Here is a 55,865-nt window from a genome sequence, read left to right as displayed (position 1 = left end):
TGGGCCAATGCCCGACAACATCAAGATCTGCGGTGACTGCAGCGCGCCCGCACACAGCAGCACCTCGCGGCCGGCGCGCAGCTCTTTCATCTCGCCTTCGTGCAGAAACTCCACCCCCACCGCGCGCTTGTGCTCCAGCAGGATGCGTGTGGTGTGCGCACCCGTGAACACATGCAGGTTGGGTCGTTCCAAGTTGGGCGTGAGGTAGCCCTTGGCCGCGCTGAAGCGTTCGCCGTTCTTGTGCGTCACCTGGTAGACACCCACGCCCTCTTGGCTTTCGGCATTGAAGTCGGGGTTGACGGCGTAGCCCGCCTGGCGCCCGGCCTCCACAAACACTGGGCCCAGGCGGTTGGGCGTAGTCAGGTCTTGCACATGGAGAGGGCCGCCCTGCCCGTGGAAGGCATTGGCGCCGCGGTCGTTGTCCTCGGCCTTTTTGAAGTAGGGCAGTACGTCGGCATAGGCCCAGCCCGGGCTGCCCTCAGAAGCCCAGTGGTCGTAGTCTTCCTTCTGGCCGCGGATGTAGATCATGGCGTTGACCGAGCTGGAGCCGCCCAGCACCTTGCCACGCGGCTGGTAGCCGCGGCGCCCGTTCAGGCCGGGTTGCACCGTGGTGTCGAACTTCCAGTTGGCCTGACCGTTTTTGGCCAGCACGGCCAGGCCGGCCGGGCAGTGGATGAGCACGCTGTTGTCGGCAGGGCCGGCTTCCAACAGGGCCACGTTCACGGTGGGGTCTTCGCTCAGGCGGGCCGCCAGCACACAACCGGCCGAGCCGCCACCAACAATGATGTAGTCAAACACAGGTCCGCTCCTCTCAAGGTGGCGTTGACGTTACCGCAGAGGCCGCGGCCCTGCCAAGCCCGGTTTACCCTTGCCACGGGCTGGAAACAATTTCTTGCAATTTGTATTGCACGCAATTTAATTGCTTGCTACAATTCAACCCATGCCAAGCAGCCGCACCATTTCCGCCAACGACGCCGCCCTGCGGCTGGACAACCAGCTGTGCTTTGCGCTGTACTCCACTTCGCTGGCCATGACCAAGCTGTACAAGCCGCTGCTGGAAGAACTGCAGCTGACCTACCCGCAGTACCTGGTGATGATGGTGCTGTGGGAACAAGATGGCCTGAGCGTCTCGGCCCTGGGCGAGCGCCTGTATCTCGATTCCGGCACCCTCACCCCGCTGCTCAAGCGCATGGAGCAGGCCGATTTGCTGAGCCGCCAGCGCAGCACCGCCGATGAACGCCGCGTGGAAGTGTTTTTGACCGCCAAAGGCCGCTCCCTCAAGGTACAGGCCGCCCGCATACCGGCCTGTGTGCTGGCCGCGGCCGACTGCCCGCTGGACGAGCTCATGGGCCTGACCCAGCAGGTGCAAGCCCTGCGCCAACGCCTGACCGCCCCGTAGTTCCCTCCGATTTCCCCTTACCCACCCGCTGCACCACCGCAGCACTTTTTGAAAGAAGCACCATGACCACCAAGATCGAAAAAGTTGTTTACCAAGCCCACGCCACATCCACCGGCGGCCGTGACGGCACGACCCGCACTTCTGACGGTCTGCTGGACCTGAAACTGGCCGTGCCCAAGGAAATGGGCGGCCCCGGCAATGGCGTGAACCCCGAGCAACTGTTCGCCTCCGGCTACAGCGCTTGCTTCATCGGCGCCATGAAGTTCGTGGCCGGCACGCAAAAGATTGCCCTGCCTGCGGACACCAGCATCAACGCCACCGTGGGCATTGGCCAGATCCCCGCCGGCTTCGGTATTGAAGTGGCACTGGAAGTGTCCATCCCCGGTATGGACAAGGCCGCAGCCCAGGCGCTGGTCGACAAGGCCCACCAGGTGTGCCCTTACTCCAACGCTACCCGCGGCAACATCGAAGTGACCATCACCGTGGTCTAAATCGGTAGCGCTGGCAGGGCCCTGCGCCCTGTCACCTCGGAGGCCGGACCCGCTTGGCGGGCCCGGCCTTTTGTTTTATGGTGCGGCGCATGCACACCACCGAACTCCGGGTTCGCAAGAACCAACTCACCCAAACCCAGCTGCACAGCACCACGCTGGGCCCATTGCCGGCCGGCCAGGTCCGCCTGCACATCGACCGCTTTGCGCTGACCTCCAACAACATCACCTACGCTGCCTTTGGCGATGCCATGCAGTACTGGCAGTTCTTCCCCGTCACCGACGGCGAGGACGCAGCCGCGTGGGGCCGCATACCGGTGTGGGGCTTTGGCACCGTGGTGCAAAGCCAGCACGCGGAGGTGCCCGTGGGCGAGCGCGTGTATGGCTACTTCCCCATGGCCAGCGCCGTGGACCTGATGCCCGGCAAGGTGAATGCCAACGGCTGGTCTGACGTGGCGCCGCACCGCGCCACGCTGCACGCGGTCTACAACCAGTACACCCGCTGCGCCACCGATCCGTTCTACACGGCCAACACCGAAGACATTCAGGCGCTGCTGCGCCCGCTGTTCATCACCTCTTGGCTGATTGATGACTTTCTGCACGACAACGCCTGGTTTGGCGCCACCGACACGGGCAAAGCCGCCATCCTGCTGTCCAGCGCATCGAGCAAAACGGCCTATGGCACCGCCTTCCAGCTCGCGCAGCGCGAGGGCATTGAGGTGATCGGGTTGACCTCGGAACGCAACGTGGCGTTTTGTGAAAGCCTGGGCGTGTACCACCGCGTGCTGACCTACGCGCAGCTGGACCAGATTGCACCGGGCACGCCCTCCATCTACGTGGACTTTGCGGGCAACGCGGCCTTCCGCAAGGCGCTGCACACGCACTGCACGGCGCTGGTCTACAGCAGCTCCATTGGCGGCACCCATGTGGCCGAGCTGGGCGGCGGCAAAGACCTGCCGGGGCCGCGCCCCACGCTGTTCTTTGCGCCCGCGCAGATCAAGAAACGCAGCCTGGAATGGGGCGGGGCCGAACTGGGCCGCCGCCTGCTGCAGGCCTGGCAGGGGTTTACCGCGCAGGTGGCCAACCCGGCCCAGCCCTGGCTGCAGGTACAGCACCACACGGGGCCCGAGGCGGTGCAGGCGGCCTACACCGCCATCCTGGCGGGCGAAGGCAATCCCCGCGGTGGGCACATTCTGTCGCTGTAACCAGCACTGGGCAGCCCCTCGTGCAAACTTGCCGTCAGGCGCGTGGCGCATGATGGCGTTTTGGCATTCCCCACCGGAGACTTGATGAGACTGGCGCTGCTGTCGGACATTCACGGCAATATCCAGGCGCTGGACGCCTGCCTGGCCCATGCCCGCGCACAGCAGGCGCAGCGCTTTGCCTTTTTGGGCGACATGGTGGGCTACGGTGCCAACCCCGCGCAGGTGGTGGACCGCGTGATGCTGCTCACCGAAGAGGGTGCCATCGTGCTCAAGGGCAACCACGACGAGATGGCGGTGAACCCACCTGCCGTGGTGAAGACCGTGGGCGACAGCACCGCCGCCTGGACGCACCATCAACTGACCGATGCGCAGCGCCAATGGATCGATGCGCTGCCACTCACACAACACCTGGACACGGTGCTGCTGGTGCACGCCAGCGCCGACGCGCCCGAGCTGTGGCGCTATGTGTACGACCAGCGCGCCGCCACCGCCAGCCTGAACGCCGCAACCCAGTGGAGCGGTGTGCGCTATGTGTTTGGTGGCCACGTGCACCTGCAAACCCTGTACTACCGCGGCGCTACCGATGGGCTGATGATGTTCATCCCCCAGCCCGGGGTGGCCGTGCCGGTGCCCAAGCACCGCGAATGGCTGTCCACCGTGGGCTCGGTAGGCCAGCCGCGTGACGGCAACCCGCAGGCCATGTACGCGCTGCTGGACACCGAGCGTGCCCAGCTCACCTTCCACCGCGTGCCGTATGACCATGGCGCGGCCGCGCAGGCCATTCGCCGGGTGGGCCTGCCCGAGTTCTTTGCCCACCGGCTGGAGCAAGGCCGATGAAGCTGCTGGAGCCCGGCGCCGAACTCGATGGCTTCACCATCGAGGATTGCATCCACTCCGGGGGCATGGCGCATATTTACCGTGTGGTCTATGCCGACGGCCGCCCCGGCCCGGGCTTTGCCATGGCCATGAAAGTGCCGCGCATGACGGCGGGCGACGGCGCCGAGAACATCGTCAGTTTCGAGGTGGAATGCCAGATCCTGCAGGCGCTACATGGCACGACGGTGCCGCGCTTTGTAGCCGCGGGCGACCTGCTGCGCGTGCCCTACCTGGTGATGGAGTACGTGCCGGGCTTCACCCTGCAGCACTGGCTGGATGGCCCGCAGCCCGTGGCGGTGGACACCATCGTCAGGCTGGGCGCGGCCATGGCCCGCGCAGCCCACGCGCTGCACCAGCAAAACACCGTGCACCTGGACCTGAAGCCCGCCAACGTGCTGATGCGCGAGGACGGCACCGCGGTGCTGCTGGACTTTGGCCTGTCGTGCCACGCGCACTACCCCGACCTGCTGGCCGAGCAGCTGCGCAAGGCCGTGGGCTCGCCGGGCTGGATCGCGCCCGAGCAGGTGGTGGGTGTGCGCGGTGACCCGCGCAGCGACGTGTTTGCCATCGGGGTGATGCTGTACCAGCTGTGCACCGGCGAGCTGCCCTTTGGGACACCACAAACCGTGGCCGGCCTGCGCCAGCGCCTGTGGATGGACCCCACGCCGCCGCGCAAGCTGCGTGCAGATTTGCCCGCCTGGTTGCAAGAGGTGGTGCTGCGCTGCCTGGAGCCCGAGGCCGCCAAGCGCTACCCCTCGGCCGCCCACCTGGCGTTCGACTTGAGCCACCCCACGCAGGTGCACATCACCCGGCGTGGCACCAACACCGTGGGCACGCCGTTTCGCACCCACTTCAAGCGCTGGCTCAAGGCCGCGGGCATGCACTACCAGCCCAGCCCCGTGCCCTCGCGCCAGGTGCAAGAGGTGCCCATCGTCATGGTGGCCGTGCCGCACAAAGACGTGACCGATGCCACGCTGTACAGCCTGCGCGAGGCCGTGGCCCGCGCGCTGGGCACCCGCCCCGGCGCGCGGCTGGCCTGCGTCACCGTGATCAGCAGCAGCCTGACCAGCGCCTCGGACGAAGACCAGAGCGAAACCCAGGTGCAGCGCCGCCACCTCACCGCGCTGCGCCAGTGGGCCCAACCGCTGGACCATCCGGGCCACCAGACCTCGTGCCATGTGCTGGAGAGCAGCGACGTGGCCCAGGCCCTGCTGGACTATGCGCGCGGCAACCACGTCAGCGTCATCGTCATGGGCGCCGCCACGCACGGCCTGAAGACCCAGCGCTTTGTCGCCACCGTGCCCATCAAGGTGGCCATGGACGCGCCCTGCACCATCATCCTGGTCAAGCAAAGCCTGCCGTTCGAACAGCTGGGCGATGTGCCCTACCACGCACAGCCCCCTGTGGGAGGCTACTCGGATTCGGACGCCGACAGCGCAGTGCCCAGGCTGTATGGCGACGACCTAGGGCCCCTGGGCTAAGCCACCTGCGCGCGCAAGGACAAGCCCGCAGACGACAATCGGGGCATGCACAGCACCACGGGCAGCGCCCTTCACCCCTTTGAACCCCTGACCCCCGACCTGGTGCTGGACGCACTGGACAGCGTGGGCCTGCGCGGCGATGGCCGCCTCACCGCCTTGTCGTCGTATGAGAACCGCGTCTACCAGGTGCAGCTGGAGGACGGCGCCCCGGTGGTGGCCAAGTTTTACCGGCCCGCGCGCTGGACCGATGCGCAAATCCAGGAAGAACACGACTTTGCGGCCGAGCTGATGGCCGATGAAATTCCGGCCGTGGGACCCCTGGTGCTGAATGGCCAGACGCTGCACCACTTTGGCGGCTTCACCTTCAGCGTGAGCCCACGCCGCGGTGGCCGCCCGCCCGAGCTGGACGATGGTGAGGTGCTGGAGTGGATTGGCCGCTTTCTGGCGCGCATCCACGCCGTGGGCGCCAAGCGCCCGTTTGAGCACCGACCGGCGCTGGACGTGCAGACCTTTGCCGTCGAGCCCATGCAATGGCTGCTGGCCAACAACATGGTGCCGCTGGACGTGCAAAGCACCTGGACCCAGCGCTGCCAGGACGCTATTGATTTAATAGCTGCCCGCGCAGATATGGCAGGGGCTACCGGCCAAAACAAGTCCAATAGCAGCGGCATACGCCAGCTGCGCCTGCATGGCGACTGCCACCCCGGCAACATCCTCTGGACGCCCACCGACGTGGCCGCCACCGCTGGCCCCGGCCCACACTTTGTCGACCTGGACGACGCACGCACCGGCCCTGCCGTGCAAGACCTGTGGATGCTGCTGAGCGGCGACCGCCAGCAACGCACCCGCCAGCTGGGCATGCTGGTGGACGGCTATGAGCAGTTCCGAGAATTCGACCGCGCCGAGCTGGCGCTGATCGAGCCGCTGCGCACGCTGCGCCTGATCCACTACAGCGCCTGGCTGGCACGCCGCTGGAGCGACCCCACCTTCCCCGCCAACTTTCCGTGGTTTGGCAGCAGCGACTACTGGAAGGGCCAGATCCTGATGCTGGAAGACCAGCTGGAAGCCATGCAGGAAGACCCGCTGGTGGTCTGAGCCCACGACGTCTGTGCGCTCTTTGTCATCAAACTGACACGCAAACGCCATAGCCTTGCCATTTTCCACCTGCAGTGCGTCCACCCCATGGGGGCACTCAGGCAACCGGCAAGGCTTTCCATGCAAGACGCCTCTCTCGCAACGCAGACCCGACCTCGCCTGCCCGCCCCCTGGCTGCCATGGGCGCTGGCAGCGGCGGCGGTGCTGCTCTACCTGCTGCTGCACTGGCTGAAGTTCGGCGCATATGCCGGGACCGACCTTGCGCAGGCCCTGCAAATGCTGCTGCCCTCGCTGATCGTGCTGGGTTTGGGCGGTGCAGCGCTGCTGGCCCTCGTCATCCACGCCCACCGCCGCCCCCTGCACTAGCGCGGCGGTTGCGGGCACCCAAGGTGCGCGCCAGATACACCCCGCCGCGGGGCTACACTGGCGCCACTTTTTTGCACCGCAACATTTCCAATGCCCGACGCACATTTACCGCCCGCACACGCCTGGTGGATCCTGACCCACCTGGGCGCCTCCAGCCTGCTGCTGCCTGCGCTGGCACTGGTGTTGGGGGGGCTGTGGGAGTCTGGCGCGCGCGATGCCGCCAAGCGCTACCTGCTGCGCCTGGTCATTGCGGTGGGCATCACCGTGGTCAGCAAGTGCCTGTTTTTCGGCTGGGGCATTGGCATCGCAGCGCTGGACTTCACCGGCGTGAGCGGCCACACGCTCTTGGCCACCAGCATCCTGCCGGTGCTGCTGCGCGGCATTCCCTGGCCGGCGCTGCAGGCCCGCGGTGGTGGGGCTGCACTGGGCTGGCTGCTGGCGCTGGTGGTGGGGGTGTCGCGCCTGGCCGTGCATGCGCACAGCCTCAGTGAGGTGGTAGCCGGTTGGATTCTGGGCGCAGCGGTCAGCTGGCCCACGGTGCGCCAGCTCGCACCCCTGGCCCTGTCGCACTGGGCCAGCAAACTGGCGCCGCTGGTGTTGTTGCTGGCGCTGAACACGTCCACCGCCACCTACCTGCCCACGCACGACATTGAGGTGCGCCTGGCCCTGCTGGTCTCCGGCCAGGGCAAGCCGTTTTCACGGCACCAGCTGCATGCCGGCCCCAAGCCGGCAACTCCTACCAGCTCAATCAGCCCAACACATCCTTGACGCCGTACTTCGGCGCGTAGCCCAAGAGGCGCGCCGCCTTGGCGTGTGAGATCAGCGGGTCGGTGCCCGCAAAGCCCGGTGCGAACTCGGTCACCTCGGGCCAGAACTCGGCCAACAACTTGCGGCCATCCTGGCCGGTCCAGTTGTGGGGGCCGGTGATGAAGAAGGCCTCGTGTTCGTTGTCCAGCTCTACCTCTAACGCCAGGCGGTGGGCCGTGGCCACATCGCGCGCGTCCACAAAGGTCCAGAGGTTTTTGTACCAGTTGGCGTACTCGGCCACCAGCGTTCGGTAGAACGGGCGCTGCGCGTCGTCGGGCAGCCAGACCCAGGGCATGCGCAGGCACACGGTGCGCATGCCGTAGCGCTGGGTGTAGGTCTTGCAAATCTGCTCGCTCACCACCTTGCTCAGGCCATAGGGGTCTTGCGGGCGCGCGGCGTGGGCTTCGTCCACGGGAATGTAGAGCGGCGCCAGCCGGTGCGTGGCAAACGCAAAACCCATGGTCGATTCGCTGGAGGTGAACACCACCTTGCCAATGCCATGTTGGGCCGCGGCCTCCAGCACATTGAAGGTGCCGTTCACGTTGACATCGAACACGCGCTTGGCCGGGTCGTTCAGCGGATGCGGAATGCCCGCTACGTGCATGACGGCCTCATACCCAGCCATGGCCTGCAGCACCGCGTCCAGCTGCAGCACATCCACCGCATGGTGCACCACATCGCTGCGCCCGGGCGGTGCCAGGTCCAGCACACCGACCTGGTAGCCGTGCCGCAACAGGTCGTCCACCACGTATTTGCCGACGGCACCGGTGCCGCCTGTGACGAGAATTTTTTTCATAGGAGAGATGGTAATTGTTGGAGGAACAAGGTTCAACCCACTATCAAAACAGGAGCTGCTCGCGCACTATCTACGGGGGCTAGCGCCCTATTTCTTCTTCAAACTCTGGCGTACAAAGGCCAGCAGGCTCAGCACCGCCACTGCTGCCAGCACCCATTGCGCGGGCTGGTTCTCGGCAAAGTCCAGCTCCTCGGTCAGCAGATGGAACACTGCCAGCGCTACCAGGGCCGCCACCAGGCGCAGGCTCCAGGCGGTCGGCGCATAGTGGCGCGGGTTCAGCCGCATCCACAGCTGGTGGCCCAGCAGGCCCGCCAGCAGGCCCAGGCTGGCGCCCACCGCCACATCGCCCGGCCAGTGCGCCCCCACCGCGATGCGCGACAGGCCGGTGCCGGCGGCCAGCAGCCACAACCAGGCGTGGCGGCGGCGCTGCACAGGCGTGAGTGCAAAGAAGATGCCGGCGGCCACCGCAAACGCAGTCAGCGTATGACCGGAGGGCATGGAGACGTTGTGCAGCAGCTCGCCCACCACGCGCATCTGGCTGTTGTCCACCACGGCGGCGGGGCGCGGGCTCTCAATGAAGAATTTGCCGGTGCGCGCAAACAGGATGGCAAACGGTGCGGCGCATAGCCAGCCCCACATGAGGCGCGGCGCCAGCACCAGCAGCGGCGCCGTCACACCCAGAATGCCCCAACCATTGCCCAACAAAGACAGGCCGGTCCACACCGGCGCGGCCACCGGCGCACACCACTGGTTGATGGCGATGAACAAGGCCGGCTCCCACACCTGCAGCCACAGCGGCGCCCCCACCACGAACAACGCCAGCGGCAGCCACCAGACCCAGCGGGCAACCGGGGTCTGCAGGGCGTGGGGCGAAAGGGGCGGGGCAAACATGGGCAGATTCAAGGCGTGGGCGCGAGTGTAAGGCGCGGCTGCGGCGCGCCCGACCAGCCGCGGCAGTCGTAAAAACGGAAGCTGGCCAGCGGCATGCCCCAGTGGCGGGTTGGCAGCGTATCCAGCAGCGTGCAGCTGGCAAAACCATGGGGCGCCAAGGGCACGTCGTATGCCATGTGCGACCAATCCACCAGCAACGTGTTGCCGCCCACGGGCAGGTCGCCGGCCCACAGGCTGAACTGGGTCATGCCGTCCTCCAGCACATGCACGGGCAGGGGTCGCGCGTACCAGCCCAGGCGGCTGGCCAGGGTCCAGTTCTGCACTGCAACGCTATCCAACTGCTGCTGTACGGCCAGGGCCTGCGCGCGTGCGCCTGCAGCCTGCCAGCCGTGCAGGTCGGCAAACGGATTGGGCTGTGGTGCCAAGGCCGCCGCACTGCCAGCCACCAAGGGCCAGCCTGCGCTGAGCATGAGTCCCAGCAGCGCCACGCAGGCCAGTGCCTGTAGCGCGGCCAAGCTGCCAATCGCCCAGCGACGACCCGCCTGCCACCAGCTGGCCACACCCCAGCCCGCGAAAGGCGCCATAGCCACCCAGGCGGGTGCAGTCCAGTGCGGCAGGCTGGAGCCTCCGCCCGACAAATAGGCAAAGATGGCAAACGGCACGGCGAAGAACAGCAGCAACCAGGCTGCCGCGCCCCTGCTGCGCCGCCAGCCCACCCAGCCCAGCAGCAACAGCGGCCCATAGGCCAGCAGCTGGGTCAGCAGAAAGCGCACCACATGTTGCGCCTGCCAGACGCTGCCCTTGCCGTGCGCGGCTTGGTAGGTGAACGAGATCCAGCCGTTCTGTGCATTCCACACGGCCACCGGCGCCACCATGAGCACGGCCAGGGCCAGCGCCGCCCACAGCCAGGGCTTGCGCAGCACGGCCAGGCTATGCGCGGCGAGCAAACAGCCCCCCACGGCCACCGCGGTGAACACCGCCGTGTACTTGGACAACCCCGCCAGCCCCAGCAGCACGCCCAGCACCAGCCAGGCGCCTGGAGTGCCAGCGGTGGGCGACTGCACCAGGGTCCAGGTCTGCCACAGCAGGGCCACCGTCAGCGCCATCAGCAAGGTATCGGGCAAGAGCCCAATCCCCAAGATATGCAGCAGTGGCGCCAGTGCTAGCGCCCACACGGCGGCCAGCGCGGCCTGCGGTGCCAGCGGGTCGGGGGTGAAGATGCGCAGGGTCAGGCGGTATGCACCCCATACCGTGGCCAGCCACAGCAGGCCGGGCAACAGGCGCAACACGGCCACGGGCGCGCCCACGGCCACCAAGGGCCACTGCAACCAGCCGACCAGCGGCGGGTGGTCAAAGTAGCTCAGGGCCGGGTGGGCGGCGTACAGCAGGTAGTGCGCCTCGTCCACCGACAGGCCCAGCGCCGCGCCCAGGGCGGCGTGCAACGCAAACACAACCCACAGCACATGGCCTGCGCGGACACCGGCATGGGGCGGGAACAAAAAGGACACGGGGCAAGTCAGAGGAAAATAGAAACCCCCGCAGTCTAATCTGCGTACCTCCCCTCATTGCCCCCCAAGGAACACCATGCCCACTTACCACGTTGAAATGCTCGAAGGCCGCACGCTGGAGCAAAAGAAGAAACTGGTTGAAGAAATCACCCGCGTCAGCGTCGAAGTGCTGGGCGGCTCGCCCGACTCGGTGGACATCCTGATCACGGATGTGAAGCGCGAGAACTGGGCCACGGGCGGCAAGCTCTGGACCGAGCCGCGCACATAAGCACATACGTTTTTTTCATAGCACCGCCGCACCGGGCCCAAGACCACAGGGGTAAACTGTTTCCATGTGCCAACTGCTTGGAATGAACAGCCACCTGCCGGCCAGCCTCACGCTGAGCTTCACCGGCTTCTCCCAGCGTGGCGGCTGCACCGACCACCATGCAGACGGCTGGGGCATTGCCTTCTTCGAGAGCGAAGGCGACCTGCCCGGCAAGGCGGCACGGCACTTTGTGGACAAAGAGAGCGCATCCACGTCGCCGATCGCGAAGATGCTCAAGACCTACCCCATCAAAAGCCACAACGTGGTGGCCCATGTGCGCAAGGCCACGGTGGGTGCGGTCACGCTGGAAAACTGCCACCCCTTCACACGCGAACTCTGGGGTCGCTACTGGGTCTTTGCCCACAACGGTGACCTCAAAGAATTCCACCCACCGCTGCACGGCAGCTTCAAGCCCGTGGGCACCACCGACAGCGAGCTGGCGTTTTGCTGGCTGCTGCAGGAACTCAACAAGTCCCACGCCTCGGTGCCCACCGTTGAGGAGCTGACCCACACCCTGGCCGAACTGGTGCCGAAAATTGCGCGCCACGGCACCTTCAATTTCCTGCTGAGCAACGGCCAAGCCTTGTGGGCCCATGCCAGCACCAAACTCTGCTACGTGGTGCGCCAGCATCCATTCAGCCACGTGCAACTCAAGGACGAAGACGTGACAGTGGACCTGTCCGAACTCAACGGCCCGGAAGACCGGCTGGTGATTGTGGTGACCGAACCGCTGACCACCAACGAAAACTGGGTGGCGATGGAAGCCGGTGAACTACAGGCTTTTGTTGATGGCAGCCCCTTGAGCCGCGCGGTCTGCAAAACCACACTGATTGCGGCAGCCGCGGCAGCCGCAGCCTTGCGGGAAGCAGAAGAGGCTGCCAAAGCCGCAGCCCTGGCAGCCCCTGCTGCGGTATAACGTTTCAGCGGGCCCCTGGCCCGCCAGCCTTAGGGCTTGCAGCCGTACTGGCCTTTCTTCACATTCTCCACGTAGCTCAGGTCGCCCTTGCACACGGGCTTTTCGGCAGGCAACGCGGTTCCCGCTTTGGCGGTACAGGTGAAGGCACCGGTCTTGGCGTTGAGCTTGCCAGACAGCTTCCAGCCCTTGGCGCAGACGTCCGCTGGTTTCAACGGAACGGGCTTGGCGGCTGCAACCGGGCCGGCCACGGTGATGTCCACGGCACGCTCTGGTCCACCGCAATTGGGGTGGTTCTGAACGTTTTTGCCACCCAGGGTCACGTGGTAGGAGCCAGGCTTGTCATAGGTACGGGTGATAACCAGGGGCACCGGGGTGCTGGCATCACTCACAGCGTCCTTGAATGTACCGTCTCCAAAGCCCACGACAAAACCACAGTAGTTGCCGTTGAGCACATCAATATTGGCCGTGATGGTAACGGGCTCACCGACTTTGACGGTGGTGGACGAGGCGGTGATGGTGCCTAGCACCTGCGCCTGTGCGCTCAGGGCGAAACAGGAAACAGTGGCCAGTGCGGCACAAAGGGTAGACATACGCATGGTGAGCTCCTTGAAAATGGTGAGGAAGGCTACCACGAAGGTCCTGCAGCCGTCTGCTCCATTCACCCCCAATGCGGCATGGCGAGGGCAAATGCCCGCAAGTGGCTCAATGCTGGCGTTTTTTCAGCAGCCGCGCCTGGATCACCACCACCACCAGCAAAAACACGCCACGCACCACCGACTGCCAGTAGGACGACAGCGTGAACTGGCCCAGGCCATTTTCAAAATTCAGCAGATTGAAGATCAACCCGAGCAGGACCACGCCCACCATGGTGGCCGCGATGGAGCCGGCACCGCCGCTGAGCAGCGTGCCGCCCACCACCACGGCGGAGATGGCGAACAGGTCCCAGCCCATGCCCTCGTTGGGTTGGCCAGAGCCCTGCGCCGCCAGAAACACGCCCGCCAGCCCGGCGAGCGTGCCCGACAGCACATAAATCAGCACCAGCTTGCGGTTCACGTTCAGACCCATGAGCTTGGAGGCCTCTTCGCTGCCGCCAATGGCCAACGTGTGGCGGCCGAATGCGGTGTAGACATGGGCGATTCCGGCCAACGCAAACACCAGCAGCAGCACCCACATGGGCACAGGAATGCCCAGCCAGTCACCCTGGCCAAAGTCGGTAAAGCCGGTGTCATACGACGGCGACACGGCCTGGTTGTCGGCCAGCAACAAGGCGGCACCATGGGCGGCCAAGGTCATGGCCAGCGTGGCGATGAAGGGCTGAATGCGCAGGCGCGCAATCACCAGGCCGTTGACCAGCCCGCAGGCTGCTCCCGCCAGAGTGCCGGCCACAATCGCACCAATGGCACTGTGGGGCGACAGCAAGGCCGACACCACCGACCCCAGCGCCGCCACGGTCCCCACGGACAGGTCGATGCCGCCGGTCATGATGACAAAGGCCATGCCAATGGAGATCAGCGCGAACATGGTGTTGTAGCGGCCAAACTCCAGCAGGTTGTAAGCGCTGAAAAAGTTTTCGTAGCGCAGGGCGCCGAACAAAAACAGCAGTAGGACGACGACGGACACGCCGATCAATTCTTTGTTTTTCATCACTTCTTTTGCACCCACACTGCCACCACAATGATCGCGGCTTTGGCCAGCATGGCCGCCGCGTCCGGCACACCGTGCGCTAACAGGGTGTAGCGCATCAGCTGAATGATCAAGGCCCCTATCAAGGTGCCGAAAATACGTGCCCGCCCGCCGCTGAGCAGCGTGCCGCCCACAGCCGTGGCCGCGATGGCGTCGAGCTCCATGCCCAGGCCGTTCTGGTTCGCATCCGATGACGAATTGATGGATACCGTGATCAGCCCGGCCAAACCGGCCAGCGCACCACACAGCGCGTACACCATCATCTTGATGCGCACGGCAGGAATGCCCGTCAGGCGTGCGGCCCGCTCGTTGCCGCCCGTGGCGACGATAAAGCGCCCAAACACGGTACGGCGCAGCACCCAGGAGGCCACCACCACGATCACCAACATCAGCAGCACCTGCACCGGCAAGCCCAGCAACTGCCCTTTGCCCAGCACCGCAAACCCGGGGTTGTCAAAGGCCAGCAGGTTGCCATTGGTCAGCACCTGCGCCACACCGCGCCCCGCAATGAACAACACCAGCGTGGCCACGATGGGCTGAATACCAAAGCCGGTGACCAGCCAGCCATTGAAGCAGCCGCAGGCCGCAGCCACCGCAATCGGAATCAGGATGCTGGCCACCAGACCACCGCCACCCGGCATGGCCTGGAAGATCAGCGGTGCCAGCGTGCCGGCAATTGCCATCAGCGCCCCCACTGACAAATCGATACCCCCTGTGGCAATCACCAGGGTCATGCCTACGCCCACGATCACGATGGTCGTGACCTGGGTCAGATTCACGTTCAGGGTTTGCAGGGACAAAAAACTCTCGGTGAACAACAGGTTGAACACCACCAACAGCGCCAGCGCCAGCAGCGCCCCGCCTTGAACCAGCCAATGACGCACACGCGCTCCTGAAGAAACTTTAGACATGCGCTGCGCCCTCTTGGGGGGTGTGCAGCGCGGGGTCCGCACTGCGCCCTTCGGCAATGGCGGACATGATGGCGTGCTCGCTCAAATCGTCGCCACGCAGCTCGGCAATGCTGGCGCCGTCGCGAATCACGACCACGCGGTCGCTCATGCTGACCAGCTCTTCGAGCTCAGACGCCGACATCAGAATGCCGACGCCGGTGGCAGCGAGTCCGTGGATCAGGTTGGCAATATCCGCCTTGGCCCCCACATCGATACCGCGCGTGGGTTCGTCCAACAGCAGCAAGCGCGGCGACAGGGCGAGCCAGCGCGCCAGCAACACCTTTTGCTGGTTACCACCGGACAGTTCGCGGATAGGTTGTTCGGGGCCCGACGTCTTGATACCCAGGCGGGCAATGAAATCGTCCACGATCTTGAGCTGCGCCGCCTTGTCCACCACACCCATGCGGGCGAGTTGCGGCAGCATGACCATGGTCATGTTCTCGCGCACCGACAGGTCCGGGAAGATGCCCTCGATCTTGCGGTCTTCCGACAGGTAGGCAATACCTTTGGCAATCGCGTCGGCCGGGTCCTTGAAGTCCACCATCTGCTGCTCAAAGCGCAGACCACCTGCATCGGGCCGGTCAGCACCAAACACGGCGCGCATGGTCTCGGTACGGCCCGAGCCCAGCAGGCCGGCCAGGCCCACGGTTTCGCCAACACCCACATTGAGCGAGATGCCGCGCAAGCGCGGTGCCACATGTAAAGATTCGACGCCCAGCAAGTCCGCGCGCGGGCCGGCATCGGCTGCGGTGGCCAGCTTGCCGTGCGCCACCGACAGTTCCTTGCCCAACATGGTGGTGACCAAGTCCAGTTTGGAAATATCGGCCATGGGAGAGACATGCACGGTCTGGCCGTCGCGCATCACCGTCACGCGGTCGCAGATGGCGTAAAGCTCGTCCAGGCGGTGCGAGACAAACACGACGGCGCGGCCATCCTGCTTGAGCTTACGGATGACCCCGAACAGCACCTCGACCTCGCGGTCGTCCAGGCTGGAGGTGGATTCATCCATGATGACCAGCTTGGCATCGACCGACACGGCACGCGCAATCGCCACCATCTGCTGCGAGGCAGTGGACAGGCTGGAGACGGGCCTGCGCACATCCACCGACAACCCGACGGAGGCGACGACCTGCTCGGCCTCGCGGTGGATGCGGGCCCAATCGATCAGACCAAAGCGGCGCGGCTCGCGCCCTAAAAATATGTTCTCTGCCACCGAGGCAAAAGGCACCAGGTTGATTTCCTGGTAGATGGTGCTGACGCCGCTTTCGCGCGCCTGCTTGGGAGACTGGAAGCGCACGGCGGCGCCGTCAAAGCGAATCTGCCCGCGGTCCTGGGGACCGTCCAGCGCGTAGGCACCGGTCACGACCTTGATCATGGTGGACTTGCCCGCACCGTTTTGCCCGATGAGGGCATGCACTTCCCCGGCATACAGCTGCAGGGATGCGTCGCGCAAGGCGGGTACGCCCGCAAAATATTTGTGGATGCCCTGCATGGACAGCAGCGGCTCGCTCGCGGAGTTCACAGTGGTCGGATTCCTGGAAGGGCAACAAATGCCGGGGCAACTCGTGGACATGGCGGCACCAGAAACTGGCGCCGCCATGGCGTTAAACAACCTTAGTACGGAGACAGGAGATCAGAAACCTTCAGCCAGATCCTTGGCAGCATTGCTGATGTCATAGATCTTGTCTTCCACCTTCACCCAGGTAGGGATCTTCTCGCCCTTGGCAGAAGCCTGGGCGGTCTTGCAGCTGATGGGGCCGAAGTAAGGCGAAGACTGTACGGTGGCAACCATCTTGCCGGCAATGATGGCTTCCAGCGCGTTGCGTTGGCCGTCGATGGACACCACGAAGATGTCTTTGCCTGCGACCTTGCCAGCGGCTTCGATCGCGGTGATTGCGCCCACAGCCATTTCGTCGTTGTGGCCATAGACCGCATTGGCTTCAGGGTGGGCTTGCAGCAGGGTTTGCGCCAGTTGGCGGCCCTTGTCACGGTTGAAGTCGCCAGACTGCGACGCCACGATCTTCATGCCGGGGTTCTTGGCGATTTCGTCGTCAAAGCCCTTCTTGCGGTCGGTCGCGGCGGACGCACCGGTGCTGCCTTCGAGTTCAATGATGTTGGCCTTGCCGCCGGTGGCTTTCACCAGGGCTTGTGCGGCGCGACGACCTTGGTCGATGAAGTCAGAGCCGATGAAGGTGATGTAGTCCACGCCGGGCTTGGCCAACTTGTGGTCCACATCGCGGTCCACCAGGATCACGGGGATGCCGGCCTTCTTGGCCTTCATGACCGCAGGAATCAAGGGCTTGTCTTCACGGGGAGGAAACACCAGGAGGTCGACCTTTTGGGCGATCAGCGAGTCGATGTCGGCCACTTGCTTGGCCGCAGAGCCGCCAGCATCGGTGGTCACCACTTGCCAGCCGCATTTGGCAGCCGCGTCCATGAAGCTCTTGGTTTCGGCCAAGCGCCAGGGGTTGTTGCTTTCGGTTTGGGCGAAACCCACCTTGTAAGAAGCCTTCTGAGGGACTTTGGGGGCATCTGCTGCGGAGGCCGAGAAACTGGCCGCGGCCAGCGCCAGTGCGAGAAGTGTGTAGTTGAAGCGCATGATTCCTCTTTATAGGTAGTTAAACAGAGCCTCCGAACCATTTCGATTGAAGACAAGAGGAATCGTAGGATGAATTAATAATTTTCCTATTGGTGTTATTACTAATATGAATTAATTTTTTGGAGGGCCGACAGTCGCCCGTTCGACCAGCTGCACATCGACCTTGATGCGGCGTTTGCGCTGCGGCGCACCCGTGGCCTCGTCCAGCAGCAGCTCCACCGCCAAGCGTCCCATCTCGTAGTTGGGCAAGACCAGCGTGGTCAATGGTGGCCGGGTGTGGCGCGAGATCTCCTGGTCGTCATAACCAATGACCGAGACGTCTGCCGGCGCATGCAAGCCCAGCTCCTGCAGCGCCTCCAGGCAGCCCACAGCCATCAAGTCGTTGGCGCAAAAAATGGCGGTGGGCGGGGTCTGGCCCTTCATGAGGGACAACGTGCATTCAAAGCCCGTGGCCACCTGCCAATCACCCTCGCGCACCAGCGCTGCATTGAACGCAATGTCGGCACTGGCCAGGGCGCGGCGATAGCCTTTGAAGCGGTCTTTGGCCGCGTCCATCCAGGGCTCACCATTGATAAAGCCAATGCGCTTGTGGCCCGCCTTGATCAGGTACTCGGTGGCGGTGTAGCCCCCCACCACTTCCGAGGGCACCACCGAGGAAAACCGGGGCTCGCCCGCCTCGGGCGTGTAGCAGTTCAGCATCACCGTGGGCACGCCCGCCAGCTCGGCCGGCGGCAGCGCCTGGCGGGTGAAGATGGTGGAGTAAATCACCCCCACCAGCATGGGGTTGGCGAGCATGGCCTCCAGCACCGCCGACTCAATGTCTTCCTTGGAGCGGGTGGCGAAGACCGAGACCAGGGCGCCCTGGCTCCAGGCTTCGTCTTTGGCACCGTCCACCGAAATCACCGGGTGCGGGCTGGTGGAAATTTCGTCTACGAGGTACAGCAACAGCTTGCGGCCGTCGCGCGCCACAGGCGCCGCTGCGGGCTGCGCAGCCCGGCCAGGAGCGCCAGCGCCCGCAGCCTTGCGCCCCTCGGGCAGGCGGTAACCCAATTCACCGGCTACGCGCAGCACTTTTTGCCGGGTTTCCTCCGAGAGCTTGGCCCCCGTCATGGCGTTGAGCACCAGGGACACGGTGGACTGCGACACCCCCGCCAGGGTCGCAATATCGGTCATGGTGGCTCGCTTGGCGGACGACGAAGCCGAGGCCGAAAGTCTCTTTTTTGACGTATTCATTACTAATAATTTTTGCTGCTACGTTTTTATGATTAATAATGTAAGGGCTTCCCACATTCATTCATTAAATCATAAGAGCCGCCCACCCTGCTATTCAGGAAGCGCCTGGAGACACGATGCAGCACAAGGTCGCGCTGGAGCCATCCAGCCAACAACCGCCAACGGGGGCGCCCGCGCCCGCCAATGGCCCCGTCGTCGGGGCTTCGCCCCTGCAATTGCTGCAGTGTGGCGACTTCCGCGCGGAAGTCGCCCCCGACATCGGTGGCTCGCTGGCCAGCCTGTTCTCGGTCCACCCCGCTACCGGAGAGCGCCACCACTGGTTGCGCCCGGCAAGCCCCAAGGGCCTGGCCACGGCAGATCCCCTGCTGATGTCCAGCTTTCCGCTGGTGCCCTGGGCCAACCGCATCCGCAATGGGCACTTCCTGTTTGAGGGGCGCACCATCCAGTTGCGCGCCCACCAGGGCCTGGGGCCCCATGCCATCCACGGTCTGGGCTGGACCACGGCCTGGGACATCGCCGCACGTTCCAACGCCCACATCAGCCTGCGCATGGCCTACGACGGCTCGCGCGAGTGGCCATTTGCCTTCTCGGCCACACAGACCTACACCCTGGACGCGCAGGGCCTGCGCATTGATATGGACATCACCAACACGGGCACCGAACGCATGCCCGCCGACATGGGCCACCACCCCTACCTGCCACATGACAAATCCGGCGCGGGCACACGGCTGCAGGCCCGCGTAACCGGCATGTGGGAGAGCGACGCCGAGCTACTGCCCACGCGCGTAGCGCTGAACCACCCCACCGTGCAGGCGCTGGAAAAAGGCATGCTGCTGCGCGATTTCAATCTGGACAACAACTTCACCGGTTTTGGCCGACATGCCGAAGTGCACTGGCCCAACGGCGACCGCCTGCGCATGGAGTCCACCGCGCCCATGGACTACTTCGTTCTCTATTGCCCGCAGGACCAGGCCATCTTTTGCATGGAGCCCGTGTCCAACTGCACCGACTGGTTCAACCTGCGGCACAGCGCACCCGACACCGCCGCGCGGGACGCCGGCGGAAATGTGCTGGAGCCTGGCCAAACACTGCGCGGCAGCATGCGCCTGCAGCCGCTTCCCCTGGGCGTGGCGCGCTGACCTGGGTACAGTGCGGGCCATGAACTTCATTGACGCACGGCACCCGGACTTCGCCACCCTGTTCGCCAGCACCCCGCCCGAGCAGCTTGCCAGCGGCTGCAAATGGGCCGAAGGTCCAGCCTACCTCGCAGACCAGCGCTGCGTGGTCTGGAGCGACATTCCCAATGACCGCGTGCTGCGCTGGGACGAGACCACGGGCACCGTCAGCACCTACTGCAGCCCGGCACGCTTTAGCAATGGCCACACACTGGACGCACAGGACCGACTGATCAGCTGCGAACACGGCTCGCGCAGCGTGACCCGGCTGGAACACGACGGCAGCACCACGGTGCTGGCCAGCCACTGGGGCGGCAAGCGCCTGAACAGCCCCAACGACGTGGTGGTGGCGCGCGACGGCGCCATCTGGTTCACCGACCCCAGCTACGGCATCGACAGCGACTACGAAGGCCACCGCGCAGACAGCGACATTGGTGCCTGCCATGTGTACCGCGTGGACCCCGTCAGCGGCGCATGTGAAGCCATGCTGACCGACTTTGCACGCCCCAATGGACTGGCCTTCAACGCCGACGAGAGCCGGTTGTATGTGGCCGACACCGGCCGCACGCATGCGCCCGATGGGCCCAAACACATTCGCGTATTCACGGTAGGCGCAGGCTATGCGCTGTCGGGCGGTGCGGTGTTTGCCGACTGCGATGTGGGGCTGTTTGACGGCTTTCGCGTGGACGCGCTGGGCCGGGTGTGGACCAGCGCTGGCGATGGCGTGCACTGCTATGCACCCAGCGGCGCTCTGCTGGGCAAGCTGCTGCTGACCGAGCCAGCCGCTAACCTGGTGTTTGGCGGTGTCAGTGGCTGCGACGTGTTTGTCTGTGCCACCAGCGCGCTTTACCGCGTGCGGCTGGCCTCGGACTGGGCGACTTCGAGCGCGTCGATAAACATGGCCGCCACGTCAAAGCCGGTCTGATCGGCAATTTCCTGGAAGCAGGTCGGGCTGGTGACGTTGATCTCGGTCAGCGAATCGCCAATCACGTCCAGCCCCACGAGCAATAGCCCCCGCGCGGCCAGGATCGGCCCCAGCGCCTCGGCAATCGCGCGGTCACTGGCGCTGATGGGTTGGGCCACGCCCTTGCCACCGGCTGCCAGGTTGCCACGCACCTCACCCCCCTGCGGAATGCGCGCCAGGCAATAGGGCACGGGCTTGCCGCCAATCACCAGCACGCGTTTGTCGCCGGCGCTGATGGCAGGCAAAAATTTCTGCACCATCAGGGTCTGTGCGCCGTCCTTGTTCAGCGTCTCGATGATGCCGCCCAGGTTCAGGCCATCGTCCTTCACGCGGAAGATGCCCATGCCACCCATGCCGTCCAGCGGCTTCAGGATGATGTCGCGGTGTTCGGCGTGGAAGGCACGCACCGCATCGGGATCGCGCGTGACCAGCGTAGGGCCGATGAACTGGGGGAACTCCAGAATCGCCAGCTTCTCGGGGTGGTCGCGCAGGGCGCGGGGCTTGTTGAAGACGTGGGCCCCCTCGCGCTCGGCCTGCTCCAGCAAATGGGTGGCGTAGAAGAACTCGGAGTCAAACGGTGGGTCCTTGCGCATCACCACCGCGTCAAAGTTCTTGATCGCCACGGTGTCGGCCACCTCAGTGAACCAGTCCTTGGCATCGCCCGTGAGCGTGATGCGGCGCACGGCCGCCTGCACCACACCACCGCGCTGCCACACCAGGTGGCGGGGCTCGCAGGCAATGATGCGGTGACCGCGGCGCTGGGCCTCGCGCATCATGGCAAAGGTGGTGTCCTTGTAGATCTTGAAGGACTCCAGCGGATCGGCAACAAACAGAATGTCCATGGCTACTTTCAGTAAAGGCTGCGCTGCAGCTTAGGCGGTGGCGGTGGGTTTGCGGCCGTAGTGTTGCACCAGCAGCGCCAGCGCGCCAGCCACCACGCCCCAGAACGCCGAGCCCACGCCAGCAATGACCACGCCACTGAGCGTGACCAGAAACGTGATGAGGGCGGCTTCGCGGTTGGCATCGTCCTTGAGCGCGGCGGTCAGTGCGCCACCAATGGTGCCCAACAGCGCCAGCCCCGCAATGGCGGCGACCAGCTCTTTGGGGAAGGCGGTCAGCACGCCGGTGATGGCGGCGCCAAACAGACCAATGACGATGTAGATGGCGCCGCAGGACACGGCCGCGGTGTAGCGCCGTGTGGGGTTGCTGTGCGCCTCGGGCCCCATGCAGATGGCGGCGGTGATGGCGCTGAGATTGATGGCAAAAGCGCCAAACGGCGCCAGCACCAACGTGGCCAGCCCGGTGAGCGTGATGACCTTGGAGATGGGAATGCCAGCGTCGCCGCCCTGGGCACGGCGGTCGGCATAGCCCGCGGCCTGGATGGCGGCCACGCCGGGCAGATTCTGCGAGGCCATGGTGACCACAAACAGGGGCAGCGACAAACTGATAAAGGCCGCTAGCGAGAAGCGGGGGCTGATGAAGACCGGCCATGTCAAGCCAAAAGTGATGTCAGCCCGCGTAAAGCCTGCGCCAGCAGCTACGAAAACAATAGCAACGAGCAGCGTGAGCGGCACTGCATAGCGTGGCAGGAACCGCTTGCCCAGCAAGTAGGTCACCACCATGGTGGCCACCAGCGGCAAGGCGGTTTGCGCAGCGCCAAAGCCCGACAGGCCAAAACGCGCCAGCACGCCGGCCAACAGCGCCGAGGCCAGCGCCAGCGGGATGCGGTTCATCACGCGCTCGAACCAGCCCGTGGCGCCCACCAGCGTGATCAGCAACGCGCACAGGATGAAGGCGCCCACGGCGTCGGCCATGCTAAAGCCGCCAGCCAGACCTGCCGAGGCCAGCACTGCCGCGCCGGGCGTGCTCCAGGCCACCATGACGGGCTTTTTGAGCCACAGCGAGGGCACCAGCGTGCACAAGCCCATGCCGATGCTCAGCGCCCACATCCACGAAGCGGTGATCTCCGGTGTGGCGCCAAAGGCCTGGGCCGCCTGGAAGACGATTGCCACCGAACTGGTGAAGCCCACCAGCACGGCGACAAAGCCGGCCGTGAAGGCCGAGAGACTCAGGTCTTTGAAAAATTGCATCAGGCTTCATCCGTTGGGGACAGAGCCGCAGATCTGTCCCCAATCGTTTTATATTTCGATTTTGGAACCCAACTCCACCACAGAGTTGTTCGGCAGGTTCAGGAAGTCTGCCGCGGCGCTGGCATTGTGGTGCATTTGCGCAAACAGCTTCTCGCGCCACGGCGCCATCCCCTCCCCCAGCGTGGGTACCACGGTGTCACGCGACAAGAAGTAGCTGGTGGTCATGGCATTCATGTCGCAGCCGCGGCCCTTGATCTGCGCCAGCGCCTTGGGCAGGTCGGGGTCGTTTTTAAAGCCATAGTGCACCACCACCTGCCAGCAGTCGTGACCCAGCGAGTCGATCTGCAGGCGCTTGTCCAGCCCGATCCAGGGCAGCTCGTGGTTCTTTACCGTAACAAACAGGTTGCTGGTGTGCAGCACCTTGTTGTGCTTAAGGTTGTGCAGCAGCGCGTTGGGCACCGTGCCCTTGTCGGCCGTCAAAAATACGGCCGTGCCTTCCACCCGGGCCGGCGGGCTCACGAAGACGGCTTCCAGAAAGCTCGGCAGGTCCAGCGCATCGGCCCGCAGCTTCTCGTTGAGCATGCGCCGGCCGTCCTTCCAGGTCATCATCAGCGTAAAGATGGCGCCGCCAATCATCAGCGGGAACCAGCCGCCGTCAAACAGTTTGAGCAAGTTGGAGGTCCAGAACGCGAAGTCCACCACGAAGAAAAAGCCGGTGGCTGCAATGCACAGCCACAGCGGGTACTTCCAGCCGTAGCGGATGACGTAGAAGGTGAGCACTGTGGTGATCAGCATGTCGGTACACACGGCAATGCCGTAGGCGGCGGCCAGGTTGCTCGACGATTTGAACATCACCACGGCCAGCACGATGGCCACAAACAGGCCCCAGTTCACAAACGGCAGGTAGACCTGCCCGGTGTCGCGTACGCTGGTGTGGTTGACCTGCAAGCGCGGCAGATAGCCCAACTGAATCACCTGCTTGGTGACCGAGAAGGCCCCCGAAATCAGCGCTTGCGAGGCAATCACTGTGGCCATGGTGGCCAGCCCCACCAGAGGCAGCAGCGCCCAGTCGGGCGCCATCAGAAAGAACGGGTTTTTGACCGCATCCGGGTTTTGCAGCAGCAGTGCGCCCTGGCCAAAGTAGTTCAGCGTCAGCGCGGGCATGACCACCGAGAACCAGGCCAGGCGAATCGGCCGTTTGCCAAAGTGGCCCATGTCGGCGTACAGCGCCTCGCCACCGGTCACGCAGAGCACCACGGCGCCCAGGATGATGAAGGTGGTGCCTGGGTTGTGCCAGATAAAGCTCAGGGCGTAGATGGGGCTGATGGCCCAGAGAATGGCCGGGTTCTCCAGGATGTGGCTCACGCCCAGCAAGGAGATGACCGCGAACCACACCACGGTGATGGGGCCAAAGAACTTGCCAATGCCGGCCGTGCCGCGCTTTTGCACAAAGAACAGGCCGAACAAAATCACCAGGGTCAACGGAATGACGTAGCGCTTGAACGCCGGCGAGATGACCTCCAGACCTTCCACCGCCGACAGCACCGAGATGGCCGGAGTGATGACGCCATCGCCATAGAACAGGCAGGTGCCGAAGATGCCGACGATAAGCAGCACGCGGCGCAACTCAGGCCGGTGCTTGACCGACTGCGACGCCAACGCCAGCATGGCCACCAGGCCGCCCTCGCCATGGTTGTCGGCCCGCAGCACCAGCACCACGTACTTGATGGAGACGATGACCGTGAGGGTCCAGAAGAAGATGGAAAGGATGCCGTAGACGTTGTCCGGGGTGAAAGGCACATGGCCGGAGCCAAACACTTCTTTCATGGCGTACAGCACGCTGGTGCCAATGTCGCCGTATACAACGCCGATGGCGCCCAGAGTGAGCGCCGCAAGAGACGATTTTGATGCTGACACAAATTGACCCGGCCGGCAGACGCCGCCGGGTTCCATTCCGTTGGGGATCGCTATTTTGCTCCCGGCGCCCCGAGCCGCAAGGACGCAATCACCAAATCCAGCGGATTTTCAGCGCATGTTGCAGCGCAGCAACTGGTATTCCAAAATGGGTTGACGCGCCTCAGTCGTAGCGCTCTGCATCGGGATCGGTGGCTTCCAGCTCGTAGCTGGCGGCCAACATGGCCAGGCGGCCAATCACCCCATACATGTAGAAGCGGTTGGGCGCACTGGCGCCGGGTTTGATACCGGGCTGAGGTAAGTGCGTACTCTCGGCGAACGCCAATGGCACGTAACTGGAGCCAGGCGCGCTGAGGTTTTCGTCTATGCCGCGCTCGGCATGCATGCGGTAGAAGCCGCCCACCACATAGCGGTCCATCAGGTAGACCACGGGCTCGGCCACGGCGTCGTTCACGCGCTCATTGGTCTGCACGCCTTCCTGCAAGATCAGCTCCAGCGGGTCGGGCGAGGCCTCCAGCCCGGCGCCCAGCTTGCGCAGTTTCGCGTCCAGGTCCTTGGTGTCGCGCACGGTCAGGATGGCGTTGCCGCTGGTGCGGTTGTCCGCCTTGATCACCAAGAAGGGCCGCTCCTTGATGCCGTATTCCTTGTACTTCTTCTTCACCTTGGTCAGCATCGCGTCCACACGCTGGTGCAGGGCCTCCAGCCCTTGGGGGGTGCGCAGGTCGGCCACTCCGTACTTGTCGAACATCGGGGTGATCAACCAGGAGTCCACGCCAATCAGCTTGCCAAAGCGCTTGGCCACCTCGTCGTAACACTTGAAGTGGGTGCTCTTGCGACGTGTCGTCCAGCTCGCGTGCAGTGGGGGCAACAGGTACTGCTCGTGCAGGTCTTCCAGAATGCCGGGCACGCCGGCACGCAGGTCGTTGTTCAGCAGGATGGTGCAGGGGTCAAAGTCCTTCACGCCCAGGCGGCCCTTGGTGCGGATCACGGGCTCCAGCGTGATGGATTCACCACCGGGCAACTCGATGGTGGTGCTTTTCTTGATGTCGGGGCTGATGGAGCCAATGCGCACATTGAGGCCCGCCATGTGGAAGATGCGGCGCAGCTGGGCCAGGTTGCTCAACTGGAAGGTGCTGCGGCCGTTGTTCTCCGGCACGATGAGCAGGTTGCGTGCCTCGGGGCAGATTTTCTCGATGGCGGCCTGTGCGGCCTGCACGGCCAGCGGCAGCATGGCGGGGGTCAGGTTGTTCCAGCCGCCGGGAAAAAAGTTGGTGTCTACCGGGGCCAGCTTGAAGCCGGCGTTGCGCACATCCACCGCGGTGTAGAAGGGCGGTGTGTGCTCCATCCACTCCAACCGGAACCAGCGCTCGATGGCAGGCATGGAGTCCAGAACCCGTTGCTCGAGTTCATTGATGGGGCCCGTCAGGGCGGTAACGAGGTGCGGAACCATACGGCGCTTTCAATAAGGATCACCCATTCTAGGGGTCGCCCCTAGGTGGTGAACCTTGGGCCAATTTCAAGGCCCAGCACCCATGCCAACCCGTATTTAAGTGCGCACTTCGCCCTCGCCCAGCACCACGTACTTCAGCGAGGTCAGCCCCTCAATGCCCACCGGCCCGCGGGCATGGAACTTGTCGGTGCTGATGCCGATTTCGGCGCCCAGGCCAAATTCGAACCCATCCGCAAAGCGCGTGCTGGTATTGACCATGACGCTGGCCGAGTCCACCTCGCGCAGGAAGCGCTGGGCGTGCACATGGTTGGTGGTGAGGATGGCGTCGGTGTGGTGGCTGCTGTACTGGTTGATGTGGGCAATGGCTTCATCCACCCCCGCCACCACCTTGACGCTGACGATGGGGGCGAGGTACTCCTCGTACCAATCTTGCTCGGTAGCGGGCACCAATTTCGCTCCTGAATTGCTAGCTGTTTGCGCAGCATTTACGGGGGCTAGCGGCAGATTTGACTTCAAAATAGCCAACGCCTCGGGGTCGCAGCGCATCTCCACACCCTTGGCGGCGTAGACCGCGCCGATCAACGGCAAAAATTCTGCAGCCGCACCGCGTGCCACCAGCAGGCCTTCGGCGGCGTTGCAGGGGCTGTATTTGTTGGTTTTGGCGTTGTCCGCCACTTTGACCGCCATCGCGATGTCGCAGGGGTCGTCCACATACACATGGCAGTTGCCATCCAGGTGCTTGATGACCGGCACCTTGGCGTCGCGGCTGATGCGCTCGATCAGGCCTTTGCCGCCGCGTGGAATGATCACGTCCACATACTGCGGCATGGTGATCAGCTGGCCCACCACCTCGCGGTCCGTGGTCTGCACCAGTTGCACCGCATCGGCCGGCAGGCCGCTTTCCAGCAGCGCCTGCTGCACCAGTCGGGCCAGCGCCTTGTTGGAGTCAATCGCCTCGGAACCGCCGCGCAGGATGCAGGCATTGCCGCTCTTGATCGACAGGCTGGCCGCCTCGATCGTCACATTGGGGCGGCTCTCGAAAATCATGCCGAACACACCGATGGGCACCCGCATCTGCCCCACGCGGATCCCGCTGGGCTGCTGCTTCATGCCGATGATTTCGCCAATCACGTCCGCCATCGCCGCCAGCTGCTCGCAGCCTTCGGCACAGGTCTCCAGCACCTTCGGGGTCAGCTTGAGCCGATCCACCATGGGTGCGGCCAGGCCGTTGGCAATGGCGCGCTCGATGTCCTTCGCGTTGTCCACCTGCAGCGCCTGTGTGTTCTCGCGCAGCAACCGCGCCAGCGCACGCAGCGCTGCATTTTTCATAGCAGCCGGCGCCTTGGCCATGAGGGCGGACGCCACTTTGGCCTGTGAACCGAGGGCGTGGGAGTATTCGGTGATGTTGGTCGCGTTCATGGGGGGGATTTTCGCAGATTGCTGATTTTCCAGCTGATGGCGCTCAACGCGCACGAACGTGGGCATTCCCACCTGCAGGCGCCGCCGCACACAGTCCACACAGCTGCAACGCCAGCCGGTGCAGCGACTGCCAGCCCGTGGTAGGCCAGTCCGGCTGCTTGAGGCCTTTGACAATGCCGTCCACCACGTGGGCGGATTGCAGCAGTTCGGCCAGTTTGGATTCGGAGAGCTTGGGCAGCACACGCTCGAATAGGCGCTCTTTCACGCCCCAGACGCGGTTCTCGCGCAGCGCCATGGGCAGGGGGCGGCCCTGGGCCATAGCGTCTTTCACGCGCTTGAGGGCGCGGATGTCTTCGGCCAGCGTGTAGTGCACCAGCACTTCGGCCTCGCCCTCGGCTTGCAAGCCATCCAGCATGCGCTGCACGCGGACGGCCTGGCCAGCCAACACGGCTTCGCTCAGCTTGAACACGTCGTAGCGCGCCACGTTGAGCACGGCGCTTTCCACCTGTTCCAGGGTCAGCACGCCGCCATGGGCATCGGCGGGGAATAGCAGGGCCAGCTTCTGGATTTCCTGGTGCGCGGCCAGCAGGTTGCCTTCCACGCGGTCGGCAAAAAACTGCAGCGTACGCTGGCCTTCTTCGCCGGCTTCCACGCGCTGGCCCTGCGCACCCAGGCGCTGGGCGATCCACTGTGGCAAGGCGCCGCGCTCCACCGGACTGACTTCCAGCGTAACGCCGTTGGCATCCAGCGCAGCAAACCACGCGGTGGACTTGGTCATCTTGTCCAGGCGCGGCAGCATGACGATGGTGAGCGTGGAGTCGTTGCCTTGGGCGCCTTCGGCCAGTTGTTGCAGCGCGACGCTACCGTCCTTACCCGGTTTGCCGCTGGGAATGCGGATTTCGACGATTTGTTTGTCGGCAAACAGGCTCAGCGAGCCGCCGGCGGCCAACACCTCGCTCCAGTCAAAGTGTGCACCGGCCACGGTGTGGGAGGTGCGCTCGGTATAGCCGTTGGCACGGGCGTTGGCGCGGATGGCGTCCAGTGCCTCTTGTTGCAGCAGCGGCTCATCCCCATGCAAGGTGTACAGGCTCTTGAGCCCGCGCTGCAGGTGGTTGCTGAGTTGATTCGCCGCGAGTTGCATAGGGGGCCAAGTTTAAGGCCCCAGCACTGAAACTCAGGCGGCCAGCCCCATCGCCTTGGCTTCAGGTGCCAACATGGCGCAGACCAAGTCTGTGGCGGCCTGGGCGGTTTGGCCGCCAAAGTCGCGCAACGGGTTGTACTCCGTCAGTTCCAGCGCCACAAAGTGTGGGTCGTGGCTGCAACCCGCCAGCACCTGCAGCGCATCGGCCAGGCGGATGCCCTGCTCCACTGGCGTTCCAGTACCGGGCGCGTCGCGCGGGTCCAGGCCGTCCAAGTCAAAGCTGATGCCCCAACCCGCGGTGCCGGCTTGCACCCGGCTGCGGGCTTCGTCGAAACTGGCGGCAAAGCCACGCTCCAGCACTTCGGGCATGAACATGACGCGCACACCCAGGCTATCGAGCAGCGCCTTCTCGGCTGGCTCATAGCTGCGCGCGCCGATGATGACCAGATGCTCAGGGCGCAGCTTGTAGCGCCAGCCAAACAGATCCGTCATGCCCGCCGAGCCATGGCCCAACAAGGCCGCCACCGGCATGCCGTGCGGGGCCTGGCTGTCCGAAGTCTCGGGCGTGTGGGCGTCCAAGTGTGCGTCGATCCAGACCAAGCCCAGCGCGCCCCGCGGGCGCAGGTGGTCGGCAACGGCGCTCCAGGTGCCCACCGCGCAGGAATGGTCACCGCCCAGCACCAATGGCTGCTGGTTCTGGCGCAGCACTTGGGCCACCGTGCCAGCCAGGCGTTCGGAGAAACCTTCGATGGCGTTCAAGCGGCTCGTGGCCAGCATGGGCTGGGCGGTCACCGTGTCACCCCAAGTGACGGTGCAGCCAGTGGCGGTGAGCGCGTTGGCAATGCCGTGCTCGCGCAGGGCAGCAGCGCCCCACTTGCAGCCGCCGTCACTGGCGCCCTCGCCCACCGCGGCGCCGATCAGGTGCAGAACGGAAGTGCTCATGCGGCTTTGCGCAGAGCGGGGCGTGCAGCAACAGCACAGGCAAAAAGATCTTTGGGGTCTGGCAAATCAGGCACCAGCTGCACCGTGCTGCCCACGCCCAATTTTTGCGACAAGGCATGCACATAACGCAGGGCCGACAGGTCTTCCAGTGCAAAGCCGACGGAATCAAACAGCGTGACCTGGGCAGCGTTGTCGCGGCCCACGGTGCTACCCGCCAGCACCTGCCAGAGGGGGTGCGTCGCAAAGTCGGCCGGCATCTGTTGTAGCTCGCCTTCGATACGGGTTTGCGGTTCGAACTCCACAAACACCTTGGCGTGGTTCAGGATGGCGGCCTGCAACTCGGTCTTGCCGGGGCAGTCGCCCCCCACGGCGTTCAGGTGCATGCCGGGCTCGACCATGTCGGCGCTCAGGATGGTGGCGTTGGTCTTGTCGGCCGTCACCGTGGTCACGATGTCGGCGCCGCGCACGGCTTCGCGCGTGGAGGCGCAGCGCACGATCGTGAGGCTGCCGGCGTCGGTGTAGGGGCGCAGGTTGGCCACCAGTTTGTCGGTGGCCTTGGGGTCCACGTCAAACACGCGCAGCGTGCTGATGCCCAGCTGAGTCATGAAGGCAATTGCCTGGAACTCGCTTTGCGAGCCATTGCCGATCAGGGCCATGGTCTTGCTCTCGGGCCGGGCCAGCACCTTGGCGGCCATGGCGGAGGTGGCCGCGGTGCGCAGCGCGGTGGTGATGGTCAGCTCGCTGAGCAACTCGGGGTAGCCGGTGGCCACATCGGCCAGCACACCAAAGGCCATCACGGTGGACAGGCCCTGCAACGGGTTCTTGGGGTGGCCGTTGACGTACTTGAACGCGTAGAGCGCGTTGTCCGACACGGGCATGAGCTCGATCACGCCGTTGGTGCTGTGGTTGGCGGTGCGGGGGGATTTGTCAAAGTCTTCCCAGCGCAGAAAGTCTTCGCGGATGGTCTGGGCCATCTCGGACATCATGGGGGCCAAGCCGTGCTGCAGCACCAGCTGCTGCATGTCGTGGACGTCGATATAGCGGGTCATGGGGTCTCTCCTCAGGTGGCCGGGAGAGGTGCGGAATCCGCAGGCCTCCATAGGCCCTGATGGCCGACCCGGTATGGGAGAAAGTTTAGGCTCGGAGTGCGCGCTGTAAGCGCCGAAGCGTCAGGCGCAAAGCACGCAAAAGTGCTGAATACAGACCAAGTTACTTCCGTTTCGGAAGCATCCGAAGACGGCTCAGCTCTCGTCGCGCACCATGAGCGGAAAGCCCGCGAATTCCTTGACCGTTTGCAGCTCGGTGCTGGTCACCACCTTGTCGATGCCCAGACCCACGTCGTCGATCCAGGTGTTGGTGAGGTCGCGGTAGTGCGCCAGGTCGCGGCAGGCCAGGCGCACCAGGTAGTCGTAGCGGCCGCTCACCAGGTGGCAGGCAATCACCTCGGGGCAGGCCACCATGGCCGCTTCAAAGCGCTGCACCGTGGCTTGGCGCTGGTCCTTGAGCGCGATCTCGGCAAACACCGACACATGCTCGCCCAGCGCCTTGCGCGCCAGCAGCGCACGGTAGCCGGCGATCAGGCCGTCGTCTTCGAGCCGGCGGATGCGGTTCAGCGTGGCGCGGGCCGAGAGGTTGACCACCTCGGACAGCGCCTGCGCACTCATGCGGCCGTCGCTTTGCAGCAGCTCCAGCAGGGTTTGGTCCACGCGGTCCAAGGCCATGGTTTCAGTCCAGGGTTTTGACCGCGGCAATGCGGCGCAGCAACTGCTGCACGATGTCGGACTGCATGTCGCGGTACAGCAGGCCTTCTTCGGCCTCCTTGGCCAGCACGGCAGATTCGTTGAAGCTGATGTCGCGCTGCTGGATGATCTCGGTGTCCTCGATCAGATCGCGCCCCTGGGGCGTGCGCATGCGAAATTTCAGGCGAATGCGCAGCTGGAACTCCCGCACCTGGCCCGAGGCGTTGACGCCCACCACCGTCTTTTCACGCAGCTCCTGCAGGATGTCCACAATCACCTGCGGCGGCTGGCCACCGGCCGGTGGCGTCACCGGGCGCACGGCATCGCCCAAGTAGCGGATCAATTCCGACGCCACGGCGCCGCCACGCTCGGGCGTGACGGCGATGGTCTCAAAGGCAAAGGTCTGCTTGCCACGCAACTTGAAGCCGCAGCTGGCCAGCAGGGCCGCTACGGGCAAGGCAAACAGGTGGCGGCGTTGCATCACAGGCTTACACCACCACGTTGACCAAGCGGCCGGGCACCACGATGACCTTTTTGGCGGGTGCACCTGCCGCGTGGCTCAAAAAGGCCTCGCTGGCCAGAGCGGCCGCCTCAATGGCTTCCTTGCTGGCGCCAGCAGGCACGCGCACCGCGCCGCGCAGCTTGCCGTTGACCTGCAACACCAGTTCGATCTCGTCCTGCACCAGGGCCGAGGCATCTACCTGCGGCCAGGGCGCATCCAGCAAATCACCCAGTGTGCTGGCGTAGCCCAGCTCGGACCATAGCGTGTGCGCCAGGTGCGGCGTGGCGGGGTACAGCACACGCAGCAGGATACCGAAGCCTTCGATCAGCGCTACCTGTGCGCCCGCGCTGTCCAGGGCCTTGAAACCCTCCAGCGCGTTGATCATCTTCATGGTGCCGGACACCACGGTGTTGTACTGCATGCGCTGGTAGTCAAAGTCCACCTGCTTGAGCACGGTGTGCATTTCCAGGCGCAGCGCCTTGGCTTCCTTGCCGAATTCAACGTCTTTCAGGCTGCTGGCCCCCGTCGCACTTGCGCTAGCAGCTACCAAATCCATAGCAGACAGTTTGTAGCCAAAGTTCCAGACACGGCGCAAGAAGCGGTAGCTGCCCTCCACCGCAGCGTCGTTCCACTCCAGCGTGGCCTCGGGCGGCGCGGTGAACATGGTGTAGATACGGGCCGTGTCAGCGCCGTACTTGGCAATCAGCGCCTGCGGGTCCACACCGTTGTTCTTGGACTTGGACATGGTGCCCACGCCTTCGTAATCGATGGCGGTGCCCACGGGCAGCAGGCCGTCGGCGCTGTCCACGTCCTTGATGAGCTTGGCGCCCACCACCTTGCCAGCGGCGTCCAGCACATGCTCCACGTCATGCGGCCAGAAGTATTCCTTGCCACCCTTGGCGGTGCGGCGGCTGTAGATGTGGTTCAGCACCATGCCCTGCGTCAGCAGCTTGGTGAACGGTTCGTCCACCTTCACCAGGCCCAGGTCGCGCATCACCTTGGTCCAGAAGCGGGCGTATAGCAAATGCAGGATGGCGTGCTCAATGCCGCCGATGTACTGGTCCATGCCACTGCCACCGGTGGCCAAGTTCTGGTCGCGCATCCAGTAGTCGGTGCCGCCGGCCACCATGGCCTCTGCGTTCTTGGGATCGCAATAGCGCATGAAGTACCAGCTGGAATCCACAAAGGTGTCCATGGTGTCGGTCTCGCGCCGCGCGGCCTTGCCGCACACGGGGCAGACCACGCCGGCGTGGAAGCCTTCGTGCTTGTGCAGCGGGTTGCCCGAACCATCGGGCACGCAGTCCTGCGGCAGCACCACGGGCAGGTCTTGCTCGGGCACGGGCACGGCGCCATGCTCGTCGCAATGGATGATGGGGATGGGCGTGCCCCAGTAGCGCTGGCGGCTCACACCCCAGTCACGCAGGCGCCAGGTGGTTTTCTTCTCGCCCAGACCCTTGGCGCCGAGGTCCGCAGCCACAGCGTCCACGGCCGCCTTGTAGGCCAGGCCGTCGTACTTACCGGAGTTCACGGTCAGGCCGCGCTGCTTGTCGCCGTACGAGTCCGCCCAGGAGGTGGACGAGAAAGTCTCGCCCTCCACCGCCACCACCTGCTTGATCTCAATGCCGTACTTCAGCGCAAACGCGAAGTCGCGCTCGTCGTGCGCCGGCACACCCATCACGGCGCCGTCGCCATAGCCCATGAGCACGTAGTTGCCCACCCACACAGGCACTTGCGCACCGGTCAGCGGATGCGTCACGGACAGGCCCGTGGGCTGGCCCTTTTTCTCCTGCGTGGCCAGCTCGGCCTCGGTGGTGCCACCGTGCTTGCACTCTTCAATGAAGGCGGCCAGGGCAGCGTTACCCACCGCCGCGTGGGCAGCCAACGGGTGCTCGGGCGCCACTGCGCAAAAGGTCACACCCATGATGGTGTCGGCCCGTGTGGTGAACACATACATGCGGCCGTCGCCAATCAGCGCACCGCTTGCGTCCTGGATGTCATGCGGGAACGCAAAGCGTACACCTTCGCTCTTGCCAATCCAGTTTTCCTGCATCAGGCGCACGCGGTCGGGCCAGCCGTTCAACGTGGCTTTCTCATTGCCCATCTGCACATGGTCCAGCAACTCTTGCGCGTAGTCAGTGATCTTCAGGTAGTAGCCGGGGATCTCGCGCTTCTCTACTACCGCGCCGGTGCGCCAGCCCTTGCCGTCAATCACCTGCTCGTTGGCCAGCACGGTCTGGTCCACCGGGTCCCAGTTCACCACCTGGGTCTTGCGGTAGGCAATGCCTTTTTCCAGCATCTTCAGGAACAGCCACTGGTTCCACTTGTAATACTGCGGGTCGCAGGTGGCGACCTCACGGCTCCAGTCGATCGCCAGGCCCATGGCCTGCATCTGGCCCTTCATGTAGGCAATGTTCTCGTAGGTCCACTTCGCGGGTGGCACTTTGTTTTTCAGCGCGGCGTTCTCCGCTGGCAAACCAAACGCGTCCCAGCCCATGGGCATGAGCACGTTGTAGCCGTTCATGCGCAGGTAGCGCGTGAGCATGTCGTTGATGGTGTAGTTGCGCACATGGCCCATGTGCAGCTTGCCGCTGGGGTAGGGCAGCATGGAGCAGGCGTAGAACTTCTTCTTGCCCTCGTCCTCGGTCACGCGGTAGGCGTTCTGGCCGTTCCACAGGGGTTGCGACCAATGGTCTTGGGCCGATTTTTCTACGTCGAGGTGCTGGTACTTGTCTTGCATGGGTGGGTGGGCAGCACAGGCGCTGCCAGAGGAGAAGCTGGGAGGATTTTAGGCGCTGCGCCGCGGCGCTCAGTTACCGGCAGGTGCGGGGGTACCGGGTGATTCGGGCTCGGCAACAAAACCGATGCGGTTCAGCCCCGCCTTTTGCGCCAGACCCATGACCTCCACCACCCGGCCGTAGGGCACGGTGGTGTCGGCGCGCAGCTGCACTTCCGTCAAGGGGTTTTGGGTGGCCGCCGTTTGAAAAGCCTGGGCCAGCACACCAGGGGGTGTGGGTTGGTCAGCCAAAAAAATCTGCCCGGTTTTGTCAATCGCGACGGACAAGTATTTGGGCGCATCCGCCGCCTGCGCGCCCTCAGCCTGCGGCAGGTCCACCTTCACCGCGCTCACCAACAGCGGAGCGGTGATGATGAAGATCACCAGCAACACCAACATCACGTCAATCAACGGCGTCATGTTGATCTCGCTCATGGGTTGCGCGCTGGGGGTGCGCTCCAAGCGGCCGAAACTCATGGCTGCGACGTCAGCAGCAATTCGCGCAGGTCGCGTGCAAAGCCTTCCAGGTCGGCCTCGATGCGCCCGATGATGCGGCCCAGAATGTTGTAGCCCAGCACGGCCGGAATCGCCACCGCCAGGCCCGCGGCGGTCATGATCAGGGCCTCGCCCACGGGGCCAGAAATCTTGTCGATGCTGATCTGGCCCGCGCCGGCAATGCCAATCAGTGCGTGGTAGATGCCCCACACGGTGCCCAGTAGCCCGACAAACGGGGCAATGGAGCCCACGGTGGCCAGCAGCACCTGACCAGCCTGCAGTCGGTGCAGCACGCTATGCAGCGCATCGCGCAGCACACGCGTGAGCTGCTGCGATCGGTCGCCACTGGCGGCCAAGGTTCCCTGGTTGGGCACCTGGGTCGCGTCCACCAGCGGGGCGACCAAGGACTCGCGGTCAAAGTTGCGCACAGCCTGCTGCGCTTGCACCCAATCCCGGGCTTGCCAGAACGCCGCCGTGCTGCGCGCCACATCGGCCAGCGCACGCTGCAGCAGCCAACCCTTCCAGAGAATCACCACCCAGCTGCACACCGACATGGCCAGCAGCAACACGGACACCGCACTGCTCACGGCATCGCCCTTGAACAGCAAGTCGACTACGCTCATTTCAGATTGAGCACGTCAAACATGTCGAACAGACCTGCCTTGCGCCCGGCCAGAAAGCGCGCTGCGCGCAGGCTACCCTGGGCGTAAGTGGCGCGGCTGGACGACTTGTGGCTGATCTCAATGCGTTCACCGGTGCCAGCAAACAACACGGTGTGGTCGCCCACAATGTCGCCACCGCGGATGGTGGCAAAGCCGATGCTGGAAGGGTCACGCTCGCCGGTCACGCCATAGCGCTCGTAGACGGCGCAATCCTTCAGGTCGCGCCCCAGAGCGCCAGCAATCACCTCCCCCATCTTCAAGGCCGTACCAGAGGGGGCATCCACCTTGTGCCGATGGTGGGCTTCAACGATTTCGATGTCATAGCCCGTGGACAGCGCCTTGGCCGCCATTTCCAGCAGCTTGAGGGTGACGTTCACGCCCACGCTCATGTTGGGCGCCATCATGATGGCGATGTCTTTGGACGCTTCGGTGATCTCGGCCTTTTGCGCATCGGTGAACCCTGTGGTGCCAATGACTGCCGACACACCGAGTTCGCGACAGACACGCAGGTGCGCCAGCGTGCCTTCGGGGCGGGTGAAGTCGATCAGCACGTCACAGCCCTTGAGGCCTTGTTGCAAGTCCGAGGTGATCAATACACCCGTGGATTGGCCGCCGAACGCACCCGCATCCTGGCCCAGTGCCGGGCTGCCGGCAATGTCCAGCGCGCCGCCCAGGCGGCAGTCGTCGGCCGCACGCACGGCCTCAATCAACATCTGGCCCATGCGGCCGGAAGCGCCAGCAATGGCGATGGTATGGGTCATGTCCCTGTCCTGTGGTGGAAAATCAGGGCCCGGCAGCGGGCTCCAGTGGGGGGTAAACAGTGGCTGTGCCACCCGCGGCCGCGGCCGGGTTGTCGGTCTTGGCAGGCGCGGGGAATTTGCTGAGGTTTTCTTCCGACGCCGTCAGCGCGGGCAGCGGGCCCTTGATGGGGGTGGACTTCAGCGTGGCCACGAATTCGGATTCGCTCGGCAGCTCGTCGGCCTCTACGCGTTCCAGAGCATCACCTTTGAAGAAGACGGTGACACGGCGCGCCTGCGGCTCGGCGCCCTGGCGCTTGAGCGTGAACACGTAGTCCCAGCGCTCGGCATGGAACACACTCGTTAGCAGCGAGGTGCCCAACACATCCTGCACCATGGCGCGCGGCATGCCGGGGCGCAGCACGGCCACCTGCTCACGCGTGACCACATTGCCTTGCACGATATCAATCTTGTAGGGCGAGATGGCCTGCACGGCCTTGTTGCCCGCACCACTGAGGGAGCCACACCCGGTCAAGGCCAGCAGGATCAGGGCGACCCAAGAAGAAGCGACACCGCGGCACAGGTTATGGAGCATGGAAAGTAAGGGGCGATATGATCGTGCGATTGTAGCGGTTGGCCCTTGCCAGCCGGACTGGCCCCAGCGCTGGAAAGATGCCCATGAGCAACATCGATGAACTGAAAAATACGGGACTGAAAGCGACCGTACCGCGCCTGAAAATTCTGGAAGTCTTCCAGCGTGGCACGCAACGCCACATGACGGCCGAAGACGTGTTCCGCGTGCTGCTGCAAGAGCGTTCGGATGTGGGCCTGGCCACCGTTTACCGCGTACTGACCCAGTTTGAGCAGGCCAGCATTCTGAGCCGCAGCCATTTCGAGAGCGGCAAGGCGGTGTATGAGCTCAACGAAGGCCAGCACCATGACCATTTGGTGTGTCTGGATTGCGGCAAGGTGGAAGAGTTTTACGACGCCGAAATTGAAAAACGCCAGCATGCAGTGGCCAAGGCCAAGGGCTTCACGATTGCCGACCACGCACTGAGTCTGTACGCCACCTGCATCAAGGACCAGTGCCCCAACCGCAAGTCCTGAGGACCTGCCGCGCGGCCTAGCCGCCCTGGAGCATCGCCTTGCGGTGGCGCTCCACAAACTCCTGGTAGGTATCGATGCCGCGCAGTTGCAGAATGGTATTGCGCACAGCCGCCTCCACCAGCACGGCGATGTTGCGGCCCGCCACCACCTGAATCACCACCTTGCGCACCGGAATGCCCAGCACATCTTGGGTCAGTGGCTCGTAGGGAATACGTTCGTATTCGCGCTCCAGCGTCTCGCGGCGCACCAGGTGCACGATGAGCTTGAGGCGCATCTTGCGGCGCACCGCGGTTTCACCAAAAATGCCGCGGATATCGAGCAAACCAATACCGCGCACTTCCAGCAGGTTTTGCAGCAGTTCTGGGCAGCGCCCCTCGATCGTCGTCTGGTTGATGCGGTACAGGTCCACCGCGTCGTCGGCCACCAGGCCGTTGCCACGCGAAATCAGCTCCAGGCCCAGTTCGCTCTTGCCCAGGCCAGACTCGCCCGTGATCAGCACGCCCAGGCCCAGAATGTCCATGAACACACCGTGCATAGACATGCGTTCAGCAAAGTGTTTGGACAGGTAGGCGCGCAGCACGTCGATCACAAAGGCCGATGACTCCTTGGTGGCGAACATGGGGATCTGCGCGCGCTCGCACATGGACAACAGCGCTTGGGGCGCGGCCTGACCGTCGGCCAGCACCAGCACTGGCGGCTCCAACGTCACGATGCGCGCGATACGGCGGGCGCAGTCTTCGGGCGTGGCATTGGTGATGTAACGAATTTCCCGCTCGCCCAAAATCTGGACACGGTAGGGGTGAATGTAGTTGAGGTAGCCGACCAGATCGGCACCGGAGCGGGCCGCGCTGATGGCCACTTCGTCAAACCTGCGCTCGGAAGCCCCCAAGCCAGCCACCCATTCCCAGCGCAAATGGCCCCGAAACTCCTCAAACAGAGCGTCGGCGCTGACCGCGGTGGGTTTCAAGGGCGTGGCCTCGGAAGAAAAATCAGGCCGCGCGGGCCGACTGCCAGCCGGAAATCAGGCCATACAGCAGGCCGCTGTCTGCGCAACTGGTGATTTGCTCGCGCAACACGGCGTCGCTGAGCAATTCGGCAATTTCGGACAGGATTTCCAGGTGTTTTTGGGTCGCCGCTTCGGGCACCAGCAGGAAAATCAGCAAACTGACCGGAATATCGTCCGGGGCGTCAAAACCAATAGGGCTGGCCAGCTGGAACACCGCGGCCATGGGGGCCTTGAGACCCTTGATACGCCCGTGGGGGATGGCCACACCATGGCCCAAACCGGTAGAACCCAGCCGCTCCCGGGAGAACAGACTGTCGGTAACCAGCGCACGGCTGAGGCCGTGCAGATTCTCGAAAAGCAGGCCTGCCTCTTCGAAAGCCCGTTTCTTGCTGGTGACGTCGACTTGCGCAAGCACTTGCGAAGCGGAAAGGATGGACGCGAGTCGGTTCATGGTGTGAGACGAATTATGCACACAAAAAAACCGCCCTTGAAAGGGCGGTTTTTGGGTGGCAGTCCCTAGCGCTTTGGGACTGCGTCAGGCCTTACATCAAACGCTTGGGGGCCTCGTGGTGGTGGTTTTGCAAGCGATCCTTGTGGCGGACCACTTGGCGATCCAGCTTGTCGACGAGTTCGTCAACTGCGGCATACAAATCCTCGTGGGCACTTTCAGCAAACATGTCGCTGCCCTTGACGTGGATGTTGCATTCGGCACGTTGCCGTCGCTCCTTTTCCTTTTGCTTCTCAACGGTGAGTAGAACCTTGACATCTACCACTTGATCAAAGTGCCGCATGATGCGATCGAGCTTGGTCGTGACATAACTACGCAGGGCCGGGGTAACTTCAAGGTGGTGACCGCTGATCGTCAAATTCATAAATAGCCTCCAGTTGCTCTCAGGGTTGACAAAGCCTTCCATTGGGGAATGGTCGGCACACGAAAAGCGGAATCTAAATGCGGTCTCTTGAGAAAGACTATGCGCCCGAATCTGACCGAATGCAACGCATTTTTGTAATGCGATGCAACATCAAAAGGTCATTATTTGACCGCCGCCATGGCGGGCTTCAGGTTCAGGCGGCTGCCCAGCACAACCGCCAGGAGGCTGGCGGCTCCGCCCACAACGGCGGCCATCCAGTAGTGCTGGACCAGGCCGGCGGCATCGCGGCTGATGATGGCACCGCCCACCAGCGCAGCCACGCCCATGGCGGCGGACTGGACCGCTGAATTCAGGGTCATGAAGGTGCCCCGCAGCGCCGGGTTGGCGGCCGAGGTGAGCATGGCCATACCCGGAATCATGCGCCCGCTCATGCAGACAAAAAACAGGGTGGACACAGGCAAGGCCCAGCCCAGACCCACAGGTCCGAGCAAAGTGGTGGCCAGCATAGGCACCACCACCGCCACCGCCATGACGCGGAAGGTCTTGAACTTGCCCCAGCTGTCGGCTACACGGCCCACCCAGCGTGCCGAGACCAGGGTGGCCACGCCGCCGCAGAGGTAAATGTAGGGAATCTGGTCGGCATGCAGGCCCACATTGGTCTGCATGTAGATGGTGATGTACGGAATCACCGTGAACCCGGCAAACATCAACAGCGCAGAGAACATGAAGGCGCGCTGGTGGTTGGCATCCTGCAACGCCTCGCGGATGCGGCTCCACGACGAGGCGGGTGCATGCAAGGACAGATGGGCATTGAGCACCGGCATGGACAGCTGCGCAAACACCATGAGCAACACACACATGGCCGCGATGCCAAAAAATGGTACGTGCCAGCCCAGGTGCGCCGCCAGGAACAGGCCCAACGGCACCCCGGCCACGGTGGACACGGAGAACGAGGTCATCACAATGCCCATGGCACGGCCACGCCGCTCAAAGGGGATCACGTCGCCAATGATGGTCTGGCCCAAGGCGGACAGCACACCGCCAAAAATGCCGGCGCTGATGCGCGCAGCCATCAACTCGCCATAGGTGGAGGCCAGTCCGCAAGCCAGCGTGGAAAGCGCAAACAGGCCGTACAGCACCAGCATCAAGCGCTTGCGGCCAAACCGGTCGATATAGGTGGACGCGGCCAAGCCAGAGACGCCGCCGGCCAAGGTATAGGCCGAGACCAGCAGGCCAAATTTCGCATCGCTGATGCCAAACAGCTGGGTCAGAGCGGGGCCCAGCGGCATCATGATCATGAAGTCCAGGATGTTGGTGAACTGGATACCGGCCAGGGTGATCAGAAGCCAGAGTTCACGGCGGGGAGTCAAGGCGATGGGCATGGGGTGAAAGCAAAGTGGGCGGCGGCAAAGCCAGCCGAGCACTCTATCACTGCCCCGACGGTGCGATAATTTCAGCATCGCAACATTTGGAGAGCGCTCCTTGGAAACCTACCCCAGTCGGTAGCTTTCAACTCCCACCACTGCAACGGGGTTGAAAGCACTACAGCCCTTTTGCAGACACCACCACCTCGGGAGTGAGCCATGCTCAATATCTTTACGCTCGCCAATGGTCGGCTCTTTCAGGAAGAGATCGAATCGTTGGAAGAACTTTCCAAGTTTCAGCCCATCTGGGTGGACCTGGAGTCCCCTACCCTGGAAGAAAAACGCTGGGTCAAACAATACTACGGCCTGTCCATCCCGGAAGACGCGATGGACGAGGACATCGAAGAGTCCGCCCGCTTCTACGCCGAAGACAACGGCGAAATCCACATCCGCAGCGATTTCTTGGTCGCCGATGAAGATGAGCCTCGCGCAGTGCGTGCGGCCTTCATCTTGAACCTGGTGAACGACGACTTGAAGAGCAAAGGCGTCCTCTTCTCGATCCACGACGAAGATGTGCCCGTGTTCCGGCTGCTGCGCATGCGCGCACGCCGCGCACCGGGCCTGATTGAAGACGCCAAAGAAGTGCTGCTCAAGCTGTTCGATGCCGATGCGGAATACTCGGCAGACACGCTGGAGGGCATTTACGACGAACTGGACAAGGTCAGTAAAAAAGTCTTGTCTGGCAACGTCACGGATGCGATCGCCGGTGAGGCGCTGGGTGCCATTGCCCGCCACGAGGACTTGAGTGGCCGCATCCGCCGCAATGTGATGGACACGCGCCGCGCTGTCAGCTTCATGATGCGCAGCAAGATGCTGAACGCCGAGCAATTTGAGGAAGCGCGGCAGATTCTGCGCGATATCGACTCGCTGGATTCGCACACCGCCTTCTTGTTCGACAAGATCAACTTCTTGATGGATGCCACGGTCGGTTTCATCAACATCAACCAGAACAAGATCATCAAGATCTTTTCGGTGGCCAGCGTGGCGCTGCTGCCGCCCACCTTGGTGGCCAGTGTCTACGGCATGAATCTGAAGTTCCCGGAACTGGAGTTCCTAGGGCCCTGGAGTTATCCGTATACCGTGGCCCTGATGATCGCCAGTGCGCTGGTGCCTATGTGGTACTTCTATCGTCGCGGTTGGCTAAGCCAGTAAAGCCTTGACGATGTGGCCGGCATAAACGCTGGCTACCTCTTTGACAAATTGCGGGAAGTCCACATGGGCCGAATCATCGGCCCGGTCAGAGATCGTACGCACTGCGGCAAATGGAATGCTGTAGTCACTGCAGACCTGTGCAACTGCAGCGCCTTCCATCTCCACGGCCAGCGGCGTATGGCCCGCAGCCGTCAAAGCCCCTACCAACGCTGCCACTTCAGCAGCGCCATTCACAAAGCGGTCGCCACTGGCAATCAGCCCGCGGTGCACGACGGGCACGCGGCCCTTGTGGCGTGTATTGGCCAAGGCCTGCTCGGTTGCGCTTTGCAAGGCCGCGCACAGCGCCACGTCACCCGCAAACACCGCTTGCCCGTACAGCGGGACCTCATACCGAGGGAAGAGCGGTGAGGCATCCATGTCGTGCTGCATATACGACGTGCCGACCACCACATCCCCCACCTGCACGCCCGCTCCCACGCCACCGGCCACCCCGGTGAACACCACTCGGCCCACGCCAAAGTGGGCAATCAGCGCTGTGGCGGTGGTGGCCGCGGCCACCTTGCCGATGCGCGACAACGCCAGCACCACCGGTTGGCCCCACAGGCTGCCACACCAGAAGGTACGCCCCGCGTGCTCAACTTGTCGCGGGTTCTCTAGGTATTCCAGCAGCCCGGCCTGTTCTTCGGCCAGGGCGCTCAGGATGGCAATGGGGGCGGGAGTTGCAGCAACAGTGGGCATAAAAAAACAAAAAAAAGCAGAAGAAACGCCTAGCGTAGCAGGCACAAAAAAGCGGCCCACAGGCCGCTCTTTCTACCAGCGCTATGCCTGGCTTATTTGTCGCGCAACTCGCGGCGCAGGATCTTGCCCACGGGTGTCTTGGGCAGCTCGGTGCGGAACTCCACCACCTTGGGCTGCTTGTAGCCGGTCAGGTTTTCCTTGCAGAAGTTGCGCACATCTTCTTCGCTGAGGTTGGGGTCTTTCTTCACAATCACCAGCTTGACGGCTTCGCCGGTCTTGGCATCGGCCACGCCCACGCAAGCGCATTCCATGACGCCGGGCAGTTGGGCGACCACGTCTTCGAGTTCGGTGGGAAACACGTTGAAGCCGCTGACCAGAATCATGTCCTTCTTGCGGTCCACGATCTTGAAGAAGCCTTTCTCATCGACCACGCCAATGTCGCCGGACTTGAAAAAGCCATCCGCGGTCATGACCTTGGCGGTTTCGTCGGGGCGCTGCCAGTAGCCTGCCATCACCTGCGGGCCCTTGATGGCAATTTCGCCGCTCTGGCCGGCGGGCACTTCGTTGCCGTCGTCGTCCAGCAGTTTCATGTAAGTGCTGGGCAAGGGCACGCCAATGGTGCCGGTGTACTCGGTGGAGGTGACGGGGTTGCAACTGGCCGAGGGCGAGGTCTCGCTCAGGCCATAGCCTTCGCAAATGGAGCAACCAGTTTTCTCAAACCAGATCTTGGCCACACCGCTCTGCACAGCCGTACCGCCGCCCACGGAGACCTTCAGGTGGCTCCAGTCCACAGTGTTGAAATCGGGGTGATTCGCCAAGCCGTTGAACAGCGTGTTCACGGCGGGGAAGCTGTGGATGGTGTGTTTGGTCAATTCCTTGAGCACACCGGGAATGTCACGTGGATTGGGGATCAGGATCAGCTTGCCGCCCGTGCGCATGGACAGCATCATGCCGACCGTGAACGCGAAGATGTGGTACAGCGGCAAGGCGCAAACGCCCGTGGGTTGCTCACCGGCGGGCACCTTCTTCATGACCGGGTCGTTCCAGGCTTCGGACTGCAGCACGTTGGCAATCACGTTGCGGTGCAAAAGTACGGCGCCCTTGGATACACCGGTGGTGCCGCCCGTGTACTGCAGCACCGCCACATCATCGGCCTTGGTGTCGGGCTTCTTGAATGGCGCCTTGGTGCCGCGGGCAATCGCGTCGTTGAAGCGCACCGCGCCGATCAGGTTGAACGCGGGCACCATCTTCTTGACGTTGCGCACCACGTAGTTCACCAGCGCACCCTTGAGCAGACCTAGCTGGTCGCCCATGGCGCAGAGCACCACGTGCTTGACCGGCGTGGCGGCAATGCACTTTTCCAGCGTGGTGGCAAAATTTTCGATGATGACGATGGCCTTGGCGCCAGAGTCCTTGAGCTGGTGCTCCAGCTCGCGCGGGGTGTACAGCGGGTTCACGTTCACCACGACAAAGCCGGCGCGCAGAATGCCGGCCACGGCCACGGGGTACTGGGGCACGTTGGGCATCATGATGGCGACGCGGTCACCCTTGACCAGGCCCAGACTCTGCAGGTAGGCGGCAAAGGCCTGGCTCAGGCTGTCGGTTTGGGCATAGGTAATTTCCTTGCCCATGAAGTCGTAGGCCACACGGTTGGCGTATTTCTGGAAGCTCTCCTCCATCAGCCCCACCAGCGAGGGGTACAGCGCGGTGTTGATGTCCGCCGGCACACCCTTGGGGTAGCTGCTCAGCCAAATGCGATCTGTCATGTCCTTGTCTCCATCCTATTTTTTTAGACCCAATCGGGTATTTTCCTCGTCCAGGGAGAAGCGAGGGCGTGTGCTTTCCCTAGGTTTCGTCCGGACCACTCAGTTTTTTAACGCGCCCAGCACCTCATCGAGCATTTTCTTGGCGTCACCAAACAGCATGCGGTTGTTGTCCTTGTAGAACAGGGGGTTGTCCACGCCCGCATAGCCCGAGGCCATGCTGCGTTTCATCACGATGGAGGTCTTGGCCTTCCAGACTTCGAGCACCGGCATGCCGGCAATCGGACTGGTCGGGTCGTCCTGCGCCGAGGGGTTCACGATGTCATTCGCACCAATCACCATCACCACATCGGTGGCGGGGAAATCGTCGTTGATTTCTTCCATCTCGAACACGATGTCGTAGGGCACCTTGGCCTCGGCCAGCAGCACGTTCATGTGGCCAGGCATGCGCCCCGCCACCGGGTGAATGCCAAAGCGCACATTGACGCCCTTGTCGCGCAGTGTGCGTGTGATCTCGAACACGGTGTGCTGGGCCTGTGCCACCGCCATGCCGTAGCCTGGCACGATGATCACGCTCTTGGCTTCGCGCAGCAGCTCGGCGGTTTCACCCGCATTCACAGACACCACTTCACCGGCCGGCTGGGCAGCGCCCGCAACGGGCTTGGGCGCCGCGCTGGTGGTGCCAAAGCCGCCGGCAATCACGCTGATGAAGCTGCGGTTCATGGCATTGCACATGATGTAGGACAGGATGGCGCCGCTGGAGCCGACCAGCGCGCCGGTCACGATCAACAGGTCATTGGAGAGCATGAAGCCAGTAGCCGCTGCGGCCCAGCCCGAGTAGCTGTTGAGCATGGACACCACCACCGGCATGTCGGCGCCGCCAATGGCCATCACCATGTGCACGCCAAACAGCAGGGCCACCACGGTCATTACGATCAGCGGCGTCATGCCGGCATCCAGGGTTTCCGCGTGCAAAAATTCGCGTCCAAAGTACAGCACCACCAGCAGGCCCGCCAGGTTCATCCAGTGGCGCCCTGGCAGCAGCACCGGGCTGCCGCCAATGCGGCCGGAGAGCTTGCCAAAGGCAATCACCGAACCAGCAAAGGTCACGGCGCCGATGAATATGCCAATGTAGATTTCCAGTTCATGGATGGTCTTGGCCGCGCCCTCAAAGCCCACGGTCGCGGCCGGGTCCACATAGGTCGCAAAGCCGACCAGCATGGCCGCCAGGCCCACCATGCTGTGCATCAGCGCCACCAGCTCGGGCATCTGGGTCATTTGCACGGTGCGCGCGGCGTACAGGCCCACACCACCACCAACCAGCATGGCGCCGATGATCCAGGGAATACCCGCCATCGTCACGCTGGGACCAAAGATGGTGGCCAGCACAGCCAGCGCCATGCCCACCATGCCATACAGGTTGCCGCGCAGCGCGGTGGACTGGTTGGACAAGCCCCCCAGGCTCAGGATGAAGAGAATGGTCGCGCCAATGTAGGAGACCGTAGCCAAACTTGCAGACATCTTCAGGTCTCCTTACTTGCGGAACATGGCCAGCATGCGCTGGGTGACGGCGAAGCCGCCAAACATATTGATGGCCGTCAGCACAATCCCTGCGGCAGCCAGCCAGGTGATCAGGCTGTCGGGGCGCCCCACAGCCCCGGCAATCGGAGAAATCTGCACCAGCGCGCCGATGGCGATGATGCTGCTGATGGCATTGGTCACGCTCATCAGCGGTGTATGCAGCGCGGGCTTGACGTTCCACACCACCATGTAGCCCACAAAGCAGGCCAGCACAAACACCGTGAAGTGGCCCAGGAAGGCAGCGGGTGCATAGCTTCCAATCAACCAGAACAGCAGCGCCGCCACCGCCATCAGGATGGCCAGGCTCTTGGCGGACATGGGCTCGCTCGCACCGCCATGGGCCGGCTTCTTTACCACCACCGGAGCGGCGGCCTTGGCCACGGCAGCGGGGGCCGCCGATTGCTTGGGTGCTGGCGCGGGCCAGGTAACGCTGCCGTCCTTGATGACCGTCAGGCCGCGGATGGCATCGTCTTCCATGTTGACATTGGCAATGCCGTCCTTGGCCTTGCACAGTTCTTCGCTCAGACGGAACAGGTTGGTGGCGTACAGCGTGGACGATTGCTTGGACAGGCGCGAAGCCAAATCGGTATAGCCGACGATGGTCACGCCGTGCTTCACCACGGCCTGGCCGGGCTCGGTCAATTCGCAGTTGCCGCCCTGCTCGGCCGCCATGTCGACGATCACGCTGCCGGGCTTCATGGAACGCACCATCTCGGCGGTGATGAGTTTGGGCGCGGGCTTGCCGGGGATCAGCGCGGTGGTGATGATGATGTCGACTTCCTTGGCCTGCTTGGCGTACATGTCGCGCTGCGCCTGCTGGAAGCCTTCCGACATCACCTTGGCGTAACCGCCGCCGCCGCCGCCTTCTTCCTCATAGTCGACCTTGACGAACTCGCCGCCCAAGGAGGTGACTTGGTCGGCCACCTCGGCGCGCGTGTCATTGGCGCGCACGATAGCGCCCAGGCTGGCCGCGGTGCCAATGGCCGCCAGACCGGCCACGCCGGCACCGGCAATAAACACCTTGGCCGGAGGCACCTTGCCCGCGGCTGTGATCTGTCCATTGAAGAAGCGGCCAAAGGCATTGGCCGCTTCGATGACGGCGCGGTAGCCGCTGACACCGGCCATCGAAGTCAACGCGTCCATCTTCTGGGCACGGCTCAAGGTGCGTGGCAGCGCGTCGATGGCCAGCACCGTGGCTTTGCGGGCGGCCAGCTGTTGCAGCAGTTCGGGGTTTTGGGCGGGCCAGATAAAGCTGACCAGGGTGCCGCCTTCGCGCAGCAGAGCGACTTCATCGCTTGATGGGCCCCGCACCTTGAACACGATGTCGGATTGGGCCCAGAGTTCGGCGGCCGTGGCCACCACTTGTGCACCCGCAGCGCGATAGCTGTCGTCGTCGCAGTTGGCCAAGACCCCCGCACCCGACTCGACACTGACCTGGAAGCCCAGCTTGATCAGCTTCTCCACAACATCCGGAACCGTGGCAACGCGTTTTTCTCCAGGGAATATTTCCTTGGGGACACCAATACGCTGTCCTTTTTCAGTGGGAACACTGGTCTGCATCTAGCGACTCCTCAACATGGATGGGGCCTAGCCCTGGGGCGTTTTTCGCAGCGGTAAGCTTGGCGAAAGGGTTCTGGGCGGCAACTTTAACTGAATTTCCCAGCGCAAACGCCCGTCTGGCGCCGCGTGCGCGACGGCCTCGCGCAAAACAGCCCAACCTTCCATGCCCATAATCCCGCATGACCCAACGATGGAAACCCAGCGTCACCGTGGCCGCTGTCATTGAGCAGCACGGCCGTTTCCTGCTGGTCGAAGAGCACACCCCCGAGGGCCTGCGCCTGAACAACCCGGCCGGCCACCTGGACCCGGCGGAGTCGCCCGCTCAGGGTTGTTCCCGAGAGGTGTTAGAGGAAACGGCCTATGCCTTCACGCCGACCTCCTTGGTGGGCTTGTACTTGTCACGCTTTCAACGGCAGCGCACCGGCGCGCTGGAGGACGTGACCTACCTGCGCTTTGCCTACGCAGGCGCGCTGGGGGCCTTTGACGCGCAGCGCACGCTGGACACAGGTATCGAGCGCACCGTATGGCTGACGGCCGACGAGCTGCGCACCAGCCAAGCCCGCCACCGCAGCCCGCTGGTACTGCAGTGCATGGAAGACTATCTGCGCGGCCAGCGCTACCCACTGGAACTGGTGTATGCAGATGCCAGCCTTTGGAACCCGGCAACACCGCTATAAAAACAGGAGCTGCTCGCGCAATATTGACGGGGGCTAGGGGCATTATTTATGCATCAACCGCGTCAGCGCCTACCCCGGTAAAATTGCGGGCATGAGCAAGCAACGCATCGTGGTGGGGTTGAGCGGAGGGGTGGATTCCGCCGTCACTGCCCACCTCCTGAAACAACAAGGCCACGAGGTGGTCGGCATCTTCATGAAGAACTGGGAAGATGATGACGACAGCGAGTATTGCTCGTCCAACATCGACTTTGTGGACGCCGCCGCCGTGGCCGACGTACTGGGCATCGAGATCGAACACGTCAACTTTGCCGCCGACTACCGCGACCGCGTGTTTGCCGAATTCCTGCGCGAGTACCAAGCCGGGCGCACGCCCAACCCCGACATCCTCTGCAACGCCGAGATCAAGTTCAAGGCCTTTCTGGACCACGCCATGCGCCTGGGTGCCGAGAAAATTGCGACGGGGCATTACGCCCGCGTACGCCTGAACGAGGCCACCGGCCAGCACGAGCTGCTCAAGGGCCTGGACCCGGCCAAGGACCAAAGCTACTTTCTGCACCGTCTGAACCAGGCCCAGCTGTCCAAGACCCTGTTCCCCGTGGGCGAGCTGCACAAGACCGAGGTGCGCCGCATTGCGGACGAGATTGGCCTGCCCAATGCCAAGAAGAAAGACTCCACCGGCATCTGCTTCATTGGAGAGCGCCCGTTCCGCGAATTTCTGAACCGTTATATCTCCAAGGAACCCGGCCCCATCAAGAATGCCAAGGGCCACACCATTGGTGAGCATGTCGGCTTGTCTTTCTATACCCTGGGACAGCGCCAGGGCCTGGGTATTGGTGGGCTCAAGGCCAAGGGGGCTCAGCGCGGCGGCGGTGACCACGCCCCCTGGTTTGTGGCGCGCAAAGACATGGAGACCAATACCCTGTGGGTGGTGCAAGGCCATGACCATCCCTGGCTGCAGTCCCTGGCCCTGCAGGCGCAGGACGCTAGTTGGGTGGCGGGCCAGACACCGGCCGACGCGACGATGGCCGCCAAAACCCGCTACCGACAGGCCGACGCACCGTGCCACGTGCGCGCAGACTCCGACACCCATTTCCAGCTGAATTTTCCACAAGCGCAGTGGGCCGTGACCCCAGGCCAGTCCGCCGTGCTGTACGACGGCGAGGTGTGCCTGGGCGGCGGCATCATCGCCGCAGCCCACACCGCGGCATAGACCCCCACAGAGCGGGAGGAAAAGGCGCGAACCGTGACAACGTTGGCATAGCAGCTCGGAAAGCTGGTGCTAACATCCAGCACAACAAGCGAATTGCATACAGTTTGCCAGGGACCACCTCACAAGCCACTGCCATGTTCCACGTACTTCGCAATGCGGATGGGTCCATCGCCTCACTGTCTCGACAAGAGCGCGCGGGGGGAGAGTTTCTGGACGACACCCACCCAGACATCGTGGGCTTCATGGGCCCGCGCTCCACAGAGCCCGGATTCGATGCGGCCGATGCCGAGTTTGTACGCGTGCTGGAAGATTTGATCGACACCCTGATCATGAAAAACGTGATTCGCCATACCGACCTGCCGGCAGCGGCACAACGCAAACTGACGCTGCGCAAAGGCCTGCGCAACCGCATGCAAGGTGCGCTCAATCTGCTGGGCGGGGACGACCGTCTGCTGTAACCCATGGTGTCCACGCCTCTTCCGACTCCGACCCCACAACCCAAGCCCAGCACCTGGCGCTTGGGCGAACACAGCGTCCATTTCGATCCGCTGCTGGACAGCGTGGTGGCGATTGCGCGCATCTTTGGCATCTCTACCAGCCAGGAGGCACTGTCCGCCGGGCTGCCGTTGGAAAGCAACCTGATTACCCCCGCCTTGCTGCCGCGCGCTGCGGCCCGTGCCGGACTGACCGCCCGGTTGGCGCGCCGCGCGCTCGCCGACCTGCGGCCCGGGCTGCTGCCGGTGATCCTGATGCTCAAGGAGAAGCAGGCCTGTCTGCTGCTGGAGTGGATGGACGACGGGCAGGCACGCGTACGCTTCCCCGAGAGCGGAGAGTCAGGCGATGTGCTGCCCAAGGAAGAACTGGAAGCGTTGTTTGCCGGTGTGGTGTTTTTTGTGCGCCCGGTGTTCAAGTTCGACCCACGCACGCCGCAAACTGGCGAGGTCAAGTCGCGCCACTGGTTCTGGAGTGTGGTGTTCCAGAACTGGCGCCTGTACCGCGACAGCCTCTTCGCCGCGCTGCTGATCAATCTGTTCGCGCTCGCCATGCCGATGTTCTCCATGACGGTGTACGACCGCGTGGTGCCTAACCGGGCCGAAGAGACCTTGTGGGTGCTGGCCCTTGGCGTGCTGGTGATGATGTGCTTTGACGCGGCGCTGCGCGTGCTGCGCGCCTACATCCTGGACACGGCAGGCAAGCGCATCGACGTGACCCTATCGTCTCGCATCATGGAGCGGGTGCTCGGCCTTCGTATGGCAGATAGACCCGCCTCCGTCGGTTCATTCGCCGCCAACCTGCGGGCGTTCGAGTCGGTGCGCGACTTTGTGGCCTCCGCCTCCATCACCACGCTGGTGGACCTGCCATTTGTGCTGGTGTTCTTTGTCGTCATCATCTGGATTTCACCGTGGCTGGTGCTGCCTCCACTGGTGTGCATTGGCATGTTGCTGATCGCATCCCTGGTGGTGCAACAAAAGATGCACGAGCTGGTCGATATCACTCAGCGCGCATCCTCGCAACGCAATGCCACGCTGGTGGAAAGCCTCGTGGGCATTGAGACGATCAAATTCATGGTGGCCGAAAGTGCTTTTCAGCGCAAATGGGAGCAGTCCACGGTGTTCTTGGCGCAAAACGGCACCAAGCTCAAGCTGCTTTCCAACGCCACGTTGAACTTCGCACAAATGATGCAACAGCTGGTGTCGGTCACCACCGTCATCGTGGGCGTGTACTTGTTGATGGCTAACCAGATCAGCATGGGCGCCATCATTGCGGCGTCCATGCTGGCCGGGCGCGCCATGGCACCGTTTGGCCAGGTGGCGGGTCTGCTGATGCAGTACCACAGCGCAAAGAGCGGGTTGGCATCCATTGCCAACCACATGCAGACCCAGCCGGAACGCGCCGACGACGCCGCATTTTTGCACCGCACCGGCTTCCAGGGCACCATCGAATTCAAAAACGTCAGTTTTTCCTACCCTGGGCAGCAGCAGGCCGTGCTGAGCCGCGTGTCGTTCAAGATCCATGCGGGTGAAAAGGTGGCCTTCATCGGCCGCGTGGGATCAGGCAAGTCCACCATCCAGCGCCTCATCCTGGGGTTGCACCAACCCACAGAAGGCGCCATTCTGATTGACGGCATTGACCTGCGCCAGATCGACCCGGCCGAGCTGCGCCGGGCCGCGGGTTTTGTCTCGCAAGATGTCAGCCTGTTCTATGGCACGCTGAAAGAGAACATCGCCTTGGGCGCCCCCTTTGCCGACGACCAGGACGTGATCGCAGCGGCCGAGATTGCGGGCGTCACCGAGTTTGCCAATCGCCATCCGCGCGGATTTGACATGCCCATTGGCGAGCGTGGCGAATCGCTGTCGGGCGGACAACGCCAGGCCGTGGGCATTGCACGCGCCGTGCTTAATGACTCGCCCATCCTGCTATTGGACGAGCCCAGCAGCGCCATGGACCACCAGAGTGAAGACCTGCTCAAGGCGCGCCTGCGTCGCTTCACCATCGGCAAAACCGTGGTGCTGGTGACACACCGCACCTCGTTGCTGGAGCTGGTGGACCGCTTGATCGTGATCGATAACGGCCAGATCATGGCCGATGGCCCCAAGACCCAGGTGGTGGAAGCCTTGCAAAGCGGCCGCATTGGGAGGGCCGTGTGATGGCAACTGCTCCCGCCGCACCAAAATTCCCCAAGCTCATGGCCGTGTGGGGCCGTTTTTATGGCTGGTGCTCGCGCTGGATAGACCGCGGCCTGCTCGCCATCAGCGGTCAACACAATGACCAGGACAGCGACTTCGACGCCAATGCAGACTGGGCCATCGCCGAGCAAACCCCCAAGGGCGCGCGCATCCTCATCTGGCTCAGCTTGATCGCGGCGGTGGTGTTGCTGGTGTGGTCGGCATTTGCCGTGCTGGACGAGGTCACGCGCGGCGAAGGCAAGGTGATTCCGTCGCGCCAAATCCAGATTCTGCAAAGCCTGGACGGCGGCATCGTGTCCGAGATCCTGGCGCGCGAAGGACAGACCGTGAAGGCCGGCGACCTGCTGCTCAAGGTGGACCCCACACGCATGGTGTCGTCGTTGCGCGAAAACCAGTCGCAGTACCTGTCCCTGCTGGCCAAAGCAGCGCGTTTGCGCGCACTGGCGGAGGGCTCGCGATTTGTGCCACCCGATGAAGTAACCAAGCAGGCGCCAGAGATCGTGGAGCAGGAACGCACCTTGTACGAGTCGCGCCGGGCCGAGCTGGATGCGACGATTGGCGTGGCCAGGCAGCAATCGACCCAGCGCTCTCAAGAGCTGATCTCTGTGCGCGCACGGCGTGAACAGGCCTCGCAAAGTTACAACCTGACCGCGCGGGAGCTGGAGATGACGCGTCCCTTGGTGAAAACCGGAGCGGTGTCGGATGTGGAACTGCTGCGCCTGGAGCGTGACGTAGCGCGCTATCGCGGAGAGCGCGACAGTGCAAGCTCCGATATTCCACGCTTGGAATCGGCCGTGGCGGAGGCGAACCGCAAGATCCAGGAAGTGGAACTGACCTTCCGCAACATTGCGCGCTCTGAAATGAGCGAGGTGAATGCCAAGCTCAATGCGCTGTCTGAGGGCAGCGCAGCCCTGGAAGACCGGGTGAAACAGACCGAAATTCGCTCTCCAGTGAATGGCACCGTCAAGCAGCTCAAAGTCAACACGGTGGGCGGCGTTGTGCAACCTGGCAAGGACGTGATTGAGCTGGTGCCGTCGGACGATGCGCTGCTACTGGAAGCCAAGGTATTGCCACGCGACATCGCCTTCCTGCGACCGGGTCAAAAAGCGCTGGTCAAATTCACGGCCTATGACTTTGCTGTGTACGGGGGACTGGAGGCCACGCTGGAGCAGATCAGCGCCGACAGCGTCGTAGACGACAAGGGCAATGCCTACTTTGTCGTGCGCGTGCGCACCCTGTCCAACAGCATTGGCCCCCAGAAGTTCCCCATCATTCCCGGCATGGTCGCAGAAGTGGACATCCTTACCGGCAAAAAGTCGGTGCTCTCCTATTTGCTAAAACCCATCTTGCGAGCCCGCGCGAAGGCGATGACCGAACGATGAGCGGGGCCAAGGCTTGGGTCTATGCGACGCGCGACGCGGGCTTGCGCCTGCACTGGCAAAAAGCACTGGGGCACCCCAAAGCTTTCTCCGCGGCGAGTTTTCAGGAGCTGCGCGCACTGACTTTGCCAAAGGGCACGCAGATTTGGCTCGATTTGGCCCTGCCCGACCTACCCAAATGGCAGGACCCGGCTTGGCAAGCGCTATGGGGAGATTCGGGCCACCGTGTCATTGCGGCAAGCTCCAACCCCAAGGATGACGAGGCCATGGCGGCTCTAGACGCCGGTTGCGCAGGGTATTGCCATGCATTTTCAGATCCCGGCACCTTGCGCCAAATCCAACAAGTCATTCAGACGGGACACGTATGGATTGGCTCCGCACTGATGCAAAGGCTGATCCGCGGCGCCAACTTGGCCGCCCCTCTGGTCTCGGCACCCTCTCCCGCCTGGAGCAGTTTGCTGACCCATCGGGAGACCGAGGTGGCCACGATGGCCGCCAAAGGGGCCTCCAATCTGGACATTGCAGGTGCCTGCGGCATCTCCGAACGCACAGTGAAAGCGCATTTAAGCGCCGCTTTTGAGAAACTGGGCGTCTCCGACCGTCTGCAGTTGGCCTTGAAAGTCCACGGAATTCAGTAAAAAAGCGCAAAACCTGTACCCAAGGACAATAGCCGCGCACGCCGCCATCCCCTAGAGTCAGCTGATCCAATTAGCTGAATTTCGGAGTTTTCATGGCTGCCAATCAAGTTTCCGCCCAAGCACGGGGTGTTGTCGTTGTTCTGCAAGGCAACGCATGGATCGTGAATCCGGATGGCAGTCGCAAAGCCCTGCGCCTGGGCGATGAAGTTCAAGAGGGCCAGGTCATCGCTACAGAAGATGGCACGCGGCTTGAACTGGCCATGCCCCATGACCAGCTCATCACTGTTGAATCTGGCCGTGAACTGCTGATCGACGCCAACCTGCTGGGAACAATCAAGACCGACCCCACGGAAGCTGCACTCAAGAACTTGAATAGCGGCGCGGAGGCCATTGCCAAGGTCCTCGCCAGTGGAACCGGCGACCTGTCCGCGGAACTGGATGCCACGGCCGCTGGCCTCTCCGGTGGTGATGCCAGCGATTCACACAGCTTTGTACGTGTATTGCGCATCAACGAAGAGTTGAACCCATTGGGCATTCAGCGCGATGACGCTCAGCAGAATGCGGCAAATTTTGACCCCTTGGGTGGCACCAACCTGCTCACGAACACCACGGCATCGGGCACCACAACTCCACTTGGCTCCCCCAGCGTCTCCATCCCCGATGAGAACGGCGCAGGTTTTGCAGGCAACAAGACCGTCGCCGAGACCGATGGCGCCATCCCCGGCGAGTTCACCGTCACTGCCCCTGCCGGCCTGGCCAGCATTTCCGTGGGCGGCACATCCCTGAGCGCAGCTCAGCTCGCCGCTCTGGGTACCACCCCGGTCACCATCACCACCACCGATGGAACGCTGGTCCTCAATGGCTACGCCCCTGCCACCGGCAAGGTCAGCTATACCTTTGATCCCGTGGTGCACAGCACCAATGCCTCCGTCACCGCAGCTTTTCCCGTCACGGTCACCGATTCCCTGGGCGCCACCAGCCCGGCCAACAATCTCGATATCGTCATCACCGACAGCAAGCCCGTCGCTGTCAATGACGCCGCCTCCATCACCGAGGACGCCGCGACCAACACCGTCACCGGCTCGGTGCTCACCGGCATCGGCGCCGATACCGTGGGCGCTGACACCAACGCCACGCCTGTCACCCCCGCTACCGTGACCCTGAGCTATGGCTCTCTGGTCTTGAACGCCAACGGCACTTACACCTATACGCTGGACAACAGCAATGCCACGGTCAATGCCCTCAACGATGCCAGCGCTCCCCTGACCGATAGCTATACCTACACCCTCACCGATGGCGATGGCTCCACCTCCACCGCCACCCTGACCATCTCCATCAATGGCCACACCGATGGCTCCCCCAGCGTCTCCATCCCCGATGAGAACGGCGCAGGTTTTGCAGGCAACAAGACCGTCGCCGAGACCGATGGCGCCATCCCCGGCGAGTTCACCGTCACTGCCCCTGCCGG

54 protein-coding genes (1 of these 54 only partly in view) are annotated in these 55,865 nt (G+C 63.4%); 21 read left to right on the top strand and 33 right to left on the bottom strand.

All coding sequences use genetic code 11. The features are described from left to right. Positions 1 to 798: the 5' end (the start) of a GMC family oxidoreductase gene (locus AC097R_RS03765; RefSeq protein ID WP_479596267.1), read on the bottom strand. Its footprint begins 804 nt before the window's first position; the window shows 798 of its 1,602 coding nt (coding positions 1–798); its start codon is at positions 796 to 798; its stop codon lies off the left edge, out of view. A gap of 142 nt (positions 799 to 940) precedes the next feature. On the opposite strand from AC097R_RS03765, the gene AC097R_RS03760 reads away from it, so the two are divergent. From AC097R_RS03760 to AC097R_RS03725, 8 genes are all read left to right on the top strand, one after another. Continuing rightward, positions 941 to 1,399: a MarR family winged helix-turn-helix transcriptional regulator gene (locus AC097R_RS03760; protein ID WP_479596265.1), complete on the top strand. Its 459-nt coding sequence runs from the start codon at positions 941 to 943 to the stop codon at positions 1,397 to 1,399. 62 nt (positions 1,400 to 1,461) lie between these two features. Further along, positions 1,462 to 1,890 carry an organic hydroperoxide resistance protein gene (locus tag AC097R_RS03755; RefSeq protein ID WP_479596263.1) on the top strand — a complete coding sequence of 143 codons (429 nt, stop codon included), beginning with the start codon at positions 1,462 to 1,464 and terminating at the stop codon, positions 1,888 to 1,890. Positions 1,891 to 1,979: 89 nt separating this feature from the next. Continuing rightward, on the top strand, positions 1,980 to 3,092 hold the full coding sequence (locus tag AC097R_RS03750; protein ID WP_479596261.1) for a DUF2855 family protein: 1,113 nt from the start codon (positions 1,980 to 1,982) through the stop codon (positions 3,090 to 3,092). A gap of 84 nt (positions 3,093 to 3,176) precedes the next feature. Further along, positions 3,177 to 3,929 (top strand): metallophosphoesterase family protein, encoded by a 753-nt coding sequence (locus AC097R_RS03745; protein ID WP_479596259.1) that lies wholly within the window; start codon positions 3,177 to 3,179, stop codon positions 3,927 to 3,929. Further along, positions 3,926 to 5,449: a serine/threonine protein kinase gene (locus tag AC097R_RS03740; RefSeq protein WP_479596257.1), complete on the top strand. Its 1,524-nt coding sequence runs from the start codon at positions 3,926 to 3,928 to the stop codon at positions 5,447 to 5,449. The genes AC097R_RS03745 and AC097R_RS03740 overlap by 4 nt, the downstream gene beginning before the upstream one ends. 45 nt (positions 5,450 to 5,494) lie before the next feature. Further along, positions 5,495 to 6,544 (top strand): serine/threonine protein kinase, encoded by a 1,050-nt coding sequence (locus tag AC097R_RS03735; protein ID WP_479596255.1) that lies wholly within the window; start codon positions 5,495 to 5,497, stop codon positions 6,542 to 6,544. Positions 6,545 to 6,664: 120 nt separating this feature from the next. After that, positions 6,665 to 6,910 (top strand): hypothetical protein, encoded by a 246-nt coding sequence (locus AC097R_RS03730; protein WP_479596253.1) that lies wholly within the window; start codon positions 6,665 to 6,667, stop codon positions 6,908 to 6,910. Positions 6,911 to 7,000: 90 nt separating this feature from the next. Further along, entirely contained in the window at positions 7,001 to 7,678 is a 678-nt protein-coding gene (locus AC097R_RS03725) for a phosphatase PAP2 family protein (RefSeq protein WP_479596252.1), read from the top strand. On the opposite strand, the gene AC097R_RS03720 is transcribed toward AC097R_RS03725, so the two are convergent. From AC097R_RS03720 to AC097R_RS03710, 3 genes are all read right to left on the bottom strand, one after another. Then, positions 7,659 to 8,513, bottom strand: a complete 855-nt coding sequence (locus tag AC097R_RS03720; protein ID WP_479596251.1) for an NAD-dependent epimerase/dehydratase family protein — start codon at positions 8,511 to 8,513, stop codon at positions 7,659 to 7,661. The genes AC097R_RS03725 and AC097R_RS03720 overlap by 20 nt on opposite strands. A gap of 87 nt (positions 8,514 to 8,600) precedes the next feature. Beyond that, positions 8,601 to 9,404: a phosphatase PAP2 family protein gene (locus tag AC097R_RS03715; protein ID WP_479596250.1), complete on the bottom strand. Its 804-nt coding sequence runs from the start codon at positions 9,402 to 9,404 to the stop codon at positions 8,601 to 8,603. Between the two features lie 8 nt (positions 9,405 to 9,412). Next, entirely contained in the window at positions 9,413 to 10,912 is a 1,500-nt protein-coding gene (locus AC097R_RS03710) for a glycosyltransferase family 39 protein (RefSeq protein ID WP_479596249.1), read from the bottom strand. Between the two features lie 76 nt (positions 10,913 to 10,988). On the opposite strand from AC097R_RS03710, the gene AC097R_RS03705 reads away from it, so the two are divergent. Beyond that, positions 10,989 to 11,180: a 4-oxalocrotonate tautomerase gene (locus AC097R_RS03705; protein WP_479596247.1), complete on the top strand. Its 192-nt coding sequence runs from the start codon at positions 10,989 to 10,991 to the stop codon at positions 11,178 to 11,180. A 64-nt stretch (positions 11,181 to 11,244) separates the two neighbouring features. Then, a complete protein-coding gene (locus AC097R_RS03700; protein WP_479596246.1) occupies positions 11,245 to 12,135 on the top strand; it encodes a class II glutamine amidotransferase in 891 nt (296 codons plus the stop codon). A gap of 29 nt (positions 12,136 to 12,164) precedes the next feature. Here the strand turns inward: AC097R_RS03700 and AC097R_RS03695 are convergent, their stop codons facing one another. The 6 genes from AC097R_RS03695 to AC097R_RS03670 all read right to left on the bottom strand — a co-directional run bounded on the left by AC097R_RS03695 (position 12,165) and on the right by AC097R_RS03670 (position 18,540). Beyond that, positions 12,165 to 12,731, bottom strand: a complete 567-nt coding sequence (locus AC097R_RS03695; protein WP_479596245.1) for a PKD domain-containing protein — start codon at positions 12,729 to 12,731, stop codon at positions 12,165 to 12,167. Between the two features lie 106 nt (positions 12,732 to 12,837). Beyond that, positions 12,838 to 13,779 (bottom strand): ABC transporter permease, encoded by a 942-nt coding sequence (locus tag AC097R_RS03690; RefSeq protein WP_479596244.1) that lies wholly within the window; start codon positions 13,777 to 13,779, stop codon positions 12,838 to 12,840. Beyond that, entirely contained in the window at positions 13,779 to 14,729 is a 951-nt protein-coding gene (locus AC097R_RS03685) for an ABC transporter permease (RefSeq protein WP_479596243.1), read from the bottom strand. Before AC097R_RS03685 ends, AC097R_RS03690 begins: the two co-directional genes overlap by 1 nt. Continuing rightward, positions 14,722 to 16,260, bottom strand: a complete 1,539-nt coding sequence (locus AC097R_RS03680) for a sugar ABC transporter ATP-binding protein (protein ID WP_479598089.1) — start codon at positions 16,258 to 16,260, stop codon at positions 14,722 to 14,724. Before AC097R_RS03680 ends, AC097R_RS03685 begins: the two co-directional genes overlap by 8 nt. A gap of 141 nt (positions 16,261 to 16,401) precedes the next feature. Continuing rightward, the gene (locus tag AC097R_RS03675; protein WP_479596242.1) at positions 16,402 to 17,367 is read right to left on the bottom strand and encodes an ABC transporter substrate-binding protein; all 966 of its coding nucleotides are present in this window, start codon (positions 17,365 to 17,367) and stop codon (positions 16,402 to 16,404) included. A 111-nt stretch (positions 17,368 to 17,478) separates the two neighbouring features. After that, complete coding sequence (locus tag AC097R_RS03670; RefSeq protein WP_479596241.1) at positions 17,479 to 18,540, bottom strand: LacI family DNA-binding transcriptional regulator; 1,062 nt, start codon at positions 18,538 to 18,540, stop codon at positions 17,479 to 17,481. Positions 18,541 to 18,716: 176 nt separating this feature from the next. On the opposite strand from AC097R_RS03670, the gene AC097R_RS03665 reads away from it, so the two are divergent. Then, positions 18,717 to 19,739, top strand: coding sequence for an aldose 1-epimerase (locus AC097R_RS03665; RefSeq protein ID WP_479596240.1), 1,023 nt, complete (start codon positions 18,717 to 18,719; stop codon positions 19,737 to 19,739). 19 nt (positions 19,740 to 19,758) lie between these two features. Next, positions 19,759 to 20,700, top strand: coding sequence for an SMP-30/gluconolactonase/LRE family protein (locus AC097R_RS03660; RefSeq protein ID WP_479596239.1), 942 nt, complete (start codon positions 19,759 to 19,761; stop codon positions 20,698 to 20,700). On the opposite strand, the gene gshB is transcribed toward AC097R_RS03660, so the two are convergent. From gshB to AC097R_RS03585, 15 genes are all read right to left on the bottom strand, one after another. Beyond that, on the bottom strand, positions 20,622 to 21,581 hold the full coding sequence (gene gshB / locus AC097R_RS03655; protein ID WP_479596238.1) for a glutathione synthase: 960 nt from the start codon (positions 21,579 to 21,581) through the stop codon (positions 20,622 to 20,624). The genes AC097R_RS03660 and gshB overlap by 79 nt on opposite strands. A gap of 30 nt (positions 21,582 to 21,611) precedes the next feature. After that, positions 21,612 to 22,829 carry a benzoate/H(+) symporter BenE family transporter gene (locus AC097R_RS03650; protein ID WP_479596237.1) on the bottom strand — a complete coding sequence of 406 codons (1,218 nt, stop codon included), beginning with the start codon at positions 22,827 to 22,829 and terminating at the stop codon, positions 21,612 to 21,614. A gap of 48 nt (positions 22,830 to 22,877) precedes the next feature. Further along, complete coding sequence (locus AC097R_RS03645) at positions 22,878 to 24,746, bottom strand: potassium transporter Kup (RefSeq protein WP_479596236.1); 1,869 nt, start codon at positions 24,744 to 24,746, stop codon at positions 22,878 to 22,880. Positions 24,747 to 24,906: 160 nt separating this feature from the next. Further along, entirely contained in the window at positions 24,907 to 26,193 is a 1,287-nt protein-coding gene (gshA, locus tag AC097R_RS03640; protein ID WP_479596235.1) for a glutamate--cysteine ligase, read from the bottom strand. 96 nt (positions 26,194 to 26,289) lie between these two features. Next, positions 26,290 to 27,678, bottom strand: a complete 1,389-nt coding sequence (locus AC097R_RS03635; RefSeq protein ID WP_479596234.1) for a glutamate-5-semialdehyde dehydrogenase — start codon at positions 27,676 to 27,678, stop codon at positions 26,290 to 26,292. Continuing rightward, entirely contained in the window at positions 27,656 to 28,753 is a 1,098-nt protein-coding gene (gene holA, locus AC097R_RS03630; protein ID WP_479596233.1) for a DNA polymerase III subunit delta, read from the bottom strand. Before holA ends, AC097R_RS03635 begins: the two co-directional genes overlap by 23 nt. Before the next feature lie 33 nt (positions 28,754 to 28,786). Continuing rightward, positions 28,787 to 29,695 carry an arginase gene (locus AC097R_RS03625; RefSeq protein WP_479596232.1) on the bottom strand — a complete coding sequence of 303 codons (909 nt, stop codon included), beginning with the start codon at positions 29,693 to 29,695 and terminating at the stop codon, positions 28,787 to 28,789. Next, positions 29,692 to 30,744 (bottom strand): ornithine cyclodeaminase, encoded by a 1,053-nt coding sequence (locus tag AC097R_RS03620; protein WP_479596231.1) that lies wholly within the window; start codon positions 30,742 to 30,744, stop codon positions 29,692 to 29,694. Before AC097R_RS03620 ends, AC097R_RS03625 begins: the two co-directional genes overlap by 4 nt. A gap of 192 nt (positions 30,745 to 30,936) precedes the next feature. Then, a complete protein-coding gene (locus AC097R_RS03615; RefSeq protein ID WP_479596230.1) occupies positions 30,937 to 31,416 on the bottom strand; it encodes an Lrp/AsnC family transcriptional regulator in 480 nt (159 codons plus the stop codon). A 4-nt stretch (positions 31,417 to 31,420) separates the two neighbouring features. Continuing rightward, positions 31,421 to 31,915, bottom strand: a complete 495-nt coding sequence (locus AC097R_RS03610) for an LPS-assembly lipoprotein LptE (protein ID WP_479596229.1) — start codon at positions 31,913 to 31,915, stop codon at positions 31,421 to 31,423. 7 nt (positions 31,916 to 31,922) lie between these two features. Further along, the gene (leuS, locus tag AC097R_RS03605) at positions 31,923 to 34,673 is read right to left on the bottom strand and encodes a leucine--tRNA ligase (RefSeq protein ID WP_479596228.1); all 2,751 of its coding nucleotides are present in this window, start codon (positions 34,671 to 34,673) and stop codon (positions 31,923 to 31,925) included. 69 nt (positions 34,674 to 34,742) lie between these two features. Then, positions 34,743 to 35,186, bottom strand: coding sequence for an ExbD/TolR family protein (locus AC097R_RS03600; RefSeq protein WP_479596227.1), 444 nt, complete (start codon positions 35,184 to 35,186; stop codon positions 34,743 to 34,745). Then, the gene (locus AC097R_RS03595) at positions 35,183 to 35,827 is read right to left on the bottom strand and encodes a MotA/TolQ/ExbB proton channel family protein (protein WP_479596226.1); all 645 of its coding nucleotides are present in this window, start codon (positions 35,825 to 35,827) and stop codon (positions 35,183 to 35,185) included. The genes AC097R_RS03600 and AC097R_RS03595 overlap by 4 nt, the downstream gene beginning before the upstream one ends. Beyond that, complete coding sequence (gene dapB, locus AC097R_RS03590) at positions 35,824 to 36,627, bottom strand: 4-hydroxy-tetrahydrodipicolinate reductase (RefSeq protein ID WP_479596225.1); 804 nt, start codon at positions 36,625 to 36,627, stop codon at positions 35,824 to 35,826. The genes AC097R_RS03595 and dapB overlap by 4 nt, the downstream gene beginning before the upstream one ends. 22 nt (positions 36,628 to 36,649) lie before the next feature. Then, the gene (locus tag AC097R_RS03585) at positions 36,650 to 37,198 is read right to left on the bottom strand and encodes an outer membrane protein assembly factor BamE (RefSeq protein WP_479596224.1); all 549 of its coding nucleotides are present in this window, start codon (positions 37,196 to 37,198) and stop codon (positions 36,650 to 36,652) included. A gap of 83 nt (positions 37,199 to 37,281) precedes the next feature. Here AC097R_RS03585 and fur point away from each other — a divergent pair, with 83 nt between their 5' ends. After that, complete coding sequence (fur, locus tag AC097R_RS03580) at positions 37,282 to 37,710, top strand: ferric iron uptake transcriptional regulator (protein ID WP_479596223.1); 429 nt, start codon at positions 37,282 to 37,284, stop codon at positions 37,708 to 37,710. 16 nt (positions 37,711 to 37,726) lie between these two features. Here the strand turns inward: fur and hprK are convergent, their stop codons facing one another. From hprK to AC097R_RS03560, 4 genes are all read right to left on the bottom strand, one after another. After that, on the bottom strand, positions 37,727 to 38,677 hold the full coding sequence (gene hprK, locus AC097R_RS03575) for an HPr(Ser) kinase/phosphatase (RefSeq protein ID WP_479596222.1): 951 nt from the start codon (positions 38,675 to 38,677) through the stop codon (positions 37,727 to 37,729). 22 nt (positions 38,678 to 38,699) lie between these two features. Then, the gene (locus tag AC097R_RS03570) at positions 38,700 to 39,167 is read right to left on the bottom strand and encodes a PTS sugar transporter subunit IIA (RefSeq protein WP_479596221.1); all 468 of its coding nucleotides are present in this window, start codon (positions 39,165 to 39,167) and stop codon (positions 38,700 to 38,702) included. Positions 39,168 to 39,258: 91 nt separating this feature from the next. After that, positions 39,259 to 39,588: a ribosome hibernation-promoting factor, HPF/YfiA family gene (gene hpf, locus AC097R_RS03565; RefSeq protein ID WP_296472434.1), complete on the bottom strand. Its 330-nt coding sequence runs from the start codon at positions 39,586 to 39,588 to the stop codon at positions 39,259 to 39,261. Between the two features lie 161 nt (positions 39,589 to 39,749). Beyond that, entirely contained in the window at positions 39,750 to 40,970 is a 1,221-nt protein-coding gene (locus AC097R_RS03560) for an MFS transporter (protein WP_479596220.1), read from the bottom strand. Between the two features lie 201 nt (positions 40,971 to 41,171). On the opposite strand from AC097R_RS03560, the gene AC097R_RS03555 reads away from it, so the two are divergent. Beyond that, a complete protein-coding gene (locus AC097R_RS03555) occupies positions 41,172 to 42,164 on the top strand; it encodes a magnesium and cobalt transport protein CorA (RefSeq protein WP_479596219.1) in 993 nt (330 codons plus the stop codon). Here the strand turns inward: AC097R_RS03555 and AC097R_RS03550 are convergent. The 4 genes from AC097R_RS03550 to AC097R_RS03535 form a co-directional block, all read right to left on the bottom strand. Further along, entirely contained in the window at positions 42,153 to 42,902 is a 750-nt protein-coding gene (locus AC097R_RS03550) for a 5'-methylthioadenosine/adenosylhomocysteine nucleosidase (protein WP_479596218.1), read from the bottom strand. The two genes, AC097R_RS03555 and AC097R_RS03550, sit on opposite strands and share 12 nt — an antisense overlap. A 92-nt stretch (positions 42,903 to 42,994) precedes the next feature. Then, complete coding sequence (locus tag AC097R_RS03545; RefSeq protein ID WP_479596217.1) at positions 42,995 to 44,668, bottom strand: long-chain-fatty-acid--CoA ligase; 1,674 nt, start codon at positions 44,666 to 44,668, stop codon at positions 42,995 to 42,997. A 99-nt stretch (positions 44,669 to 44,767) separates the two neighbouring features. Continuing rightward, the gene (gene pntB / locus AC097R_RS03540; RefSeq protein WP_479596216.1) at positions 44,768 to 46,186 is read right to left on the bottom strand and encodes a Re/Si-specific NAD(P)(+) transhydrogenase subunit beta; all 1,419 of its coding nucleotides are present in this window, start codon (positions 46,184 to 46,186) and stop codon (positions 44,768 to 44,770) included. A 12-nt stretch (positions 46,187 to 46,198) separates the two neighbouring features. Next, positions 46,199 to 47,806, bottom strand: coding sequence for a Re/Si-specific NAD(P)(+) transhydrogenase subunit alpha (locus tag AC097R_RS03535; protein ID WP_479596215.1), 1,608 nt, complete (start codon positions 47,804 to 47,806; stop codon positions 46,199 to 46,201). Positions 47,807 to 47,985: 179 nt separating this feature from the next. Here AC097R_RS03535 and AC097R_RS03530 point away from each other — a divergent pair, with 179 nt between their 5' ends. The 7 genes from AC097R_RS03530 to AC097R_RS03500 form a co-directional block, all read left to right on the top strand. Then, the gene (locus AC097R_RS03530; RefSeq protein WP_479596214.1) at positions 47,986 to 48,483 is read left to right on the top strand and encodes an NUDIX hydrolase; all 498 of its coding nucleotides are present in this window, start codon (positions 47,986 to 47,988) and stop codon (positions 48,481 to 48,483) included. Between the two features lie 91 nt (positions 48,484 to 48,574). Next, positions 48,575 to 49,693, top strand: coding sequence for a tRNA 2-thiouridine(34) synthase MnmA (gene mnmA / locus AC097R_RS03525; RefSeq protein ID WP_479596213.1), 1,119 nt, complete (start codon positions 48,575 to 48,577; stop codon positions 49,691 to 49,693). 134 nt (positions 49,694 to 49,827) lie between these two features. Then, positions 49,828 to 50,151: a hypothetical protein gene (locus AC097R_RS03520; protein ID WP_479596212.1), complete on the top strand. Its 324-nt coding sequence runs from the start codon at positions 49,828 to 49,830 to the stop codon at positions 50,149 to 50,151. Between the two features lie 3 nt (positions 50,152 to 50,154). Further along, the gene (locus tag AC097R_RS03515; RefSeq protein ID WP_479596211.1) at positions 50,155 to 52,341 is read left to right on the top strand and encodes a type I secretion system permease/ATPase; all 2,187 of its coding nucleotides are present in this window, start codon (positions 50,155 to 50,157) and stop codon (positions 52,339 to 52,341) included. Next, entirely contained in the window at positions 52,341 to 53,762 is a 1,422-nt protein-coding gene (locus AC097R_RS03510) for an HlyD family type I secretion periplasmic adaptor subunit (protein WP_479596210.1), read from the top strand. Before AC097R_RS03515 ends, AC097R_RS03510 begins: the two co-directional genes overlap by 1 nt. Beyond that, complete coding sequence (locus AC097R_RS03505; protein ID WP_479596209.1) at positions 53,759 to 54,397, top strand: response regulator transcription factor; 639 nt, start codon at positions 53,759 to 53,761, stop codon at positions 54,395 to 54,397. Before AC097R_RS03510 ends, AC097R_RS03505 begins: the two co-directional genes overlap by 4 nt. Positions 54,398 to 54,489: 92 nt before the next feature. Further along, on the top strand, positions 54,490 to 55,865 hold a 1,376-nt coding region (locus AC097R_RS03500), incomplete at its 3' end, for a retention module-containing protein (protein ID WP_479596208.1).

This window comes from Rhodoferax sp. ZS1R25 (assembly GCF_056521335.1).
The sequence above is the reverse complement of the archived record's forward strand: the minus strand, read 5'-3'. Positions and strand labels throughout refer to the sequence as shown.

What these genes read in the sequence shown, in the direction of transcription:
- AC097R_RS03760 (WP_479596265.1), top strand. Translation starts at nt 941, where the DNA reads ATGCCAAGCAGCCGCACCATTTCCGCCAACGACGCCGCCCTGCGGCTG.
- AC097R_RS03755 (WP_479596263.1), top strand. Translation starts at nt 1,462, where the DNA reads ATGACCACCAAGATCGAAAAAGTTGTTTACCAAGCCCACGCCACATCC.
- AC097R_RS03750 (WP_479596261.1), top strand. Translation starts at nt 1,980, where the DNA reads ATGCACACCACCGAACTCCGGGTTCGCAAGAACCAACTCACCCAAACC.
- AC097R_RS03745 (WP_479596259.1), top strand. Translation starts at nt 3,177, where the DNA reads ATGAGACTGGCGCTGCTGTCGGACATTCACGGCAATATCCAGGCGCTG.
- AC097R_RS03740 (WP_479596257.1), top strand. Translation starts at nt 3,926, where the DNA reads ATGAAGCTGCTGGAGCCCGGCGCCGAACTCGATGGCTTCACCATCGAG.
- AC097R_RS03735 (WP_479596255.1), top strand. Translation starts at nt 5,495, where the DNA reads ATGCACAGCACCACGGGCAGCGCCCTTCACCCCTTTGAACCCCTGACC.
- AC097R_RS03730 (WP_479596253.1), top strand. Translation starts at nt 6,665, where the DNA reads ATGCAAGACGCCTCTCTCGCAACGCAGACCCGACCTCGCCTGCCCGCC.
- AC097R_RS03725 (WP_479596252.1), top strand. Translation starts at nt 7,001, where the DNA reads ATGCCCGACGCACATTTACCGCCCGCACACGCCTGGTGGATCCTGACC.
- AC097R_RS03720 (WP_479596251.1), bottom strand. Translation starts at nt 8,513, where the DNA reads ATGAAAAAAATTCTCGTCACAGGCGGCACCGGTGCCGTCGGCAAATAC.
- AC097R_RS03715 (WP_479596250.1), bottom strand. Translation starts at nt 9,404, where the DNA reads ATGTTTGCCCCGCCCCTTTCGCCCCACGCCCTGCAGACCCCGGTTGCC.
- AC097R_RS03705 (WP_479596247.1), top strand. Translation starts at nt 10,989, where the DNA reads ATGCCCACTTACCACGTTGAAATGCTCGAAGGCCGCACGCTGGAGCAA.
- AC097R_RS03700 (WP_479596246.1), top strand. Translation starts at nt 11,245, where the DNA reads ATGTGCCAACTGCTTGGAATGAACAGCCACCTGCCGGCCAGCCTCACG.
- AC097R_RS03695 (WP_479596245.1), bottom strand. Translation starts at nt 12,731, where the DNA reads ATGCGTATGTCTACCCTTTGTGCCGCACTGGCCACTGTTTCCTGTTTC.
- AC097R_RS03690 (WP_479596244.1), bottom strand. Translation starts at nt 13,779, where the DNA reads ATGAAAAACAAAGAATTGATCGGCGTGTCCGTCGTCGTCCTACTGCTG.
- AC097R_RS03685 (WP_479596243.1), bottom strand. Translation starts at nt 14,729, where the DNA reads ATGTCTAAAGTTTCTTCAGGAGCGCGTGTGCGTCATTGGCTGGTTCAA.
- AC097R_RS03680 (WP_479598089.1), bottom strand. Translation starts at nt 16,260, where the DNA reads ATGCAGGGCATCCACAAATATTTTGCGGGCGTACCCGCCTTGCGCGAC.
- AC097R_RS03675 (WP_479596242.1), bottom strand. Translation starts at nt 17,367, where the DNA reads ATGCGCTTCAACTACACACTTCTCGCACTGGCGCTGGCCGCGGCCAGT.
- AC097R_RS03670 (WP_479596241.1), bottom strand. Translation starts at nt 18,540, where the DNA reads ATGACCGATATTGCGACCCTGGCGGGGGTGTCGCAGTCCACCGTGTCC.
- AC097R_RS03665 (WP_479596240.1), top strand. Translation starts at nt 18,717, where the DNA reads ATGCAGCACAAGGTCGCGCTGGAGCCATCCAGCCAACAACCGCCAACG.
- AC097R_RS03660 (WP_479596239.1), top strand. Translation starts at nt 19,759, where the DNA reads ATGAACTTCATTGACGCACGGCACCCGGACTTCGCCACCCTGTTCGCC.
- gshB (WP_479596238.1), bottom strand. Translation starts at nt 21,581, where the DNA reads ATGGACATTCTGTTTGTTGCCGATCCGCTGGAGTCCTTCAAGATCTAC.
- AC097R_RS03650 (WP_479596237.1), bottom strand. Translation starts at nt 22,829, where the DNA reads ATGCAATTTTTCAAAGACCTGAGTCTCTCGGCCTTCACGGCCGGCTTT.
- gshA (WP_479596235.1), bottom strand. Translation starts at nt 26,193, where the DNA reads ATGGTTCCGCACCTCGTTACCGCCCTGACGGGCCCCATCAATGAACTC.
- AC097R_RS03635 (WP_479596234.1), bottom strand. Translation starts at nt 27,678, where the DNA reads ATGCCCACGTTCGTGCGCGTTGAGCGCCATCAGCTGGAAAATCAGCAA.
- holA (WP_479596233.1), bottom strand. Translation starts at nt 28,753, where the DNA reads ATGCAACTCGCGGCGAATCAACTCAGCAACCACCTGCAGCGCGGGCTC.
- AC097R_RS03625 (WP_479596232.1), bottom strand. Translation starts at nt 29,695, where the DNA reads ATGAGCACTTCCGTTCTGCACCTGATCGGCGCCGCGGTGGGCGAGGGC.
- AC097R_RS03620 (WP_479596231.1), bottom strand. Translation starts at nt 30,744, where the DNA reads ATGACCCGCTATATCGACGTCCACGACATGCAGCAGCTGGTGCTGCAG.
- AC097R_RS03615 (WP_479596230.1), bottom strand. Translation starts at nt 31,416, where the DNA reads ATGGCCTTGGACCGCGTGGACCAAACCCTGCTGGAGCTGCTGCAAAGC.
- AC097R_RS03610 (WP_479596229.1), bottom strand. Translation starts at nt 31,915, where the DNA reads ATGCAACGCCGCCACCTGTTTGCCTTGCCCGTAGCGGCCCTGCTGGCC.
- leuS (WP_479596228.1), bottom strand. Translation starts at nt 34,673, where the DNA reads ATGCAAGACAAGTACCAGCACCTCGACGTAGAAAAATCGGCCCAAGAC.
- AC097R_RS03600 (WP_479596227.1), bottom strand. Translation starts at nt 35,186, where the DNA reads ATGAGTTTCGGCCGCTTGGAGCGCACCCCCAGCGCGCAACCCATGAGC.
- AC097R_RS03595 (WP_479596226.1), bottom strand. Translation starts at nt 35,827, where the DNA reads ATGAGCGTAGTCGACTTGCTGTTCAAGGGCGATGCCGTGAGCAGTGCG.
- dapB (WP_479596225.1), bottom strand. Translation starts at nt 36,627, where the DNA reads ATGACCCATACCATCGCCATTGCTGGCGCTTCCGGCCGCATGGGCCAG.
- AC097R_RS03585 (WP_479596224.1), bottom strand. Translation starts at nt 37,198, where the DNA reads ATGCTCCATAACCTGTGCCGCGGTGTCGCTTCTTCTTGGGTCGCCCTG.
- fur (WP_479596223.1), top strand. Translation starts at nt 37,282, where the DNA reads ATGAGCAACATCGATGAACTGAAAAATACGGGACTGAAAGCGACCGTA.
- AC097R_RS03570 (WP_479596221.1), bottom strand. Translation starts at nt 39,167, where the DNA reads ATGAACCGACTCGCGTCCATCCTTTCCGCTTCGCAAGTGCTTGCGCAA.
- hpf (WP_296472434.1), bottom strand. Translation starts at nt 39,588, where the DNA reads ATGAATTTGACGATCAGCGGTCACCACCTTGAAGTTACCCCGGCCCTG.
- AC097R_RS03560 (WP_479596220.1), bottom strand. Translation starts at nt 40,970, where the DNA reads ATGCCCATCGCCTTGACTCCCCGCCGTGAACTCTGGCTTCTGATCACC.
- AC097R_RS03555 (WP_479596219.1), top strand. Translation starts at nt 41,172, where the DNA reads ATGCTCAATATCTTTACGCTCGCCAATGGTCGGCTCTTTCAGGAAGAG.
- AC097R_RS03550 (WP_479596218.1), bottom strand. Translation starts at nt 42,902, where the DNA reads ATGCCCACTGTTGCTGCAACTCCCGCCCCCATTGCCATCCTGAGCGCC.
- AC097R_RS03545 (WP_479596217.1), bottom strand. Translation starts at nt 44,668, where the DNA reads ATGACAGATCGCATTTGGCTGAGCAGCTACCCCAAGGGTGTGCCGGCG.
- pntB (WP_479596216.1), bottom strand. Translation starts at nt 46,186, where the DNA reads ATGTCTGCAAGTTTGGCTACGGTCTCCTACATTGGCGCGACCATTCTC.
- AC097R_RS03535 (WP_479596215.1), bottom strand. Translation starts at nt 47,806, where the DNA reads ATGCAGACCAGTGTTCCCACTGAAAAAGGACAGCGTATTGGTGTCCCC.
- AC097R_RS03530 (WP_479596214.1), top strand. Translation starts at nt 47,986, where the DNA reads ATGACCCAACGATGGAAACCCAGCGTCACCGTGGCCGCTGTCATTGAG.
- mnmA (WP_479596213.1), top strand. Translation starts at nt 48,575, where the DNA reads ATGAGCAAGCAACGCATCGTGGTGGGGTTGAGCGGAGGGGTGGATTCC.
- AC097R_RS03520 (WP_479596212.1), top strand. Translation starts at nt 49,828, where the DNA reads ATGTTCCACGTACTTCGCAATGCGGATGGGTCCATCGCCTCACTGTCT.
- AC097R_RS03515 (WP_479596211.1), top strand. Translation starts at nt 50,155, where the DNA reads ATGGTGTCCACGCCTCTTCCGACTCCGACCCCACAACCCAAGCCCAGC.
- AC097R_RS03510 (WP_479596210.1), top strand. Translation starts at nt 52,341, where the DNA reads ATGGCAACTGCTCCCGCCGCACCAAAATTCCCCAAGCTCATGGCCGTG.
- AC097R_RS03505 (WP_479596209.1), top strand. Translation starts at nt 53,759, where the DNA reads ATGAGCGGGGCCAAGGCTTGGGTCTATGCGACGCGCGACGCGGGCTTG.